The sequence below is a fragment of the uncultured Nitrosomonas sp. genome, from assembly GCF_902826915.1.
In the GTDB taxonomy this organism is placed as follows: Bacteria; Pseudomonadota; Gammaproteobacteria; order Burkholderiales; family Nitrosomonadaceae; genus Nitrosomonas.
This window is the reverse complement of sequence record NZ_CADEGP010000012.1, coordinates 1-54,789: the sequence shown is the minus strand read 5'-3', so window position 1 is coordinate 54,789 and position 54,789 is coordinate 1. Positions and strand designations below refer to the sequence as shown.

52 protein-coding genes and 2 tRNA genes are annotated in these 54,789 nt (G+C 42.1%); 34 read left to right on the top strand and 20 right to left on the bottom strand.

Annotated features, from left to right (window positions below):
• Window positions 1-190 precede the first annotated feature (190 nt).
• Together QZV86_RS03640 and QZV86_RS03635 are read left to right on the top strand one after the other, a co-directional pair.
• Complete coding sequence (locus tag QZV86_RS03640; protein ID WP_295624132.1) at window positions 191-2,632, top strand: EAL domain-containing protein; 2,442 nt, start codon at window positions 191-193, stop codon at window positions 2,630-2,632.
• 48 nt (window positions 2,633-2,680) lie between these two features.
• Window positions 2,681-4,081 (top strand): PAS domain S-box protein, encoded by a 1,401-nt coding sequence (locus QZV86_RS03635; protein WP_295624130.1) that lies wholly within the window; start codon window positions 2,681-2,683, stop codon window positions 4,079-4,081.
• Here the strand turns inward: QZV86_RS03635 and QZV86_RS03630 are convergent.
• From QZV86_RS03630 to QZV86_RS03620, 3 genes are read right to left on the bottom strand one after another with little or no spacing between them, the layout of a single operon-like run.
• The gene (locus tag QZV86_RS03630; protein WP_292919788.1) at window positions 4,059-4,478 is read right to left on the bottom strand and encodes a biopolymer transporter ExbD; all 420 of its coding nucleotides are present in this window, start codon (window positions 4,476-4,478) and stop codon (window positions 4,059-4,061) included. The genes QZV86_RS03635 and QZV86_RS03630 overlap by 23 nt on opposite strands.
• Complete coding sequence (locus QZV86_RS03625; protein WP_295624127.1) at window positions 4,478-5,236, bottom strand: MotA/TolQ/ExbB proton channel family protein; 759 nt, start codon at window positions 5,234-5,236, stop codon at window positions 4,478-4,480. The genes QZV86_RS03630 and QZV86_RS03625 overlap by 1 nt, the downstream gene beginning before the upstream one ends.
• A 3-nt stretch (window positions 5,237-5,239) precedes the next feature.
• Window positions 5,240-5,947 (bottom strand): energy transducer TonB, encoded by a 708-nt coding sequence (locus QZV86_RS03620; protein ID WP_295624126.1) that lies wholly within the window; start codon window positions 5,945-5,947, stop codon window positions 5,240-5,242.
• A gap of 318 nt (window positions 5,948-6,265) precedes the next feature.
• Here QZV86_RS03620 and QZV86_RS03615 point away from each other — a divergent pair, with 318 nt between their 5' ends.
• From QZV86_RS03615 to QZV86_RS03585, 7 genes are all read left to right on the top strand, one after another.
• Window positions 6,266-6,682: an RDD family protein gene (locus tag QZV86_RS03615; protein WP_295624125.1), complete on the top strand. Its 417-nt coding sequence runs from the start codon at window positions 6,266-6,268 to the stop codon at window positions 6,680-6,682.
• Window positions 6,683-7,238: 556 nt separating this feature from the next.
• Complete coding sequence (locus QZV86_RS03610; RefSeq protein WP_295624123.1) at window positions 7,239-7,835, top strand: GGDEF domain-containing protein; 597 nt, start codon at window positions 7,239-7,241, stop codon at window positions 7,833-7,835.
• A gap of 162 nt (window positions 7,836-7,997) precedes the next feature.
• Window positions 7,998-10,298: a DNA translocase FtsK gene (locus QZV86_RS03605; RefSeq protein ID WP_295624121.1), complete on the top strand. Its 2,301-nt coding sequence runs from the start codon at window positions 7,998-8,000 to the stop codon at window positions 10,296-10,298.
• Window positions 10,299-10,352: 54 nt separating this feature from the next.
• Window positions 10,353-10,979 carry an outer membrane lipoprotein chaperone LolA gene (lolA, locus tag QZV86_RS03600; protein ID WP_295624119.1) on the top strand — a complete coding sequence of 209 codons (627 nt, stop codon included), beginning with the start codon at window positions 10,353-10,355 and terminating at the stop codon, window positions 10,977-10,979.
• Window positions 10,957-12,291, top strand: coding sequence for a replication-associated recombination protein A (locus QZV86_RS03595; RefSeq protein ID WP_295624117.1), 1,335 nt, complete (start codon window positions 10,957-10,959; stop codon window positions 12,289-12,291). Before lolA ends, QZV86_RS03595 begins: the two co-directional genes overlap by 23 nt.
• A 35-nt stretch (window positions 12,292-12,326) precedes the next feature.
• Window positions 12,327-13,643, top strand: a complete 1,317-nt coding sequence (gene serS, locus QZV86_RS03590; RefSeq protein ID WP_295624115.1) for a serine--tRNA ligase — start codon at window positions 12,327-12,329, stop codon at window positions 13,641-13,643.
• Between the two features lie 43 nt (window positions 13,644-13,686).
• Window positions 13,687-14,373 carry a DUF6781 family protein gene (locus QZV86_RS03585; RefSeq protein ID WP_295624113.1) on the top strand — a complete coding sequence of 229 codons (687 nt, stop codon included), beginning with the start codon at window positions 13,687-13,689 and terminating at the stop codon, window positions 14,371-14,373.
• A 73-nt stretch (window positions 14,374-14,446) separates the two neighbouring features.
• Here QZV86_RS03585 and QZV86_RS03580 read toward each other — a convergent pair whose 3' ends face one another.
• Window positions 14,447-15,334, bottom strand: a complete 888-nt coding sequence (locus QZV86_RS03580; protein ID WP_295624111.1) for a recombination-associated protein RdgC — start codon at window positions 15,332-15,334, stop codon at window positions 14,447-14,449.
• A gap of 46 nt (window positions 15,335-15,380) precedes the next feature.
• Between QZV86_RS03580 and QZV86_RS03575 the strand changes: the two genes are divergently transcribed.
• The 11 genes from QZV86_RS03575 to QZV86_RS03525 all read left to right on the top strand — a co-directional run bounded on the left by QZV86_RS03575 (window position 15,381) and on the right by QZV86_RS03525 (window position 25,841).
• Window positions 15,381-15,719, top strand: a complete 339-nt coding sequence (locus QZV86_RS03575; protein ID WP_295624109.1) for a DUF2007 domain-containing protein — start codon at window positions 15,381-15,383, stop codon at window positions 15,717-15,719.
• A 74-nt stretch (window positions 15,720-15,793) separates the two neighbouring features.
• Window positions 15,794-18,019, top strand: coding sequence for a Tex family protein (locus QZV86_RS03570; RefSeq protein WP_295624136.1), 2,226 nt, complete (start codon window positions 15,794-15,796; stop codon window positions 18,017-18,019).
• A 294-nt stretch (window positions 18,020-18,313) separates the two neighbouring features.
• Window positions 18,314-18,389 (top strand) — tRNA-Lys (locus QZV86_RS03565).
• A gap of 606 nt (window positions 18,390-18,995) precedes the next feature.
• Window positions 18,996-20,027, top strand: coding sequence for an SGNH/GDSL hydrolase family protein (locus tag QZV86_RS03560; protein ID WP_295624107.1), 1,032 nt, complete (start codon window positions 18,996-18,998; stop codon window positions 20,025-20,027).
• 446 nt (window positions 20,028-20,473) lie between these two features.
• Complete coding sequence (locus QZV86_RS03555; RefSeq protein WP_295624105.1) at window positions 20,474-20,740, top strand: S24 family peptidase; 267 nt, start codon at window positions 20,474-20,476, stop codon at window positions 20,738-20,740.
• A gap of 179 nt (window positions 20,741-20,919) precedes the next feature.
• Window positions 20,920-22,116, top strand: coding sequence for a PIN domain-containing protein (locus tag QZV86_RS03550; RefSeq protein WP_295624103.1), 1,197 nt, complete (start codon window positions 20,920-20,922; stop codon window positions 22,114-22,116).
• A 730-nt stretch (window positions 22,117-22,846) separates the two neighbouring features.
• Window positions 22,847-23,299 (top strand): hypothetical protein, encoded by a 453-nt coding sequence (locus tag QZV86_RS03545; protein WP_295624101.1) that lies wholly within the window; start codon window positions 22,847-22,849, stop codon window positions 23,297-23,299.
• Between the two features lie 74 nt (window positions 23,300-23,373).
• The gene (locus tag QZV86_RS03540; RefSeq protein ID WP_295624099.1) at window positions 23,374-24,174 is read left to right on the top strand and encodes a PEP-CTERM sorting domain-containing protein; all 801 of its coding nucleotides are present in this window, start codon (window positions 23,374-23,376) and stop codon (window positions 24,172-24,174) included.
• A gap of 388 nt (window positions 24,175-24,562) precedes the next feature.
• Window positions 24,563-24,793, top strand: coding sequence for an osmotically-inducible lipoprotein OsmB (gene osmB, locus QZV86_RS03535; RefSeq protein ID WP_295624097.1), 231 nt, complete (start codon window positions 24,563-24,565; stop codon window positions 24,791-24,793).
• Window positions 24,794-24,885: 92 nt separating this feature from the next.
• Window positions 24,886-24,962 (top strand) — tRNA-Arg (locus QZV86_RS03530).
• 258 nt (window positions 24,963-25,220) lie between these two features.
• Window positions 25,221-25,841, top strand: coding sequence for a cold shock and DUF1294 domain-containing protein (locus tag QZV86_RS03525; protein ID WP_295624095.1), 621 nt, complete (start codon window positions 25,221-25,223; stop codon window positions 25,839-25,841).
• A gap of 238 nt (window positions 25,842-26,079) precedes the next feature.
• Here QZV86_RS03525 and QZV86_RS03520 read toward each other — a convergent pair whose 3' ends face one another.
• Window positions 26,080-26,655, bottom strand: coding sequence for a DUF1524 domain-containing protein (locus QZV86_RS03520; protein ID WP_295624094.1), 576 nt, complete (start codon window positions 26,653-26,655; stop codon window positions 26,080-26,082).
• 576 nt (window positions 26,656-27,231) lie between these two features.
• On the opposite strand from QZV86_RS03520, the gene QZV86_RS03515 reads away from it, so the two are divergent.
• The gene (locus QZV86_RS03515; protein WP_295624092.1) at window positions 27,232-27,822 is read left to right on the top strand and encodes a PEP-CTERM sorting domain-containing protein; all 591 of its coding nucleotides are present in this window, start codon (window positions 27,232-27,234) and stop codon (window positions 27,820-27,822) included.
• A gap of 179 nt (window positions 27,823-28,001) precedes the next feature.
• Here QZV86_RS03515 and QZV86_RS03510 read toward each other — a convergent pair whose 3' ends face one another.
• The 3 genes from QZV86_RS03510 to QZV86_RS03500 all read right to left on the bottom strand — a co-directional run bounded on the left by QZV86_RS03510 (window position 28,002) and on the right by QZV86_RS03500 (window position 29,839).
• Window positions 28,002-28,280: a hypothetical protein gene (locus tag QZV86_RS03510; RefSeq protein ID WP_295624090.1), complete on the bottom strand. Its 279-nt coding sequence runs from the start codon at window positions 28,278-28,280 to the stop codon at window positions 28,002-28,004.
• Entirely contained in the window at window positions 28,277-28,405 is a 129-nt protein-coding gene (locus tag QZV86_RS03505; RefSeq protein ID WP_295624088.1) for a hypothetical protein, read from the bottom strand. The genes QZV86_RS03510 and QZV86_RS03505 overlap by 4 nt, the downstream gene beginning before the upstream one ends.
• Before the next feature lie 441 nt (window positions 28,406-28,846).
• Window positions 28,847-29,839: a hypothetical protein gene (locus QZV86_RS03500; protein ID WP_295624086.1), complete on the bottom strand. Its 993-nt coding sequence runs from the start codon at window positions 29,837-29,839 to the stop codon at window positions 28,847-28,849.
• A 603-nt stretch (window positions 29,840-30,442) separates the two neighbouring features.
• Here QZV86_RS03500 and QZV86_RS03495 point away from each other — a divergent pair.
• A complete protein-coding gene (locus QZV86_RS03495) occupies window positions 30,443-30,568 on the top strand; it encodes a hypothetical protein (protein ID WP_293007453.1) in 126 nt (41 codons plus the stop codon).
• 234 nt (window positions 30,569-30,802) lie between these two features.
• Here QZV86_RS03495 and QZV86_RS13780 read toward each other — a convergent pair whose 3' ends face one another.
• The 7 genes from QZV86_RS13780 to QZV86_RS03465 form a co-directional block, all read right to left on the bottom strand.
• Window positions 30,803-30,979: a PLDc N-terminal domain-containing protein gene (locus tag QZV86_RS13780; protein ID WP_366925683.1), complete on the bottom strand. Its 177-nt coding sequence runs from the start codon at window positions 30,977-30,979 to the stop codon at window positions 30,803-30,805.
• A 634-nt stretch (window positions 30,980-31,613) separates the two neighbouring features.
• Window positions 31,614-31,823, bottom strand: a complete 210-nt coding sequence (locus QZV86_RS03490; protein WP_295624084.1) for a hypothetical protein — start codon at window positions 31,821-31,823, stop codon at window positions 31,614-31,616.
• 136 nt (window positions 31,824-31,959) lie between these two features.
• The gene (locus QZV86_RS03485) at window positions 31,960-32,529 is read right to left on the bottom strand and encodes a hypothetical protein (RefSeq protein ID WP_295624082.1); all 570 of its coding nucleotides are present in this window, start codon (window positions 32,527-32,529) and stop codon (window positions 31,960-31,962) included.
• A gap of 161 nt (window positions 32,530-32,690) precedes the next feature.
• On the bottom strand, window positions 32,691-33,950 hold the full coding sequence (locus QZV86_RS03480; protein WP_295624079.1) for a hypothetical protein: 1,260 nt from the start codon (window positions 33,948-33,950) through the stop codon (window positions 32,691-32,693).
• Window positions 33,951-33,973: 23 nt separating this feature from the next.
• Window positions 33,974-34,804 carry an outer membrane lipoprotein-sorting protein gene (locus tag QZV86_RS03475; protein ID WP_295624077.1) on the bottom strand — a complete coding sequence of 277 codons (831 nt, stop codon included), beginning with the start codon at window positions 34,802-34,804 and terminating at the stop codon, window positions 33,974-33,976.
• Window positions 34,773-37,157: an MMPL family transporter gene (locus QZV86_RS03470; RefSeq protein WP_295624075.1), complete on the bottom strand. Its 2,385-nt coding sequence runs from the start codon at window positions 37,155-37,157 to the stop codon at window positions 34,773-34,775. The genes QZV86_RS03475 and QZV86_RS03470 overlap by 32 nt, the downstream gene beginning before the upstream one ends.
• A gap of 371 nt (window positions 37,158-37,528) precedes the next feature.
• The gene (locus QZV86_RS03465; RefSeq protein WP_295624073.1) at window positions 37,529-38,101 is read right to left on the bottom strand and encodes a TetR/AcrR family transcriptional regulator; all 573 of its coding nucleotides are present in this window, start codon (window positions 38,099-38,101) and stop codon (window positions 37,529-37,531) included.
• Window positions 38,102-38,234: 133 nt separating this feature from the next.
• Between QZV86_RS03465 and QZV86_RS03460 the strand changes: the two genes are divergently transcribed.
• Window positions 38,235-39,386 (top strand): IS4 family transposase, encoded by a 1,152-nt coding sequence (locus tag QZV86_RS03460; protein ID WP_295624072.1) that lies wholly within the window; start codon window positions 38,235-38,237, stop codon window positions 39,384-39,386.
• A 372-nt stretch (window positions 39,387-39,758) separates the two neighbouring features.
• Here the strand turns inward: QZV86_RS03460 and QZV86_RS03455 are convergent, their stop codons facing one another.
• Window positions 39,759-40,307, bottom strand: a complete 549-nt coding sequence (locus tag QZV86_RS03455; protein WP_295624070.1) for a ribonuclease HI — start codon at window positions 40,305-40,307, stop codon at window positions 39,759-39,761.
• 284 nt (window positions 40,308-40,591) lie between these two features.
• Here QZV86_RS03455 and QZV86_RS03450 point away from each other — a divergent pair, with 284 nt between their 5' ends.
• The 10 genes from QZV86_RS03450 (at window position 40,592) to QZV86_RS03405 (ending at window position 48,044) form a co-directional block, all read left to right on the top strand.
• Window positions 40,592-40,855, top strand: a complete 264-nt coding sequence (locus QZV86_RS03450; RefSeq protein ID WP_295624068.1) for a hypothetical protein — start codon at window positions 40,592-40,594, stop codon at window positions 40,853-40,855.
• A gap of 149 nt (window positions 40,856-41,004) precedes the next feature.
• Complete coding sequence (locus QZV86_RS03445; RefSeq protein ID WP_295624066.1) at window positions 41,005-41,415, top strand: hypothetical protein; 411 nt, start codon at window positions 41,005-41,007, stop codon at window positions 41,413-41,415.
• A gap of 50 nt (window positions 41,416-41,465) precedes the next feature.
• Window positions 41,466-41,825, top strand: a complete 360-nt coding sequence (locus tag QZV86_RS03440; RefSeq protein ID WP_295624064.1) for a hypothetical protein — start codon at window positions 41,466-41,468, stop codon at window positions 41,823-41,825.
• A 36-nt stretch (window positions 41,826-41,861) separates the two neighbouring features.
• The gene (locus QZV86_RS03435; RefSeq protein WP_295624062.1) at window positions 41,862-42,335 is read left to right on the top strand and encodes a hypothetical protein; all 474 of its coding nucleotides are present in this window, start codon (window positions 41,862-41,864) and stop codon (window positions 42,333-42,335) included.
• Between the two features lie 192 nt (window positions 42,336-42,527).
• Complete coding sequence (locus QZV86_RS03430; RefSeq protein WP_293006452.1) at window positions 42,528-42,677, top strand: hypothetical protein; 150 nt, start codon at window positions 42,528-42,530, stop codon at window positions 42,675-42,677.
• Between the two features lie 85 nt (window positions 42,678-42,762).
• Window positions 42,763-43,179: an antirestriction protein gene (locus tag QZV86_RS03425; RefSeq protein ID WP_295624059.1), complete on the top strand. Its 417-nt coding sequence runs from the start codon at window positions 42,763-42,765 to the stop codon at window positions 43,177-43,179.
• 576 nt (window positions 43,180-43,755) lie between these two features.
• Entirely contained in the window at window positions 43,756-43,959 is a 204-nt protein-coding gene (locus tag QZV86_RS03420; RefSeq protein ID WP_295624057.1) for a hypothetical protein, read from the top strand.
• A gap of 89 nt (window positions 43,960-44,048) precedes the next feature.
• On the top strand, window positions 44,049-44,957 hold the full coding sequence (locus tag QZV86_RS03415) for a hypothetical protein (protein WP_295624055.1): 909 nt from the start codon (window positions 44,049-44,051) through the stop codon (window positions 44,955-44,957).
• Window positions 44,958-45,168: 211 nt separating this feature from the next.
• Window positions 45,169-46,776, top strand: coding sequence for a hypothetical protein (locus QZV86_RS03410; protein ID WP_295624053.1), 1,608 nt, complete (start codon window positions 45,169-45,171; stop codon window positions 46,774-46,776).
• 89 nt (window positions 46,777-46,865) lie between these two features.
• Window positions 46,866-48,044 carry a site-specific integrase gene (locus tag QZV86_RS03405; protein ID WP_295624051.1) on the top strand — a complete coding sequence of 393 codons (1,179 nt, stop codon included), beginning with the start codon at window positions 46,866-46,868 and terminating at the stop codon, window positions 48,042-48,044.
• 460 nt (window positions 48,045-48,504) lie between these two features.
• Here the strand turns inward: QZV86_RS03405 and QZV86_RS03400 are convergent, their stop codons facing one another.
• From QZV86_RS03400 to QZV86_RS03385, 4 genes are all read right to left on the bottom strand, one after another.
• Window positions 48,505-49,515: a site-specific integrase gene (locus tag QZV86_RS03400; RefSeq protein WP_295624134.1), complete on the bottom strand. Its 1,011-nt coding sequence runs from the start codon at window positions 49,513-49,515 to the stop codon at window positions 48,505-48,507.
• Window positions 49,434-49,781 carry a helix-turn-helix domain-containing protein gene (locus tag QZV86_RS03395; RefSeq protein ID WP_295624049.1) on the bottom strand — a complete coding sequence of 116 codons (348 nt, stop codon included), beginning with the start codon at window positions 49,779-49,781 and terminating at the stop codon, window positions 49,434-49,436. The genes QZV86_RS03400 and QZV86_RS03395 overlap by 82 nt, the downstream gene beginning before the upstream one ends.
• Window positions 49,782-49,783: 2 nt before the next feature.
• A complete protein-coding gene (locus QZV86_RS03390; protein WP_295624047.1) occupies window positions 49,784-51,142 on the bottom strand; it encodes a replication initiation factor in 1,359 nt (452 codons plus the stop codon).
• Between the two features lie 101 nt (window positions 51,143-51,243).
• Window positions 51,244-52,029 (bottom strand): hypothetical protein, encoded by a 786-nt coding sequence (locus QZV86_RS03385; protein WP_295624045.1) that lies wholly within the window; start codon window positions 52,027-52,029, stop codon window positions 51,244-51,246.
• 136 nt (window positions 52,030-52,165) lie between these two features.
• Here QZV86_RS03385 and QZV86_RS03380 point away from each other — a divergent pair.
• A partial coding sequence (locus QZV86_RS03380) for a hypothetical protein (RefSeq protein WP_295624043.1) occupies window positions 52,166-54,789 on the top strand: 2,624 nt, incomplete at its 3' end.

Below are 54,789 nucleotides of genomic sequence, written 5' to 3'. Positions count from 1 at the left end.
AATATTTCATGTTCTACAACCAATATAGACCTCACACCGCGCTTGACGACAAAACACCAAATGAGTTCTACTTCGATAACCTGCCTGCAATGCAAAATACAGCGTAGGCATTACCACGAGATTTCCACTTAAGATATGGGAAAAACTGTCCAATCAAGTGAGACCACCTCTTCATACGTGGTTACAGAATATGAATGAGCACTTAAAAATACTAATTATCGAAGACGAAAAAATAGTTGCGCTAGATCTAAAAAGACGCCTGTCCAAATTAGGCTACGAAATAACAGGTATGACTACCAACGGTCAAGAAGCGCTGGCGTTAATAAGCCAAGCTCCCCCCAATATTATTTTGATGGATATCCATATTCAAGGAAACATGGATGGCATTGAAGTAGCTAGTATAGTGCAGAAAACGCACAGTATTCCAATTATCTATCTCACTGCTCATTCCGAAGAACAAACCCTAATTCGTGCAAAAGCTACCAAGCCATACGGATATTTATTAAAACCATTCTCAGACAGAGAATTAAACATTATTATCCAAGTCAGTATAGAACGCTATGAAAGCGATACTTTATTAAAAAAAAGTGAGCAGCACTTACGCCTTGCGTTAGAAGCAGCACACATGAGTACTTGGGAGGTGGCAAGAGCTTCACATAACATATTTATGGGCAAAAATTCCAAAGGCACTCTTGAATCCATAACTGATTGGGAAAGCTTCTTTCTTACAATTAATGAAAACGACAAACAAAGAATTCTTAATTTTATTGACAAATTATGCAGCAAAGAAGGATTTTCAGCAGAAATAGAATTTAGTGTTAATACTCATACAAAAAAAAACTTATGGTACAAGTTATACGGCAAATCATTTACGAATGGTGATGCTGGCAAGCACCAAGTCGTCGGCATCTTGCAGGAGACCACTGAAAATCGGCTGGCCAGAGACCGTTTGGCGCAGGCAGCCACCGTATTTAGATGCTCCACAGAAGGTATTATTATTCTTAACAAGAATAGGCTAGTTGATTGCGTCAATGATGCCTTTCATTCCATAACCAAGTACCGGGAACAAAATATAAAGAACAAAGAATTACCTTTTCTTACCCATCAATCTCTGGGCGCAATCATCTATGAAGAGTTGTGGCAAAGTGTTGAGAAGCACGGCCATTGGCGTGGTGAAATCAAAGTATATAAAAAAAACAAAGAGGCCATGTATATCTGGCTTACGATCGGACTCATTCCCGTCGAGGCAAATAGGGAAAAACAATTTGTCGTAATGATATCGGATATCACAAAAATTCGTGAAACGCAGAAGCAATTATCACATTTTGCATACTACGATAACCTTACAAACTTGCCTAATCGTATGTTAACCAAAGATCGACTTAATCAGGCAATAGCGTTAGCAACTCGAGACTCATCCATGTTAGGCGTATTATTCATTGATCTGGACAACTTCAAACGTATCAACGATACTTTTGGACATAAACAAGGTGACTCTCTGCTATGCCTTCTTTCGAAAAGAATGCTATCCGTATTACGCCAAAGTGATACCTTAGGAAGGTTGAGTGGTGACGAATTTATTGCTATTGCTACAAATATTGAATCCCATGATGCCCTGATAAATATCGCCGAGAAAATTCTGGATTGCGTCTCGGAACCGGTAGACATCGATAGTATGGAAATAATTCCGTCGTGCAGTATTGGCATCAGCGTATATCCAAGCCATTCCGATCATTCAGATCATTTAATTCAAATGGCGGACACCGCCATGTATGAGGCCAAAAATAAAGGGCGCAATAATTACGCTTTCTATCATCCTGGTTTGACACAAATAGCCACTCATCAACTCACGCGAGAAAGGGAGCTACGTCAAGCGCTAGCCAATAACGAATTTTTGCTTTACTTTCAACCACAAATTTCTTTGGCAAATAAAGAAGTAACCGGAGTTGAAGCGTTAATTCGTTGGATGCACCCCAAGCAAGGATTGTTGCCTCCCGCAGAAATCATACCTATTGCCGAATCAAGTCGGCTCATCATCGATATTGGCAATTGGGTTCTGATGGAAGCATGCAGGCAATTACATCAATGGCGAATTGAGGGCTTAGATAATTTGCGTATGTCTGTAAATGTTTCAATACGTCAGCTTGCAGATAAAGATCTGCAAAAATATATTGCCAGTTTATTGCATCAGTACTCTCTTCCAGCACATTTACTCGAACTGGAAATCACAGAATCCTGTCTACAAAACGAATTAATCTATATCACCCGTTTGGAGCAATTAAAGAAGCTTGGAATACTCATCTCCATAGATGATTTTGGCACAGGTTATTCTTGCTTGAGTTCGTTAAAGAATCTCCCCATACATCGCTTAAAAATCGACCAAAGCTTTATTAAAGGAATCCCGTTGGATAAAAATGATTGTGCGATTGCAGCAGCAATTCTGGCACTGTCACAGAAGCTTAATCTCCAGGTAACAGCTGAAGGCATCGAAACACAGGACCAAACTACTTTTTTAATCAATCATGGTTGCTTTGAATTACAGGGGTATCTTTTCAGCAAACCCGTTTCTCCCAGCCAAATACCCAATCTAATACGAAAATTCCCAGAAAAATTAACTAACTTAGAATTTTAATTGTTATTTTCCTAGCTACTTTGACTCACAATTAAATAAAAGTAAAACATGGCATCTAATCGGTATAAGAAATTCAGCAACCCTGAAGAAATGGTATATCTTGCTGTCGAGGCCTCTCCCAATAGCGTGGTGATGACTAATAGTGATGGTGAAATTGTCATGGTTAATTCAGCTTCAGAGAAACTTTTCGGTTACTCCCGACAAGAACTCATTGGAAAATCTATAGAAATTCTAATTCCAGAACAATTTCGTATACATCACCCAGAATTACGGCTTACTTACATTAAGGAATCAAAATCTCGCCCAATGGGTCATGGCAGGGATCTATATGGACTACACAAGAGTGGTAAAGAATTTCCGGTTGAAGTTGGCCTTAATCCCGTTGAAACTAAAAGTGACGGTACATTCGTACTAGCTGTTATCGTCGACATTTCTGATCGCAAACAAGCCGAGAAAATGATTCATCTAGCTGTAGAAGCATCACCCAATGGCATGGTAATGACTGATCACAAAGGAAAAATCATAATGGTCAATTCTACCACCGAAGAATTATTCGGCTATCAACGCCAGGAAATGATAGGAGAACCCATAGAAATACTCATACCAATATCACATAGAACTCAACACACTAAATTAAGGAGGAGTTTCTTGGAACACTCCAGCAAACGCGACATGGGGCATGGACGCGATCTTTATGGTTTACATAAGAGCGGCAAAGAATTTCCGGTTGAAGTTGGCTTGAATCCTATTCAAACAACTGAAGGAACTTTAGTGTTAGCTTCTGTTATCGATATCACCACGCGCAAACACCAAGAAGAACAACTTATGGCTGCTCTGAAGGAAAAAGATTTATTATTATCGGAAATTCATCACAGAATTAAGAACAACCTGCAAATTATCGACAGTCTTTTAGGAATGCAATCCGAAACTGTATATGACAGCACTGCAATAACCGTTTTGACGGAAAGTCAGCATAGAGTTAAATCGATGGCATTAATTCATCAAATCTTATATCAGTCGCAAGATTTCTCGCAAGTAGACTTTTCCAGCTTTATCGATTCTTTAGTAAATAATCTTTTAGTTTCTTACACACCAGAAGCTTCAAAGATAAAAACTAAAATTGAAACAGATGAAATTCTCATCCCAATCAATATCAGTATCCCTTTAGGTCTCCTTCTAAATGAATTATGCACAAACGCAATAAAGTATGCTTTTCCAGGAAATCGTTCGGGAACGATTCAGATTAACCTAAAACATCATAATTCAAATCAGTTGTTGATACGTATTAGTGATAATGGAATTGGCATATCAGATGATTTTGACATTGAAAATACGCCTACACTAGGTCTACAACTCGTTCAATTGCTAAGTGAGCAGATAAGCGCAGAGTTAACTATTCACCGCAGAAATCCTACAAGTTTTACACTCATCTTTCCGAAGGATCTGTAATAAAGCCGATTCTTGTCATGCCCGCTTTGGCCGCAATGCTCATTACCCGTGCAATATGTTCGTAGTGCGCCAATTTATCTGCGTGAAGATGTAATTCAGCTTCAGGTTCCTGGCTTATTTTTGCAGCAAAACGCGATGCTAATTGCTCCAGCACTTCGGGTTCTCCATTCCAGAATAGGCTACCATCCGCACGTATAGCCAATTCAACATGCTCAGTTTGTGTGATATTTGGAACATTCTCTGCTTTTGGCAGATCAATCTTGACGGAATGAGTAAGAAGTGGTGCTGTAATAATAAAAATGATTAACAATACCAGCATCACATCAACCAGCGGCACCACATTAATTTCTGACATAGGGGCCTGGCGCCCGCTATCTTGCATACTTCCAAACGCCATTATTGCCCCCTTTCTATCGCAACATCAATTGTGCTTGTGCTTATTTCGCGCTGCGAATGTGGCGCAGAGAATGGAGTATCATTGTTATCTCCAACCGTTATCAGTATAAACAGATCATGCGCAAAAGCTTCCAGACGCGCAAGCCAGATACGATTACGACGTACAAAAGCGTTATACGCAAGCACTGCTGGAATAGCTACCGCCAGCCCTAACGCTGTCATGATTAATGCTTCGCCAACAGGACCAGCGACCTTATCTAAAGTACCCTGCCCCGAAAGTCCAATTTGTATCAGCGCATGATAAATACCCCATACCGTTCCAAATAAACCAATATAGGGTGCTGCCGAACCTGCTGTTGCGATTAACGTCAAGCCATTCTCAATCCGAGTAGCTTCCTGATCGATACCGTTGCGTAAAGTGCGCGTCAGAAACTCGCTCGTCCCTCCCGCAGCAGCCAATTTATGCGTGCTGTGTAATTTGGAATCAGCTGCCGCATCAATACCCAGCTTAGCAAGCTCTGAGAATGCATTATTTGGCACGGCGTTTCTTAACTCAATATGAGCCGTTTGCAGTGAATCAAAACTCCAAAAATGCTTCAAAAAAGCCTCAGCACGGCGTTTAGCAATTATATTTGCAATACTTTTTGTGATAATTAGATACCAGCTCGCAATCGATAGTGACAATAGTAATACAAGTACACTGATGCCCACTCCATCAATCTGATCGAGAAAATGGGAAAAGCCGAGTCCTTGTTCCATGAATTAATTTCCTTGCAGTACAAAATTAAAAGGTTGTAAGGCTATCGCTCGAACGGGCTGGCCGTTACGCAACGACGGATTACAGTGCCAGCTCTTCACTGCAGCCAATGCCGCAGTATCAAGACGCTCATAGCCACTGCTATTAAGAACTTTTGCATCATCAATACGTCCACTCTCATCCAGCTCTACACGCAACACCAATTTACCCTCTTCACCCATGCGTCGCGAGATGGCAGGATACGCTGGCGGAGATAATTTAGGGCAAGAAACGGATAATTCCGAAGCCAACGTCATAGGCCCCGTTGGCATTTGTGCTGGTGCAGCATCCGGCAAGGATCTGGATTCTCTCGTTTGTTCCCGAATCGGTGCCGGCAATGGCTCTGGAACAACCTCGGCATATTCTTGCTTAGGAATTGCGAGAGCTTTAGCGACAAGGCGCTCTTGTTTGGGCTTGACCACAGGTTTCTTGGCTGGCTGAAGCTTAGCAGGCACAGGCTCCGGCAATGCTTCAGGGGCGGCACGCGGTATTGACGGAGTAATTAGCTCAGCAAACAAAGTAACCACCTGATCAGGAGCTGGAATTAAGCGCTGATTCCATAACACATAAAATAACGCAGCGTGCACTACCAGTACAAACAGCAACCCCGGCAACGAAATAAGGTTTTGTTGCCGCTCAAAATATTCACTATTTTTCCAAGATAATGATTGCATTACAGAATAACAAATCCAGAAAAATATACTTATTATTGACTTCAAAATACCGCAAGCTAATGCGCTGATTTGCCAAACAACAGGCATATGAACGCCGCATCAACCCAATGCGCTGCTCTAAATATATTGACCAGAAACTAAGCCGGCCAGCCTTTCATGATAACGCAAACGATAATAATTATCAATCACTGGATTGAGCTTAATGCGGGGATAATTTGTCAAAACAATAAAAAAGTCTTTACATGCATAAAAATTCTTTTCCACTGCACAGGCTAACAGATAGTGATATAGTGCGATCACATCCGATCTAATTCAAACATGACTTACACCACACCCGGTTTCTGGCGTCGCATTATTTGTCTGATTTATGAGCTTCTGCTTTTATTGGCTGTTTTGCTATTTGCGGGGTTTATTTTTCATCTTATCTTCAGAGACACGCAAGCTTTTTATTTCCGGCCATTATTTCAATTTTATCTACTCTTGGTCATGGGATATTACTTCACTTGGTTTTGGACACATGGCGGACAAACATTAGCCATGCAGACTTGGAAGATGTGTGTTGTGACTGCGGATGGTGGCAATTTAACAAAAAAACAAGCCATTATTCGTTACCTGCTCGCAGTAACAGGCACTTTTCTTTTTGGATGCGGATTCATCTGGGCGTTATTTGATCGCGATCACCAATTTCTCCATGACCGTGTAGCAGGAACTCGTATTTTTTTATTGACAGGCTAAGGTTCAATAAGAATCAACTAATCCTCTTACGATAATCGACTCATTACTTTGCTTCTTTTATAGAAACTTACATGCACATTTTTAGATTAACTTACAAAAAAGTGTATACTAAACGGATTGTTATGATTTCCACTACGTTAATAATTAAGCATTTAAAGATTGGTTTCAATAATCCGTTAATATAACAACCTCACTTCTACATTAGCGATCATTTAAACAAATGCGTAGCCAAATTTTCTCAGCAATTACTAGCTTGAAACTCCATCTCAGAGAACTCCCCATCCAAGCCAACTGCTTTGTTATCTTTGCCGCAACAATAGCCATTTTCATCACTGATTTAAGCCTCCCCTTAGGTGTTGCAGCTGGCGTCCCTTTTGCACTGGTAATATTCGCTAGTCTATGGGTCAGTGGAATTCAATTTACCTATCTAGTAACTGCGCTCGGACTTACTCTAACTATTGCGGGATACTTTCTATCATCGCACATGGCTGTCCCATTAGATATTATATTGTTTAATCGGGGAATCACTTTATTACTGATCATTTGCTCCGCATACATGGTGATTAAAATCAAAAGAGCAAATGTGGATATCACTACGTTAATGAATCAAATATTGATCGATCCTGTCACGGGATACAAAAACCGCCAAGCTTTTGAAACCGAACTTGATACGGAAATAGTGCGTAGCAAACGATATCAACGGAGTTTATCCATTGCGATTATCGATATTGATCTTTTGAAATTATTCAGTGACAACTATGACTATAAAAGCAAAAACGATTCCATTAAAAAAATTTCCCAAGAAATTAAAACTAACATCAGAATAACCGATTTTCTTTATCGTATTGATATCAATGTATTTGCCATAGTATTTTTTGAGACAGATTTGATCGAAGCTAAAAAAGTATGTGAAGCTATACGCAAGAAAATCTCTTCCGTCATAGATAAGAACGCTGAAAACAAAATCATGATAAGCATCGGTATCGCGATGCTTGAAGAAACAGATAACAAAATCAATCTCTGCAAACGTGCAGAAAATGCACTCTTTATTTCAAAACAAAATGGAGGACATCAGGTTTCCACCTTGCCTGCGATCGCTAATAAAGAAAAAACCACTGTTGCTGCCATTTTGTCACGTTCGAGATCTGATTGATTCCATTTTATGGACACAAAACAAGCATCCTCTGCACAAATACATCAATCCTTTTTAGCTACAGAAAAAATGCATTTATCGATGCATTGAAGAAATTACTTCAAATTCTCTTATATAATTCAGGGTATCCATCAGACAAAACCTTACGTTTCTGAGACACCCATGAGTTTATTGAACAAGCCAATGGCCAAAAAATCAAGCGGCCATTCCTTCTCACCCAGAGTAGCCCGATTATTACGTGAATCCGGGCTATTGATATTGATGGGTGCCGCACTTTATCTAATATTGATTTTTATTAGCTATGACCGTAGTGATGCCGGCTGGTCGCATAGCGGTGGCTTTAATCAGATCCAAAATGCAGGAGGACATGCCGGCGCATGGCTGGCTGACCTATTGCTGTATTTATTTGGTGCATCTGCATGGTGGTGGGTTGCCTTCTTTCTGTCTGCAATTGCGTGGAGTTATCGCCGAATAGATACCGTCGGTATCTTTGATCGGCATTCCCTGTTACTTTCTCTTGGCGGTTTTTTACTGTTATTATCAGCCAGCAGCGGTCTGGAATCGCTTAGATTTTACTCCATCAACATTTCGCTCCCTTTACTACCGGGCGGAATGCTAGGCAACACAATTAGCCATTATCTCTCGCAAATACTGGGATTTACGGGATCAACTCTGACATTATTAATACTCATCGCTGTCGGCTTTAGTCAATTTACCGGCTTGTCATGGGTTCGATTTGTAGAAATGCTTGGTGAAAGTGTTGAAAATCTATTATTACTACTCAAAAATGCATGGGAAACAAGACAAGACAAATTTGCAGGTATCGTTGCCTCTCATGTCCGAGAAAAAGCCGTTGAGAGCGAGAAAAAACGCATAGAAAATAACCCGATTCTGCATATCGAACCACCGACAACCAGTATTATTAAATCTCAGCGCATTATCAAAGAGAAACAGCCTTCCTTATTTTCGGATTTGCCTGACTCACCACTACCGCCATTGCGTCTTCTAGATGAACCGGATAAGGATTTTGAAATATTATCCAAAGAAACCCTCGAATTCACCTCTCGCCTGATTGAACGGAAACTCAAGGAATTTGGTGTCGATGTTAAAGTTGTTGCAGCCTTCCCTGGGCCTGTCATTACTCGCTATGAAATTGAGCCGGCTATTGGCGTCAAGGGCAATCAAGTCATTAATCTGGTAAAAGATCTGGCACGCGCATTATCGGTTGCCAGCATCCGGGTAGTCGAAACTATTCCCGGAAAAACCACCATGGGACTGGAAATTCCCAATCCTAAGCGCCAAATTGTCCGACTCCAGGAGATTCTCAGTTCTCAGGTGTATGCCGACTCCATTTCACCATTGACCATTGCATTAGGTAAAGATATCAGCGGGCGTCCGATTGTATCGGATTTAGCTAAAATGCCGCATGCACTGGTAGCTGGAACCACCGGCTCAGGCAAATCGGTTGCGATCAATGCGGTTATTCTAAGCCTTATTTATAAAACCACACCCGATCAAACCCGCTTGATCCTGATTGATCCAAAAATGCTGGAACTATCGGTATATGAAGGCATTCCGCATTTACTGACACCGGTTGTCACCGACATGCGCGAAGCTGCTAGTGCATTACGCTGGTGTGTCGCCGAAATGGAGCGTCGTTATAAGCTGATGTCTGCATTAGGCGTACGCAATCTCGGTGGTTATAACCAGAAAATACAGGAAGCGACCAAAAGTGAAGAGCCCGTAGTTAATCCGCTGACGCTACCTGAGGAAGAACAAGAATATCTAGAAGAATTGCCACTGATTGTCGTAGTCATTGATGAGTTAGCCGATTTGATGATGGTCGCCGGCAAGAAAGTTGAACAATTAATTGCTCGGCTTGCGCAAAAAGCACGTGCATCTGGCATTCATCTGTTATTGGCAACCCAACGCCCATCCGTTGATGTGATAACCGGTCTGATTAAAGCAAATATTCCGACCCGAATTGCTTTTCAAGTATCGAGCAAGATTGACTCACGTACCATCCTTGATCAAATGGGAGCCGAAGCCTTACTGGGTCAAGGAGACATGTTGTATTTACCACCCGGCAGCGGCTATCCGCAGCGTATTCATGGTGCTTTTGTCGCCGATCATGAAGTGCACAAGGTGGTTGAGTATCTTAAAGAACATGGAGAACCCAACTACATCGAAGAAATTCTTAAGATCGATGAAGAAGAAAGCGATGCCGGTGGCTCACTCGATCTTAAAAAACCATCCGAAGGTGAAGCCGATCCGCTCTATGATGAAGCCGTTGCCATTGTAATCAAAACTCGCCGGGCCTCTATCTCTCTCGTGCAAAGAAATTTGCGAATCGGCTATAATCGTGCCGCCCGTCTTGTAGAAGATATGGAACGAGCCGGCTTGGTTTCTTCAATGCAAAGTAACGGTAATCGGGAAGTACTAGCTCCGGCACGTAACGAATAATCAATTCCCAGCTGCTATACTTTGCTCTACACACCCATTTCATTAAAGGAATCTATGGTCCGTTTAAGCTGTTCAACTTTCTGCTTGCTGCTGCTCAGTCTGATACCAGTCCTGGCTGAAGCAACTGCTATTAACAGTCTTAAAGCCTTCATTCAGGAAACCCGCACAGTTCGAGCAAACTTCTCACAAACACTGTACGACAAAAATTCCCGTGCCATCCAAGAATCAACCGGTACCATGCAGTTCGAGCGTCCTGAAAAATTCCGCTGGGCTTATGAAAAACCATACGAGCAACTGATTGTTGGCAACGGCACGCAAGTCTGGTTTTATGATCATGACCTCAACCAAGTAACTGTGCGCCAATTCAACCTCGCTATTGGCAGTAGTCCAGCCGCATTACTCGCCGGCAGCAGTACGATTGAAGACAATTTTGAATTGGTTGAGCTGGGCGTGCAAAACGAGATGGAATGGCTCGAAGCAATTCCCAAAAACAAAGAAAGCAACTTTGAGTTCATCCAGATGGGGTTTTCTCCGGATGGTACGCTCAAGGTTATGGCATTGCGGGATAATTTCGGACAAACAACATTATTGTCGTTCTCTGAACTGGATAAAAACCCCACCCTGCCCGCTGATTTATTCACATTCATTCCTCCGGACAATGCAGACGTCATCAGTGAGTGATTTGGACCTTTTTTCGATTAATGCACCCAAAGCACCATTGGCAGAACTACTGCGTCCCAAGCAACCAAGCGACGTCATTGGACAAAATCATCTGCTCGGTGTAGGAAAACCACTGCGGTTGGCATTTGAATCAGGCAAGCCGCATTCGATGATTTTATGGGGTCCACCAGGAACTGGGAAAACTACATTAGCTCGTCTCATGTCAACTGAATTTGATTGCGAGTTCATTGCCCTATCTGCCGTGCTGTCTGGCGTCAAAGACATTCGCAATGCGATTGAGCAAGCTCAGTCAGTTCTGCAACAAGCCAGTCGGCACACCATTCTTTTCGTCGATGAAGTGCATCGCTTTAACAAATCACAGCAAGATGCTTTTTTACCGTACGTAGAACAGGGCTTAATCACTTTTATCGGTGCCACCACGGAAAACCCATCATTTGAAATTAATAATGCACTGTTATCGCGCGTTCAAGTGTATATACTCAACGCCTTATCAGAACAGGAATTATCCCGATTATTTGCGCATGCCCAAAATTTAATTCTGGACAAAGTGCAATTTTCTGATGAAGCAAGGAATTTACTAATCGAATTCGCTGACGGTGATGCCAGACGACTACTGAATCTGCTAGAACAAATTCATACTGTAGCCAGAACTGAATCCATCACGCAAATCAGTAAAGATATTGTCCTCAACACGTTATCACGCAATGCACGCAGCTTTGATAAAGGCGGCGATGAATTTTACGATCAGATATCCGCACTACATAAATCGGTTCGCGGGTCTTCACCTGATGCAGCGCTCTATTGGCTGTGTCGCATGCTGGATGGCGGCGCCGATACGCTGTATATCGGACGAAGATTGATTCGCATGGCCATTGAAGACATCGGCCTGGCGGATCCGCGTGCTCTACGCTTAACATTGGATGCCTGTGAGACTTATGAGCGGCTAGGCAGTCCGGAAGGCGAATTGGCGTTGGCACAAGCTACCTTGTATCTGGCCTGCGCGCCGAAAAGTAACGCTGCCTATCTAGCTTACAAGAAAGCACGCTCCTTGGTTACCCAGGATAAATCACGCCGCGTCCCGATGCACCTGCGTAATGCACCCACCAAACTGATGCAAGATATCGGCTATGGAAACGCTTACCGCTACGCGCATGATTGCCCGGAGGCCTATGCAGCGGATGAAAATTATTTTCCGGATGAAATGCCTGAAGTGAATTTTTATCAACCAACTGCTTTCGGACTGGAACAAAAAATTCAAGAAAAATTGGCTCATTTACGAAATTTAGATAAACAAGCAAAACGTAAACTATAGAATTCAATTAATACCGGTTATTTTGGAGTTTTTGCATGTTAGAAATTCAACAACTACGCACTGATCTGAGCAACATTACCCAGCAACTCGCCAAAAGAGGCTACACTTTTCCTGCCGAAGCATTTAATGCTTTGGAAGCAGAACGCAAAATAATCCAGACCCAAACACAAGAACTTCAGGCGCAACGCAACACAACATCGAAGAAAATCGGCCAAGCAAAAAGCAAGGGAGAGGATACTTCGGCGATTATGACTGAAGTGGCGCATCTAGGCGATGCATTGAAACAAGCGGAAAATCAGCTGGAGCACATTCAACATCATTTGCAAAAAATTCTGCTCGAGGTTCCCAACCTTCCGCATATCAGTGTGCCCGAAGGCAAAGATGAGACGAGCAATATGCAAATTCGGCAGTGGGGCGAACTGCGACAATTTGATTTTGACATCAAAGACCATGTCAGCATCGGAGAAGGCCTCGGATTGTTGGATTTTGAAACCGCTGCCAAACTCAGTGGGGCGCGATTCAGCTTGATGAAAGGCGGACTTGCACGTCTGCACCGGGCGCTGGCTCAATTTATGCTGGATATTCATACGCTGGAACATGGTTATATCGAAACCTATGTACCCTATCTGGTAAATCGGGATAGCCTGCGCGGCACGGGACAACTTCCCAAATTCGAACAAGATTTATTTGCCGTGACCACCGGTGGCGCGGAATCTTCCTCTGCGGAAAATACGCCTGAATATCATCTCATTCCCACTGCGGAAGTGCCCATTACCAACATGGTTCGCGATGAAATCGTGCCGCTGCAATCACTGCCGCTCAAATATGTCTCACATACGCCCTGCTTCCGTTCTGAGGCCGGTAGTTATGGCCGGGATACGCGCGGGCTGATTCGTCAACACCAATTTGATAAAGTAGAGCTGGTACATATCGTTCACCCGGATCAATCCTACGAAGCACTGGAACAGCTGGTCGGACATGCGGAAAAGATTTTGCAAAAACTAGCACTGCCATACCGAGTCATGGCCTTATGTACCGGAGATATGGGCTTCTCGGCAGCAAAAACTTACGACATTGAGGTTTGGTTACCCGCACAAAACACTTATCGTGAGATTTCCTCCTGCAGCAATTGTGAAGCGTTCCAAGCCCGCCGCATGCAAGCACGCTTTCGCAATGAAAATGGCAAACCGACGTTACTACACACATTAAACGGCTCTGGTCTAGCCGTTGGGCGAACGCTGGTAGCCGTATTAGAAAACTACCAGAATGCGGATGGCAGTATCACTATACCCGAAGTTTTGCGCTCCTATATGAACGGTCTTGACCAACTCGGGAGTAGCGGCGCAAAATGAAAACCAAGCACAACGATTCACTCTTCTTATAGGAAGCCTCATCATGCAGAATGAACATACCGATCAACCCAACAATACATCTGACAACGACAGTAAGCTCAAAACACTCGAAGCTGAGGTGCGCGAAGCAATTGCCAGCGGCACGCATATCCAGGAAACCGTGCGTCGGCTAACTCTCGAAGCCATGAATGCAAAACATATCGATCTGGAATCCCTGCAGCGAATTATCACCGCGGTGATGGATGGCGTGCACGACGGCGCAATGCACCAGCTACAACATGCAGCCAATCAAACGCAAGCAGCAAAATCACAAATTACTGAAGCTGTTGCAGGACTCGATTCTGCATTGGCTGGATTTGCCGAAGCCTCCAAACTGGCCGTTCAAGAAGCAACAGGTCAGGCCAGGGAATTCTCTGAGACCGAATTAAAGCGTACCCGCTCTGATCTAGAAAGCCTGGAAAGTTTATTCGTCGACACCCTGCATCGTACCGGTACGGCAGCGCAAGGCGTAATTTCAGAGATTCTGCTCGATTTGAGTCATCATGCAAAAAATACCGGAACCACAGTAGGTTCTCAGCTACAAGAAACACTGGCCATTTTCGCGCAACAAATCGCATCAGTTGGACAATCTCAGCTGGAAACCGGCGCCACCCTCGCGCAAAAAACAGCCGAATTTGTTGGCAAAATCACTCAAGGCGTGCTATCGGGAATCAGAGATAAATCCAAATAAGGCTATTATTGAATTCGATCAATTAAACGAGTCGTTAGCCCCACGTAATAACTTAGGTAGGGCTAACGATATCCTAACTTAAATCTTCGCCGCCCAACGCATCAACCATTGCGGTAATCAGTTGACTAAGTTCACCGGTCATAATGGCAAAATCGCTGACAAACAATTCTTCAGCACTCTCAGTCGACTCTTTCAGAATATCCTGTGGTGCAATTCGCCGCAGCTGCAAATTATCATGCAATACAAATGAAATTTTACTATCCCACGTCATTGCCAGCCTGATCACTTTTTTCCCTGCACGGATATGACGCACAGTCTCTTCGGTCTCCAACGCATGATGGGTATATTTGACAGTTGCTCTCTCATCGCTCATTCCTTGCAGCTCACAGTCACGATCGATGCTAAATATAGAAGGCAAATCATCTCCAGACAACCAACGTGTCATCGCTGAAGAAGGCGAAACCTGCGTTTCCAGAGGCGCTAGTGTCAAACCGTGCATCGATTTAACCAATACTTCAACCAATTCATCAGCTTTCTGGGTGCTCGCCGTATCAATTATCAAACGACTTTTAACCGCATCAATCCAGGCGTAAGTTTTGTGACGTTGTGTAAAAGCACGCGGCAATAACTCAATTATCGTAGCTTCCTTAATATCTCTAACTTGTTTCTTGCCTGGCTTATAGCCTTGCATTTTCTCAATTTGCGCAATACGGTTCTTAGCGTGCTGATTAATCACACCAGCTGGCAATAATTTCTTCTCCACACCCAAGGCAATCAGCCATTGTTGGCCATAAGCATGGATAAAATTCTCCTGCTCATCGCGCGGCGGTACCCAGCCGCGGCTTTGCATCTCCATTTGCATGCATGCTTGCAAGGCATGGTGAGAAAGCGCCTCTTCAAGGCTATTCAGTGTTATATTTCCATTATTAATACGATAAGCTTGTAAATTTCTGAACCACATAGTTTTACTCTATTAACTTGTTGATTGTCTTTGCCATCATCATTGTATGAAAAAAATTTACTCTGCTGGCAATTTGTTAGAAGCGCAGATAGTACTTGATCTGCTCGAACACGCCTATATCCCGGCGAGAATTTTTAATCAACATGCGCAGGGCTGCGTCGGCGAAATTCCTTTCACACATGCGTATCCGGAAGTATGGATCATACGCGAAGATGATTTCGAGCGCGGCAAGCGTGTCGTTGAAACCTACGAGAAAACACCGACAGCAACCGGAATCATACGCTGTCCTGCTTGTAATGAAGAAAATCCAGCTAATTTTCAGCTCTGTTGGAAATGCGGTTCTGGCTTAGAGATTGTCCTGTACCAAACCAAGATTACCGAATAAACAATAAAATCAAAGAGTGATGAATACTTATCCATCACTTCATGCTTTCTCGAACATTAAATCAGATAATGCTTATGTTGCCATCGATTGAACAACGCCTTGCCGCAGAACTTGCGGTTAAACTGGCACAGATCCAGGCCACTATCCAGTTACTGGATGACGGCTCCACTGTTCCCTTTATTGCCCGCTACCGCAAGGAAACCACTGGAGGATTGGATGATGTGCAATTGCGCCAATTAGCAGAACGCTTGCATAACTTGCGTGAGCTGGAAAAACGACGTGCGACAATCATCAATGCAATTGAAAAACAAAACAAAATGACTCCGACATTGCTGGCTGCGATCACCCATGCGCAAGACAAGACACATTTGGAAGATTTATACCTACCCTATCGCAAAAAACGCCGCACTAAAGCGCAAATTGCTCTAGAAGCTGGCTTGCAAGTGCTGGCAGATGCGCTGTTAAATAACTCTCGGCTTGATCCGGAAATTGAAGCGACCAAATACCTAAAAGCGCCGTTCGCCACCGAGGAAGGCGACAATCCAGGAGTAGCGGATGTCGAACAGGCATTGGGAGGCGCACAACATATCCTGATGGAGCGTTTCGCCGAACATGCGCCGCTACTGCAAACACTACGCGAATACTTACGCTTACATGGCATTCTGACTGCCAAGGCCATCAAGGAAAAACAAGACAGTGACACCAAATTTACCGATTATCATGACTATCAAGAAGCGATCAGTAAAATTCCTTCGCATCGTGCATTGGCGTTGCTGCGCGGCGAACGTGAAGGATTCTTGAAGCTAAAACTGCGATTGGATTCCGAACTGGAAGAAAAGAGTCGGAATTTGGAACCTAACTCATGCGAACAACGAATCGCGCAACAATTTAACATACGTGACCAAAAACGCGCAGCGGATAACTGGTTGATTGATACCGTGCGTTCAGCCTGGCGCAACAAAATCTTCGTACATCTGGAAACCGAGTTGATGAGCAACTTGCAAGAATGCGCCGAAACCGAGGCCATCCGGGTATTCGCGCAAAACCTCAAAGCCCTGTTGCTCGCTCCACCTGCCGGTGCGCGCGTCACCATCGGACTGGATCCCGGATTACGCACTGGAGTGAAAGTTGCGATAGTCGATACCACCGGGAAAGTACTCGACACGGCAACGATTTATCCGCACCCACCTAAAAATGACTGGGATGGTGCAATCCAGACTTTAAAGCAATTGGCACAAAAACATCACGCTTCTCTGGTCGCGATTGGCAACGGTACCGCATCACGGGAAACCGATCATCTGGCCAAAGATTTAATCAAACAGTATCCACAACTCAAACTTACATCAATCATGGTGTCCGAAGCCGGAGCTTCGGTGTATTCCGCCTCTGAGCTTGCCTCGGAAGAATTGCCTAATCTGGATGTATCGCTGCGCGGGGCGGTCTCAATTGCACGGCGATTGCAAGATCCTTTGGCCGAATTGGTCAAGATCGACCCAAAATCTATTGGTGTCGGCCAATACCAGCATGACGTCAATCAAAGCCAATTAGCGCACACACTTGATGCCGTAGTGGAAGACAGCGTCAATGCTGTCGGCGTTGATGTCAACACCGCCTCTCCTGCCCTACTGCGTTACGTTGCCGGACTCAACAGTAAAATTGCGCACAACATCACCGCATACCGCAACGCCAAGGGTATGTTTGCCAAACGTACCGATTTAATGAAAGTCACGGGCTTAGGCACAAAAACCTTTGAGCAAGCCGCCGGGTTCTTGCGCATTCCTACGGGTGCAAACCCACTCGACGCTTCCGCTGTTCACCCGGAATCATACCCGTTGATCGAGCAAATACTCAATGACGCAAAGCTGAATGTTTCCGCACTGATCGGCAATCAAACAGTTCTGAAAGCTATCCGTGCGGAGAAATACTCCAATGCACAATTCGGTCTACTGACCGTCAAAGACATCCTGCAAGAACTCGAGAAACCCGGCCGCGATCCCCGCTCCACCTTCAAAACCGCCACTTTTAAGGAAGGCATTGAGTCGATAAAAGATTTACAACCCGGCATGGTGCTCGAAGGCGTCATCACCAACGTTGCCGCGTTCGGTGCATTTGTCGATATCGGTGTACACCAGGATGGCTTAGTACACATTTCGGCGCTATCAGACAAATTTGTCAAGAATCCGCACACAGTTGTGAAGGTGGGTCAAGTTGTTACAGTCAGAGTATTAGATATTGATGAGAAACGAAAGCGAATTGCACTGACAATGCGACTTGCTAGCGGCAAGGGAGAAATATCCTAGAAGAAAATTATCGCCACAGCGTACACTTGGTGGAAAATGATTCTGTGACAAAATCATGAAAACCAAGAATAAAGCACCCCGCCGCAAGCAGCGAGGTATTAAAAGCGCTCTTCAGACTGCCGGTTTTCAACCAGCCTTCGCCCCAAGGAGCGAGGAATTAAACCCGGAAGAGATTAAAAAAATATAATTTATCGTTATATCAATCAGTAAGAGATACAAACAATCACTAAATCTGCTTTCAACTCAACAAAGCCATTTATATCGGCAGTCTAATCAGGTATAATGCCGCCCTTTGGGTCGTTAGCTCAGCCGGTAGAGCAGCGGACTTTTAATCCGTTGGTCGCCAGTTCGATCCTGGCACGACCTACCAAAATAATCAAGGGGTTAGCTTAAACGCTAATCCCTTTTTTATTTAGCGCATATAAGACATTTTGAATCATACTGTTATCCAAAGACAGCACTTCGATATTTCCCGTAAATTAAGCAGGACAAATCGATTTGTCGGCTCTGGGTCGAACTTATGTAGAGCTCTGTTTTAGAGTTAATTTTCTGTGTAAAATGACGCACAACTAATGTCATTGGATATTTCTCCCATTATCACAGCAAATGCAGTTGTGCAGAGGTCTTAAACTTGGTGAGCTAAAGTGTTTCTTAATTTAGCCTATCACCTGTCGGTGATTGTTTTGACGATATATATTAATATCTTAGATCATTTAATGCTAGCGTGAGCTTAGCTTCAGAGTTGTGGTACCATTCATTAAAATGATCGTAGCAGCATAGGCGTAACTTTTCCAGTTGTGGCGATTTAGGCACTATACGAGGGTTATCAATATTTCCTCGCTGAAAACAAATAATCTTGTCGCCGACGAGAACACTAGAGTTTCAAATGTAAGGCCCAACCTTATGATTCCTTTTTATGGCTAGCTCGATTGTAGTAGAAGTTCAAATAATCTGTACCTTTAAAGGAGAATAAAATTTGAAACGGGGCCTGATTTATCTCACGTCGTTATTATGTGGCTTTTTGCTTAGCGTCAATGTTCTAGCCACTACTACCTTCAGCAGTGTTTATGTTTTCGGCGACAGCCTGTCGGATGCAGGCAGCAATCCTTCAGCAGTCTTAAGTATATATAATTTGCTGGGCAGTAACTGCGATCCCTCTCATCCTTGTCCGCCATATGTGGATGGTCATTTTTCGAACGGCCCGACTGCTCCCGAATATCTTGCCAACTCTATACTTCCAGGTGGCGCTAACCCGACCAATTTCTTCAGCTTTGCTGTTGCTGGTGCGACAAGTGGTATCGGCAATTATGGTGACGGAGGGTCGGCTCTTGCTACGGGTTCGTTTGGGCTTCCTGGTATGCAACAGGAACTGGGGCAGTATTTGTCACTTTCGGGGGGTAGTGCTGATCCCACTGGATTGTATTTTGTGTGGGGAGGCGCAAATGATTTTCTGACATTCGATTCTCCTATCATCGCCGCACAGAATATAGCGAGCCATGTTGTCGCGCTGGCGAATATCGGAGCCACCCATATACTTATTCCCAATCTACCTGATCTGAGCCTTACCCCTTTTATACAAGATGAAGGTCTGATTCCCCAGGCTCAAGCATTTTCACTAGGCTTCAATGCCGAGTTGGCCTCGCTAATTGACGGATTGAATCTAATGTTTCCAAGTGTAGATATTATTGAATTCGATACCTTCAGCGTCTTTAATAATGTTGTAACAAATCCGGAGCTTTTTGGTTTTTCTGATGCACATTCTGCCTGTCTTTCTTTACTTTTTGATGCTTGTGCGAATCCGGATGAACATTTATTTTGGGACGGATTACATCCAACTAGTCATGCACATGTGCTTATTTCCTCAGCCATTGTAAGTGCGATTCCAGAGCCAGAAACCTACATGATGCTGTTGGTAGGTTTAGGTTTTATATCATATCGCATGAAAGAAACTACTATGAAATCCGGATCTAACATCAATCGAGTCATGTATGTAACTAGGAAAAGTTAATACTAGAGTTGAAAGTACCAGTGTGATTGTTTGGCCGTGATTCGTAATAATTTCAGGTGAACGCAGATCAGGCACGTAATGTAGCGGCTTTTATGAGGGATGATACGCTTGCTCTCATTCAAGAAATTAATGAAGAAGGCACAGTTTCGATGTCTATTAGCTTTTTCAGCCAAAACGCAATGATGCTAGAGTCCCAGACTGTTAATTCGGTGGACGCCAGTTCGATCCTGGCACGACCTACCAAAATAATCAAGGGGTTAGCTTAAACGCAAATCCCTTTTTTATTTTAGAGCTTAAAACTTTCTGAATTATATTATTAGCGATTTACATTGCCAGGAATCAAGCCTGATAGATTGACGATCAACTCTGGACCGAACTTATGCAGAACTCTGTTTGAAAATGTTGCAAAAGAAGTGGCTTGATATGCCATTGAATGTTTGTAATAATTGTTTGGTTTTAATCAGCATGGAGCTGACATTACGAAGAATGGCCTGATCCTCACTGACGTAAGAAGATCCCACTTGGAAAATAATTCACTATACGTGTTGCAATTGGATAATGAGCTAGTCGTTAAGCGCATTCAGCGCAAAATGAATGAATCATTAATCGTCAAAAGCGATAATCCAAATTACGAATCTGAAGAACTAGATGAATTAGCCGCCAAATTTATTCATATTATTGGGAAAGTTATTTGGTTTGGACGTAGGATTTGATGTGGACTTCTGCAAAACAAAGTATTTTTAGCGTTTGGCTGAATGACGGATTTTTAAGTACCATCTGTTAGTTCTGAACTGTAGAGCAATCATATATTTAATTCCTTATACAATAACAACTGTAAAGGACAATTAATTTATCTTATACATTATATTTAAGTCTTTGAAGGAGAGTCAAGGTGGTTAAGAAATCTATTCCACGCTTAGTCGTCTTCTTTGATACCAATGCACTTTACACCCAGGTTGCATCCGATTTGGTTCGCGCAGAAATTCGGAACCTGATTACTCAAAACTCCAATCATGTTGATCTCGATATTTCGTGGTATCTGCCTGAAATAGTAGTAAATGAACGTCGGTATCAAATGATGAGTCGAGCGCAAGACTTGCTTCCCAACCTTCAGAAGATGGAGAAGCTCTTGGGGCTGACTTTTGGCATAGGTGATGGCACTCTGGAACTACATGTGGGCAAAGCGATTGATGATACGATTAGACAGTTGAGCTTTAATGTCGCGAAACTAGACGCAAATAAAGTCGATTGGGGTGATGTCATATCAAGGGCTACTTTGAGATATCCACCATTTGAGCGCGGGGATAAAGAAAAAGGCTTTAGGGACTCAGTAATCGCAAATACTTTTGCGCAATTTCATGAGAATTCGCCTTCAACTCCAACCGTTTGCCGGCTAGCGATAGTTACCAATGATGAACTACTCGCAGAATACATTAATTTACTCACAGCAGGGTCTAAGAATGTTCGAATTCTCAAGGGCACTGATGAACTGGAGAGCCTTATAAATACACTCGTTTCGAGTGTTTCGGAAGAATACGCTGCAGAACTAACAAAGAAGGCCACCAAACTTTTCTTTGTAAAAGATGAAGAGAAGTCACTGTACTATAAAGATAATATTGCAGAAAAAATTAAGTTAAAATATGCTGAAGTTTTGAAGGATACGATTCTGAAAGATCATTTGCGCCGATCCGGCACATGGTGGATTACACAGACGATATTCGTCAAGAAAGTACGTCAACGCATTCATTGGGTTTCAGTAATCGAACCTGAATTTGAGATCTACCACATTGAAAATAAGAGCCAGGATTCAGCTTTCACTTCGTCACTATCGAAATTAGCTGGGATGGAGCCAGCTACAGCCAAATATTGGTCATTAGTAAATGAAGGTATAATTCAGGCTAAACCACAAGTCATTAAGCAAGGACTTCTTGGGACAACGTTTGCGGATACTGAGATTATTGTTGATCATAAAGGTCGAGACAGGTTTGAAGTACAATGGAGCGCCAACATCACTCCATCAAAGAATCTTACAAAGCCAACGATAGATGAGATCAAATACATGGGAAACAATCTTAACAGCGATTCTTAGTTTAAGGATATACCTAATCGCCATGAAATTTGCCGGTTATTCTGGAGTTCATTAACGTTAAATGTTCGTTAGAAAAATGCTTTCGAGCAACTTTCAAATCATTTATAGCTAAGTGGAGTTATGAACAAATCCCAAGAAACAAGTAAAAAAATACATTTAATCTACTGATATGTAGTTGTCGCGACCCGATTTTTCTATTGATGCGGTTGTACCTCGCATCTGATTAAGCCGACTCCGTAAAAGCATGCGGTGTATAGGAAACCAGCTATCATCAATTTCTCATTTCTACTCCGAAGATTTTAATTCACATTTTACAATTAATATTTTCGTGATATTTATATTCCAAATAAGACGCAAAATATTTTATTTTTGTACTATTTTTTAATATTTTGCACCAAATCATTTTTCTCAGGTTATTTTTCTTTAATCCATGCTCTATGGGCTTTACAGGCATTATATTTCTTCTTTCCTTATACCAAATAAGTCACCCCCTCACACAAGGAATTCAGGAGATTTCTGAAACTTCTATAACCGACAGAGAAAACAGTATAGATTGAGTTAATTTCTTACTAGTGCAATTTACTATGTACTATGCTATTCGCTACTTTGACGCATGGATTCCATATTTAGACAGCACATGTCACAAAAGTTATTTACTAGTTGTGAACCATTATTAGGTTATTACTTGGCTTCAATTGTCCACAGTGGGTTTTTTAGGAAAAGATTGAATATGAATATGAAAATAAACATTACAAAAAAAGAATATAGATTGTTACTTGATGTTCTCTATCTTGGAGACTGGATGTTAACTGCACATGACCAGGAAGAATTGCCAGAAAAGGAAAAGTATCAAGATGTAATCCAGAAATTTTACTCATATGCTGAAGAAATGGGTTATGGGAATTTGATAGAAGCTGATAAAGAATCAAATAAATATTATGAAACAAGAGAGTATGAAGATACCAGCAAAGTTAGCGAAATCATTGAAAACTATGATAATGCAACATTCTGGGACGAATTAGTGTCAGGGCTTGCGATGAGAGATGCCAAAGAAACTGAAGGAATTGATGCAATCAAAAAAATGTCACCTGAAAAAAGAATAGAATTATTGCACTCATTGGAAGAAAAATATCATGAAGAATTTATGGCTAATGATCTAACTAATCTTAAAATCAAGAAATGAGGTACGATCTAAGCTGTACTGATTTACCATTGCTGTAGGTATAATAGAAAACTAGGGAATGTACATTTTATTAATTGATTTCAGGAGAGATTATTATTCTTGCTAATTTTAAATTTAATGCGATTGCAATAGCATTTTTTGCTTTATCGTCTACTACTTACGCAGCTGATTATGTCTATCAGACGAGTCAAGACCCTTGGGCAAATAAGACAAACGATAGCGCGATGTCAGCAGTATTCGGTGCGGCCAACTGGAGTAAGTCCGGGTATAACATTGCTGATTTCAGTGGGGCGAAATTTGTATTTCTTGATGGAAGCGACAACAATGCAAACGAGCTTTCGTCATTTATTGGGGGCAATCAAAGTTTCCTTGAGAACTATGTTGCAGGAGGTGGCCATCTATTTATCAATTCAGCCCCTAACGAAGGAGGAACATTTTCATTAGGATTTGGTGTTACTCTAAATTATGACTTTGCTCATCAGTCTACTCACAGTTCTGTTGCAATTATCAATACCGCTGGTGTATCGGCTGGGCTCACATACGGCGACATTGCAACTGAATACACAGGAAACTTCTTTTCTCATGCAACGGTAACCGGTCCTCTCACAAGTCTAATTGACGGGTCTGCAGGAAGTATATTTAGTGTCATGGAATGGGGTAGCGGATTCGTTGCCTTTGGCGGGCAAACAACAACAAACTTTCACGATCCCGTAGTTGACGCAAGGGGTCTATTGGCCAACGAGCTGGCGTACGTTGCCTCCGTTCCTTTTGTCTCTCCGCTTCCTATTCCTGAACCAGAAATTTATGCCATGTTATTGGCTGGACTGGGGCTGTTGGGTTTCGTAGCGCGACGCAGAAAAGAATCAGTCATTTAAATTAGTTTCAGATTTAAACCAGAATGAGGGGTTATGCTCCCGGTGCTCATTCTCATACAAATGCTTTAGCAGGTCTCGTAAGCGTATGCGAGTTATTTTTTTTAAGCTACAGCTAGCAAATTTAAAAGGCCACGCCCACCATACTGAAAAACAATAGCCTTTTCTTCCCAGGATTATTTAACGATCGAGATAGGCCCATTATTATTCGGGTAATAATTTAAGGCATTGTCAAGTTATCTCTCGCACGACCGCTTCTCAGCACAGCAGGAATATTACTTCAAAAACTATTTTAGGAATTGCCCTCTTCGGCATTTCTAAATGATTAGTTGCAAAATTAAAGAAGTAAAGGAATCTTCCGATATTTTTGTATTTGGCAAAAGGTGCTTCAATGAAAATGATCAAAAAATTTATAGTCAGCGCGGCATTCTTAACAATAATACTCGTTTTAAGTGGTTGTTCAGGCATGTCAACACGGGATAGAAACACAGCTTTAGGAGCAGGTGTCGGAGCTGTTGGAGGTGCCGTTCTTACTAATGGTAGCACTCTGGGAACGATTGGAGGTGCAGCTGTAGGTGGTGTTATTGGTAACCAGGTGGGTAATGGCAAGCGCAAAAAATAACAACTTCAATCAATATTCGCAAGGTTGCTTACGGGATCAAGGTTAATCGTGCCCGCTTTCAGGAGACTATGTAAAATACTGATATAGTTAGAGCGCCCGTAGCTCAGTTGGATAGAGTACTTGGCTTCGAACCAAGTGGTCGTGGGTTCGAATCCTGCCGGGCGCGCCATTCTTTCTTAATGCTTTAGAAGAAGAATTCCCTTACAAAGTGATGCCTCCTCGGCTGTCAGTTAGAATGAAAATCTCTATTTCACGGCGCACATAGAATATCCCACCCGAGTTCTCTCGATTTCATCAGCAAGCATTGATTGTTTCAAATAATTGGCAGATGACTTTGTAGGTGAATCCGCGCAAGTATTAATTGACACTAAAAATACAATAGATTTGGTCGATAACAAATTTCAATTCTATCCACTGAGGATTTGCTATGCGTTATCAGGGTAAGATAACAAGTTGGAATGACGACCAAGGATTCGGCTTTATTACTAATAATGGTGGCGTTGATCAGGTGTTTGTTCACATCAATGCGTGTACTAATAGAAAGCGACGCCCTGCCGAAAATCAAATTGTGACTTACGAGTTAAAAACTGATCAAAAGGGTCGCATGAGAGCGGAGAATGTAGCATTCGTGGATGACCGCTTGTCTGCTGCCCCTTCTACACATGACAGAAGCTCTATTTCACTTATGTGGGTTATTTTTTTTGTTATTTTGGTTGCCGCTTCGGTGTTTTCAGGAAAGTTACCTACTATCGTGCTAGGTTTTTATCTTAGTGCAAGTATTATTGCATTCGCAGCTTATGCGCTGGACAAATCAGCAGCACTGAATAACCGCTGGAGAACCCCAGAAAACACTTTGCATCTTCTTGGGTTAATTGGTGGTTGGCCGGGAGCATTGCTTGCTCAAAGGTTTCTGCGTCATAAGTCAAAGAAACAGTCGTTTCAAATCACTTTCTGGGCAACCGTCATAATTAACTGTGGTGGACTTATTTGGTTGCATACAGTGGAAGGTTCCATTTTTCTGCACTCCATTCTAGGTGTTAAAGTGTAATAATAAGGTTAATATGGCCAAAGCTGAAACCAACACAATTCCAAGTCTGGTAACTCTCGATTGAATTGTCAATCAGCTTTGAAATTTTGCTAGTTTTTTTAAAAAATAGCATCCAAGATTGCCTGTTAAAACAAATATTTCATTTTTACTAAAGTAATTTCCCAACAAGCCGATAAAGCATGTGCATAATATCCCGCTTTATGAAAGGTGCCAGGAGGATTCGCAAGAATCTCTCTGGTTACTCCAGACAAGCTCTAGCCAATTTATTTAATGTTAGGTTTTCTTGTTGGCTATACCACAATTGGTATTTGTCCTTGATACGCTTCCACCGTTTCCCATATTCACACCAGTAAGATTGTAACGGCGGCAACCATTCATGTGGGGCTTTATCCGATTTAGATCGATTGACTGAATCAGATACAGCAACTAGATTCTCAAAATCGTTTGCAAATGTTTTACGCTGCTCTTTTGTCCAATTTACCGCTCCATGTCTATGAGCATGGGCTAATAGCACAATATGATCGATATCGACATCTGAAGCCTTGGTGAATGTTTTCCCGGTATATACCCCATACCATTTGCCATATATTACAGTGCAGTGCTTCGAGTCTTTAAATTGCACCTGTATTTTGCTGGTCGCTATCAATAATTCTTGCCGCGTGTCTTGGCAATCCCCATCAGCATCAATCCAGTGTGGCCAATCTTTTCTATTGTATGTCTTGGCTAAATCAGTAGTTTTAGCGTTACTAGTAGCTTGTGCTTGCTCGATTGTTTCACTTCTTTTTTCAATTGTGCAGCTTGAAAGCGCTGTCATTATTGAAATTAAAAGAAATACGAAACTGATTTTTCTCATGAGGCTTTAAGTCTACTAGCAAGGTTCTGTCGCAAATATTCGTAAAGTGCAAAGCCACCTTATCTGCGGGCATAGCTTTCCTGCTAATGCCATAAACTGCTTATAGGCGGGTATATTTTCGTCAGACAGTTGTCCCTTTCGGATCTTGTGTGCGGTTTAAATACCATCTATGGTTGCCTGCGCTGAATGAAAGGCTGTGAATCCCATCAGGGGTTTTTTGATTTTCTTAGCTGCCAAAACCAGGCAAGATGAGTAATGGATAGCCCATCTGTTAAGCGTGGAATGGCCAAATATCACTCAAACTGACAAACTTTGCGACAGAACGGCAGTTGTAGTGGAATACGCACCCGCCCTCAAAATTAGACCTTACTCAGTTTTGCATGCCGATTGACATGATAAGTTCTGAGCAAATATACTTAATTCTGAGCTTGGCGCCTTTTTCCATAATTCACGAATCCTGTTCATTTGTTTCCGCGAAAAACAAGGGCTTCGCGGTCAGCTTCAACTGGCCCTTTATTAACTAAGAAGGAATAAAAAATGAAGTTTAATACAATTAAAAAAACAATATATACCTCAATATGGGGAACAATCATCGCAATTGGCTCATTATTAGCTACCCCGGTAAATGCCCTCACACTCGACGATTCAACGGTTAGCGCAGCTGTCTATTGCTGCTCCGCGCCTACAGAGACCTATCGAGTTTCCAATTTTGTTAGCGCAACCGTTGCCGATGGTATAGAGTTTCCCGAAAACTCATTTACCTCCATTATTAGTGGAATTTCCGTGATTCCTTTAAATATTGATATTGGCACCACCACCATTGATCTTCATTATACTGGCTCTGCTATCGCCGCCAGCGGCACATTTAATGGTTATGTATTTTCTTTTTCGGGGGCCCCGACAATTACAAATGTAACAATTAATGCCGCAAGTACTTTTAACCCAACCGGATTATCATTTACAACTGACTCAGTGCTTGTAGATAATGCTGGTTTGCATTTTACAAGCTCATCTCACCTATTGTTGGACGTATCCCTCGTTCCAGAGCCAAGTACATATGCTATGCTTATTGTGGGGGTTTTGACTATTTTACTAGCCTACCGTCGCCGGAATCAACATCAGGCATAAAAAGACGGTCAAAGGGAACAGGCTTTCCGGCAGGCTTCGCCTGCTTCCTCTAGGTGACGAATTACAATTCACGCTGCTGTCGGTGTATGAAATAAATCTCGGCAATGTGATTCCACCGATACTCGTTGATATTCGCCATGCACGGGCTTTTCTAATACCATTACTAACTAAACAATAGGTTATTTGCCAAGCGTTACCCGCCGATAAGCCATATAAAATAAGCCATCGGCGTCAGTAACTTTCAATCGTTCTAACACGCCATTATCTACCATTGTGCCCATAGTGACGCCAATCTCACGCTTACTTAAACCTGCAGCCTGCAAAGCCAAGCGAATATCATGGCCTGAAGCTGCGCCAACTTTAGAGGCGTTTTTATCTAAGGCGTTTAACACTAATTGTTCGTAAGGAGAAAAAGACGTTGCAACCATTATTGCCTGATAATCGATAGGGCCTATCATATCCAGAATGGCACGCCGGATTTCTGCAGTGCACGCACACCGGCGACAGAGCAACTGCGGAACCACTTGACCAGACCATCAAGCGTATCATGAAAGCATTGACTCGCCACTGTGGGTATTGCCAAGTTAACTCTCGCAAGGTGGCCAAGATATTGAATTTACTTACCTTAAGCTACCGTTATTTTTTTCCAAGACGCAATAGCACCTTGTCTCCAAACCAGATAGTCACTGGCAGATACCAGATGACGGCCAAGATTAAATAGATTGCACACCGCAGTATAAGCCTCCAGGAATCGCTGTAACTCCTTTCATTTTATTATGCGCAGCCAATAATAGCCCTTCAGCTTAACAAACGCTAAGTTCCATGCGAAAGTTGCAAAAAGTAGCCCATAGAGCAGCCCCGTCACCCCCGAATACGGGGCAATCGCCGCCCAATGAACGAGAAAAAATGAACCGACGCATACGCCGTTCACATACCAAAGTGAAAGCTTGGCACTGAAAAATCGATGATGTTTGTATAAGGTCACTGAATTCTTCATTCCGCCATTATCGGTTATATACAACAGTTAACTAGGCGGTGCCGGATTAACACATGCGATAACAGTATAGTTTATATTTCCGATTGTGCCTTTTTTTATCGATGCTGGCGGTTGCTGAAAGACCCATAGTCCCATATTGTCATGACGCAGGTTTTGGCTGCTGTTGAAAAATGCCCGAACCATAAAGGGACCCGTTGTCGGGCCTGTGGTTGAGGTTATCCTGATTCTGTAGCTCGGTGTATTCCCATTGGGGCGCCCAACATCATCTGTATGGATAGAATCGAAAATTGGCATTGCGCAGTTCAGTGAACTGGCCGTAACTGGCAACAGCAGATTTGCCAATGAAGAATCGTAGTATAAAGTTACGATATCGTTTTCAGTGTGCGATCGAAGTGCGTTAACATCATGTCGGACATTATCAATAAACATTGTGGAAATCTGGAGGAGCCGTACCGACTCGAACGTTTTTGTCTGTAAAGGATCTGGCATCACATCCTCTATGAATTTAAACGTTCCTGCCACATGGAGTATTGTGGCTAGGTCATGTGGCTCTTCCAAGGTCAACAACCAAGTGAGATCCATGATTTGATTGGTCGTGCCGATCTTAGGAGAACGATTTGCGTGGCAGCTAATAATTCGGATCAACATCTTGCCCGTGCCACCCTGATTGAGTTGGGATGTATCAATGGCAACGCGAGTTAATTGGGGATGGAAGAATAAAGTCTTTTTCGGATAGGAAGTTGATGTGCCTGAGATTGCCGGACCTAGGACTAGGCTCTGACCGAACGGCAGCGGTGGCGTAGGATCAGCCCCGGTTTTAAGCCGCAGATAACCGGACGAATAGATGACAAGAACCTGCGGGAAACGGCTTGTATTGGATATGCGCTTCGCAAAGGATAAAAGCTTTGTCATTCCCATTGATTCGCCATTGATCAAGACTTCGAATGGATATTGTGGGATGTACGCCCGCTGCTTTTTTATCACCCACATGCCGTCGTTAAACATCTCTATCTTATTCAAAGTGATCTTATCTTTCAGAATCCGCTTTTTAAAGATGGAACGTCGACTTGTTTGGTGATCGTTCCTGCCTTTGTGTAAGGAACGAAATTATAAATTAAAACATCCATTAGGTTCTGTCGCATTAGCCTAGGATGTCAATCAGCGTTGAAATTTTGCCAGCATAATCTTTATATCATTGTTTCTACGTATTAGTTTCTTTCATAATAGACGCTGATACTGAAAAATATTGGATGCTGATTGACATCCGGCGATTCAGACTAGAATGGTCAACCGTAACACTGTGTCCCTGCATCATTCCTTCCAATTGTCGGTAGCTGATTGGTAAGCCACATACCAGCGAATGACATATGCTGTCAAAAATGGAGTCCATCGGTTTAAGCCGCAAGCAAACTTGCATAGTATTGCTGCATAAAGTCAAATTGTGAGATTTATGTATAAAACTTCTCAGGAATTTGTCAGATACACATGACGCCATTCACTTACGAGAAGTAATGGAAATGATTACCCGCTATCCTAAAAGGCATCAATGTGCCTTAGCGTGATCTGCACTAGATTTCCCCCTTTTATCCTCCATTGCTAATTTCCTTCCTAGAGTAAGCTTTCTTGAATAAACCTATAACTGGAAAATCCGAAGGAGAAACCATGAGCGCAGAATTAGCTGAGTATTTCTTAATTTTGTTGGGCGTATTTATGATTCTGTCTGTCATCATTGGACAGAACCTGAGTTAAGCCAATCAACATTAATTTCTTTCTTACGGAAGGTTTAAATAGATAGCGGATTGATTCTGTTCTGTCGCCAATTATCACATGAGAAATAGTAGAGTCCCTGATATTTATGTATATGCGGACAGTTCTCATATCGCCAATAAATAAAACAGAATTCCCTTTGTAGCTAAAATCTTTTCATGTGTGGCGGCATCCAATACCACTTAACGGACTGTCTGAATTTGCAAGGCCACTTCTTTATCTAGGACCTAAAAAATACCATAGAATCAGACCAATTATAGGCAGAAGCAATATTAGTACTATCCATAGCACTTTGTTTCCTGTGCCCGCTGAACTTTGTACAACCTTAACAATCGCCCAAACATTAAGGACTAATAAAATAAGACCAGAAAGGCCACTTACTTCAATACCCATAATTTATTTCTCCATATTTATTAAAATAATCAAATCTTGTATTAATTCAGAAGTAATCAACTAATCCAAAATAACTTTGGGTAAAAATCAGGAAGAGAAAATTACCTACGTAACATTTGGACCTTTCCTAACATTTTACTCAAAACAAGCGACTTGAAACAGATAACTAGCATGCCTATAGATGGCGAATTACAATTCACACTGCCGTCGGTGTATGAAATAAATCTCAGCAAATGTGATTTCCACCGGCACTCGTTGATATTCGCCTTGCCCAGCACAGCATTTCCGCTGAGGCTTAATGGTTATGCAGCGTGAACGCGGTAACCGTTATAATTGTCTTTTAAGGCTTCGAGTTTCTTTTTTAAATCGTGTGCATTCCAAAAAGAGACTCGCGCCTGAGTGGACGTCTTGAGTATTACGTTACTTTTTAAAAAACGCTTTGAGTTCATGAACAACGACCAAAAGCCAAACAAGAATCGATCGATAGTTAGTTAGGATAGGAGCCCTTTGCCGGGATTGGTTGATGCTTAATGAGTAGGCTGTCTGGCCCGTGCATCGCCCGGCCCCACCAGTTTCGCAAGTGTGGTAAGGAAATGCACAACAAGTAAAAGGACAGTTCTCATTGATCTCGATATTACGCGTGTCCGAGATTGTTACAAGGCTGGCAACGGGATTGATTTTTGGCGAGAATTAGTATTTCGCCATGCATAGGGGATATTCGGTATGGCACTTGGATTTGACTGAGTGCATATAGGAATGGATCAAAGGCACTGTTAATAAAACCACCAAATAACGCTGCCAGCATCAATAGATTTGTGTTTATGCTGGTTTCCGGGCTTTTCATTTACCCTCCATCATATTACAGAAGCGGATTATTTTGTGTCACGCTTCTGGCTTATCTGTCCTCAAAGAAAATCCTGTTATTTGTTTTCAAAATCACCACCGCATAGAGATGGCGATTTTAGTTAAATTTATCAAGATTAACGGGATATTTGTTTCGGTTTCATAAGCTTATGTGCAAACAGCATCAATGCCAGTAATAGCAAAGCAATCATTGGGCCTGTACTGTAACTAAATCTACTATCAGAAAAAAAACCGTCTATCTTTACTCGCAATGGATATTCATACTGGACAGGTGGCACGCCTTCTCCTGTAATGAATACCGTGTATAACCCCTCGTCCAGATTGGATTCTCCACTAATCACACCATCTTGATGATTGATGGAATAAAAAGATGCTACTACTTTTTCACTTAGTGTTTTGCCACTTCCTTTCACTATCTGTATGCCGATTGGCATGTCACGTAGGGACTGATCTATAAGATCAATAACCCAAAAAGTCAGGCCTGTTTCCGGAATTTCTGAACAGTATTCAGCCTCTGGATCGTATTGTGGCTGATAAGTACTGAAATGCACCCTGCTGCCTTCAGCTCCACGTAAACAATTGTCATGCTCCAAAGATACCTTTCCATGGGCTGAGACTGCACCAATATCAAGTATTGCAAAGAATATGAATGCAGTAACACTTGACTGTATTATTTGCTTAATCATACAAGACCTCCCATAATATTTGGTCTACAATCTTCTCCTCTTTAACTATTCTGCAACCTGTTTTGAGCACATTGCAGAATAGCGACTATTTACTATATCACACAATCAAGAACGATTGATCTTCTATAGTTAAATCTTTTTTGTAATCACATCTAAATGAACTAAAAGAATCTAGAAACCCTAAGAGTAACAAAACTATCCTGTCTAAAAAAGGACACTGGATTTATAGGATTATCTTCAAAGAATGCCTGACCGATAAGCTCGATTTTCATGTGCTGACCAAGTCGACGTTCGGCTTCGACACGTAAAGTTGCAGGTCCATCTACAATATCTGTTACAAATCCCGCAAGAATGGATGAATCTTGAACGTCATTAAGGGCAAGTCTCGCACCAAGAAAAATGTCTTTATCATAAATTGTAGGAAAAATCTGTTTACTCTGAATGTCAGCAAAATTAAGCTTGTCACGACCGTCATATAATCCTTCCACAATTAGACCAAGGTCGATATCACTTTCAGCAACCTGGAAAAATGTATACTCCAACCCGGCTACCGTAGCAGCAAATGCATCACCTTGTCCTTCACGGACGATTCCCTCTAACTTCCAAAGCCAAGCGTCGCGAGTAAATTGGAGATCAATACCTGCCTGAGTAATTACAGAATAGTGTGGTATAAAGTTTTGGGCGTCAGACGATAGGACAAGAGAAGGTTCGCGATTTATACCGCGGAATACATGTAGTCCAATGTCAAAATCGCCAAAAAAGTGTGAGTAACGCAGGGCGAAATCTGGATGCCATTCCTTAGCGCTATTTTCATAAACTGCATCTCCCGTTTTAACAGGAAGTGGTGTTCTAAGTCGTCCATCGGGTCCCGCGAACGTTCGTTCACGGAATCCTGTCATTAAAAAAAGTTCAAATCGACCGATATCTGTCTGGCGAGATATCTTTGCCATAGGTTGACCAAGAAAAGCTTCTTCATCAATATCTTCAACTGCGTCAATTTGATTTATTATATTAACCAGATGGCGAGATTCTGTAACACCCCAGAATATACGCGTGGCACCGACCAGAAATTCCCAGTCTCCTGCAATTTTTAACCAGTTTGCTTCTCGGATATCGAAATGAGTTCGTTTATCATCTACTGTATCTACGCGAACGAAGGGCGTAAATTTTAATAATGAATTGCGGTCGCTGCTCCGCCAACGATATTCTGGTTCCAAGAAGCTTGAGAACTGCGCGCCTTCAACTTGGCCTGGCAATAATGATTTGTCTGGAAATCCGCGTAGCTCCAAAGCAACCTGGCCGCTTAAGTCAAATGATTGCGCCGACACATCAGATAGTTTGAAAAGTAGAGAAATAGCAAGTGCTCTAGCAAGAATAATCAATAAAGAAATACATTCTTGCAATTTGTTCATGTTATTCATGACACTTGCTAAGTTACTGCTCTCTACCGCTGGCGCGATAGGACTCCTGTAACAAAATCTTTATCACTGAGGTCTATATCGAATTTATATTCTTTGAAAAAAAGATCCGTGCTTTTGCCCGTCTGATGGTTTTCCATGCGCCACACTTGTGCTCGCCAGTATTTATCATCATAAAGTTTGTAATCTTCAAATAGTTGAGTTTTTAACAGGCTGCCTTTGCGATCGTAATATTCAAGCTTGCGTGTTTGATAATCGGTCTGGTCAACCCAACCAATTTGCCGTGTATAGCCGGAGTCTCTATAAAGCGGGCGACGTTCGACAACATCACAGGTCAACTCTCCACATGCTTCTTCACGCAACCAGGTATATTCATATTTTTCAAGTTCCTGGCCGGTAATATCTTCAAAAGCAAATTCTGAGCCGACAAATGGTCCGGATTTGTTTTTTGATGAGATGCGCTTCACGCGTTTGAGTGCTGGCAAATAGAGCCACTGATCGTCCGGATCCAATATTTTGGCGTACGAAAGGAGCGCTGTTCCCTCAATGTCTGCTGGTGAGAAAAAAACAATAAGATTTTTATCACCGACAGACTCATCAGGAAGTTCCAGGGTTGATTGCTCAAGTACACGTCGAGATTCTGCACCTGAGGCGTTTTTTAGCACCATTTCAAGCTCTACTCGACTGTTATTAAAACCTCGATCTGATCGGTCATTGCGTGCAGCAACATCATATCCTTTTTGATCAAGATCTTCTGCAGAAGCAGGCGAATGAGCGAAGCTTGCCAGCACAAGCACACCGGCGAAAATCACATATTTATAGGGATTAAATTGAATTCGTGCTTTCAGTGCTAACATATTGAACTCCTTTTGTTTTAGGTTTAGCGCGTAACATTAAAAGCGCTGGTAACAACAACAGATCTACAATCAAGGCGATAATAATGGCCAGTGCAGTCAACGTTCCCATATCACCCGTAATCTTGAATGATGAGAACATGAGCACACTAAAGCCAAACGCCAGAATCAGCGCATTGGCCACAACCGCAGCCCCGACAGTATCAAAGGTGTAACGAATTGCGTCCTCAATGGAGAGCATTAGCTCTTCACGAGCACGCTGGTATTTCGTAAGGATATGAACCGTGTTGTCGACGATAATGCCGAGAGAAGTGGCGGATACTGTCGCGGCAGCCATACCCACTTCGCCTACTAGTAGCGCCCATACACCGAACGTCATAATAAGTGGTGCAACATTTGGAATTATGCTAAGCAGTCCGAAACTAAAGCTTTTTAACGCGAGCATCATAATCATGGAAATCAAAACAACAGCGACAATGTTGCCACCAATCATATCCTTTATATTGCGCTCAGAGATAAAGGAAAACAGATAGGTTGCGCCGGTGCCATATACTTCGTTTCCTGGTGAGCGTGCCTCCCACCAGGCATCAACCTCTTTCAGAAATTGCCGCGTTTCTCCGGTGGTAATTTCATCGAGCGTGACGGAGACTCGAGTTGATGACTTATCGATGTCTATACGGTCATTTAAGTCTAGCCCGTATGGCAATGACAATTCATAAAGAAGCAAATATTGTGCAGCGAGTTCGCGCTCCTCTGGAATTTTATAAAAACTCGGATCGTCGGCATGCATATTTTTGCTTAGTCGCTTGATGACGTCCGTATACGAGTAAACATGGCGTACTTTTGAATATTCCCGTAGCCAGATCGCGAAGTCATCAAGGTCTTGCAGATATTTAGGCTCACTGATGGCGCCGGGTGCTCCACCAGGTACGGAGTATTCGAGAATATAAAGCCCTGTCAGATGTTTGATAGCAAACTTCGCGTCGCCACGAAATTCCACTCTATCATCAAAGTATTCAACCCATTGATCATTCAAATCTATTGTTGGTATAGCAAAAGCCAGTCCAATAAAAAGAACACCTACAAAAACCAGTGTAGCTCGTGCTCTTGCAATAACGAACTCGGCAAGTTTGTTAATTGCTTCTTGCAGCGGACCTCGAGATTTATCTGAGTAGGTTTGTACATTAAATGGCAAAATAGCTAATAATGCTGGCAGAAATGTTAGTGAATAAAACCAGGCGGCAGCAATACCTACTGATGCAATATTCCCTAAAGCGTTAAAAGGTGGGGCGTCGGAAAAATTGAGCGCCAGAAAGCCGATAATCGTCGTTAAACTAGTAATTGAAACCGCCAGAAAATTGACGCGAATACTCTCTTTGATAGCCGCAATTTTGTCATCGCCGACACGCATACGCTGCACCATCGTGATCAGTATATGGATGGAGTCCACTATTGCCAGCGTTAGAATAACGACCGGAGCGCTACCCGAAAATGGTGAAATGATGATGCCTGCCCAGCCCGCAAAACCCATCGCGGCCATTGTTGCAAACGTAATAACGAGCACCGTTGCAACGACACCGGAGAAGCTTCGTATGACCAGCCATGTGATAACAATCAGCACCAAGAACATGGGGCCATAGAGCGTCTCAGCATCATTAATTGTCGCTTCAAAAAAAGCAGCATTAAGCGCTGAAATACCCGTGAGTGCAATCCTCAGGTCGGGATAGGCTTGTTCGAATTCGGCTACGAGAGCACGCGCGGAATTAATGGCCTCTGGCAGTTCACCCTCACTTAGTCCCGGGTATTGCAACGTTACATTGATACCTGATGCGCCACGATCAAGTGCTACAAGATTGCCCGCAAGCAATGGTTCGTTAAGCGCAATGTCAACGCGCTTGGCTATTTCTGCTTGCGAAAGATTTGAGGCATTTTCTATGAGGTCTTCTACAATTAAATCGTCATCTATTGCATAGGTATGCTGAAAGTTGGTGATAGAGTCAACCCGTATTGCGAATGGAATCGTCCAGGCACGAGCGGTAAATTCCTCAGTAGCCTGGGCAACAAAAGGTTGATCAATTGTTCCGGATTTAGGTTTAACAACAAAAAGAAAATTGTCGTTTTTTGTATAAGTCTCCTCAAACTTTTCAAAGGTAAGCAGATCAGGGTTTTTATCGCTAAAAAAGACACGATAATTATGTGAAACCTGAATCTGCATCAATCCAGCGGCAAGAACAACAAAAACGATAATTGCGAAAAGAATTGTCTTCAGGCGATTTTTAAGGACGAATTCTGCCCATCGAAGTGCAAAACGATCCGTTTTGTTTAATTGTTTAGTTTCGTTTCTAATGACAGTCAATGCAATCTCCATTTAAGATCATATGATCTTTAAAAGTTAAAATTTTTCCCGATTGTGTTGCAAATAAAGCTCATACATGTTTGAAATTGGCAATCATTGACAAGCATCCTAAGAATCAACCTATATCAGAATTTATATGTACTATATCACACGATCAAGAACGATCGTTCTTAATTCATTCATTTTCATTTAATTTAGAGTGCGGAACAAGCTAATTTATAAAAGAGTAGGCAATCTTAGACGCACATGATGCATAACTTACCTTTGAATATGCATTATATGCAGTTAGTTTAGGGTAACAAGAGAACGTAATAGAAACGGAGCGCTAGCTCAAAGGCCATAATATAAAGCACAATAAAACTTAAATGCTACTAATCCAGTTGATCGATAGCGGCAATAATAACTTCCTCTATTGTCTCAATTGGAATCCCAGCCCGGGATAACACGGATAAGCCATGGATTGTTGTCGTCATTGCAGCTGCTATTCTCTTAACTGGAAGGTCATTTCGCACTTCTTCGGCTACAACGGCATTAGTTAACGCTCTACTAAGCGCTTTTTCCAGCTTATTGAAGTTGCCAATTACCATATTTTTGAGCTCTTCATCTGTTTCTGCAAATTCGATAGCTGAATTGACCAACATACAGCCGTTACGTAATCGTCCGTCTTTATTCATTTGTAAAATGCCGTCGAAAACACTCTCAATTTCAGCACGTCCGGCATTAATACTCTCAAGAATACCGAACATCTCATCGGAAATTTTAAAACAATATTTTTTGACAGCAGCCTTGAAGAGTCCTTCCTTGTCGCCAAACGCTGAGTACAGTCCAGCATGAGCAACACCTGTATACTTAACTAAGTCGCGCACCGAGGTTTCGGCATAGCCCTTTTCCCAGAATAAATGCATAGCTCTGTCCAGAGTTTCATCAACATCAAATTCGCGCATCCTCACCAAACGAATTTCTCCTATTTATTTTCACTACTGTCCCGTTAACATCTAATTGAGGCGGCCTGATTTGCCCTGAACTGGTATAATAAGTTTGCTTATAACCTGTTGAACCAGCATAGGAAACAAGGCCATGTCACATTATAATACGATCTTTTCACAAATACTAAAATTTGTACCGAGACATGAGTTTGAGACTCTGGCAAAAGAACATCATTCAGGTCGTTCATTCCGCACTGCATCTAGATGGTCGCAGTTTGTGACCTTGGCGATGGCACAATTGGCAGGACGGAAGAGCTTGCGAGATATTGTTGAAAATATCTCAGTCCAGGCGCATCGTCTCTATCATCTGGGTAGTGTGAAGTTGACGCGTTCCAACTTGTCTCGCATCAACGAAGATAAACCTTATGCGTTATATGAGTCCCTGGCGGGAAAGTTATTAAGTCGTTGCCAGGGAATGACACCAGGCCACAATTTTCGCTTCAAGAACCCACTCTATTCATTGGATACTTCTACCATAGACCTTTGTTTGTCGGTCTTTCCGTGGGCAAATTTTCGCACGACAAAAAGCGCCATTAAGCTTCATGTCGGATTGAATCACAGCGGCTATCTTCCTGAGTTTGTCGCCATTACGGAAGGCAAGACCAGTGATGTTGAGATTGGCCGTACACTGCAATTTCCCCATGGTAGCATTGTAGCTGTTGACAGGGGGTACTGCGATTACGGTTGGTACAACCAATTGACAGAGAAAAAGATATTCTTTATTACTCGCCTCAAATCCAACACTAAATTCAAGGTTGTCAGTCGTGAGCCGGTCTTGAAGTACAAAGGATTGAGCAGTGATCAAATCATCAAGTTCACTGGTTTGAAGTCAGCAAAAGAATGCCCAACTCAGCTGCGGCGTATCGGTTACCGAGACAAAGAAACCGGCAAACATTATGTGTTTCTAACCAACAATTTCAAGTTATCAGCCAAAACCATTGCTAATATCTATAAGGCACGCTGGCAGGTAGAGTTGTTCTTCAAATGGATTAAACAGAATCTGAAAATCAAGACTTTTGTTGGGACAAGCAAGAATGCAGTCATGACTCAGGTTTGGATCGCTGTATGCGTATATTTGCTATTAGCATTCATCAAATTTCAGTCAAAAATGAGCAAAAGCATGCAACAAATTCTGCGATTATTGCAGCTCAATTTGTTTGAAAAACGTGACCTCATGGCTTTATTGCGTGGGGATCCACTCATAGATAAAAATGCTAACCATTGCCAGATGGACTTACTGTGAAAGTTAACGGGACAGTAGTGATTTATTTTACAAAATTTTCTAAATAATTAGGCATAAAATTTATGTGAATAAAAAACTCTATCAAAAGCTTTCTCAACCATAAACATTACCTAGTTCTATTGCAAAAAAACCATATAGATCAGAGTTAAGTCTCTTATCAATCTTATTATGTAGTATAAATAAAGAATTGTCTTTCAATAAAATGAATTCTTTCTATGAAGCTTGGCCATATTTACATGTACATTTTTTTGAACATATAACGCTTTGATAGTTGCAGAAAACATATAGCCTGCTATTCGAAAATCTAGTTGGACTTGAATCATAATGTTGACTCATATGATGATGAAGATCTTGATGACCCTTATTCAGAGCTCATTCCCTTGATGAAATCAATTTTAGCAAGATATCTTTTCGCAACGCCTGCCTGGATGCTTGATCAACCAAACCAAATAGTTTATCAATCTCATCCTTCTTGTTAGATGGCTGATGCCCTATCACCTTTACAAACTCGCAAGTGAGATTGGAGCTCAATCTATAGAATTCTTGGTACAGCTCATAATTATTAAGTTGTTTGTTTTTATTAGAAAGGTAATTACTTCCTGCAAGACGGGCACGCCTTCCCGGCAGACCAATAATATTCTGTGAATCTGTATAAACCGTCAAAACCATGTCGCTACCACCGTATAAAGCAATCGTTTCACTCAATGCCCACAGCAATGTTTGCAATTCCAATTTAGTCGAGCTGGTTTGTTCAAAACGCTTCACTTTCACCGTATCTTTTAGAGATACTATTGCGGTACCTAGTACAGACACCACAAGGTAAGCACCATATCCAATCTTTAATTGGTTATTAACACTACTGTCGATAAAAATATGCAAATAAAGCATATTAATTAAATTCTGCTTTAAACTAAAACTCAAAGTATCACACTCACTCGTCTTCGTCTTCTCAAGTGGAGTATTCTCATTTTTTTATTCCTCCGCAATCACACATCCCCAGGAGACCTTAGGTAACAACCCCATGAATCGTATCGTCAAGTAAATCCCAGACATTCACCCCATTCCAAGCATTCTAGCAACAGTCTGCTTTTTCCAATAATTTCAATTTATTGCAGTTCAACTTCACTTTCTTCCACTCAACCCAAAGGGCCAACCATACCTACCATTCAATTATCCCCCAATCTTCATCAATCAGGAGACCTCACATGGCAAATCGACCCAGACGCAACCTTCAATCTGCCGGACAATTACTCGAAAAAGCAGCTTCAAGCTTATTCCGCTGGGCAACCACCGATCACTCAGGCATAGGGAAGATGCGCAAGCTTATGCCTAAGCGGGGATTTCTTGATGAAATCCTGGACATTCTGGTGTTTTCTCTGATTGCCGTATTCGGCGCTGTTTTACAGGCAGCCTGGATATATATTCTGATCGCCTATGGAATTCCGTTCTTGATCTTCGGGCACTTCTGACTTTTTAATTCTTTTCATCCCTCTTCGGTTTCAAAACTCCACCCGTCCTTGCCTTACATACATTTGTGGTACTTCAAATTATTTTCTGATTGTTTCCATTGGCTTTTGAGTTTTTCTCTCTCCCTTCTCATACTCTCAAGGAGATCTTCATGCTCATACTTAATGGCCCTTCATTTACTAAAATTATCCCCGACCCCGATATTCGGTTACTGGTCGAACAACGCTTTGCTCAGATCCTTGCAAACGAACCCTATGATTACGATCACCACGGTTACATGATCGTCGTTGAACCCCATGACATTGTCGAGTCACTGGAACAAGAAACAAAGTGCCCCATTCTGCATAACTATTTCGATAACACTCAATTCGGTGATTTTGATTTCACACCTTGCTTTGAAGCACTGGAAGAACATGCCACCTTTTTCGAGATGGTATTCATTTTAAACGATGAAGGTTTTGGCATCATGATCTTCATCCCAAAACAATCAGGCATAAACGCGGATTTATTGGCGCTATGTGTTGAATATGCTGTTCCCGCAATAGCCCTGTCGCAATCCTGACTTCCCCTCGGTTTTATTGATGTTTTCCATTTCAATTTTAAGGAGTTTTCATGAATATTCCTATGAATACGCTTGTCTCCGATATGGTTAACCTGCTGGATGAGAGTCTGCGGGAAGATTTTGAGGAACGCGCCGGAATCATTGAGTTTGATGCGGAGTTACCACGGGGCCATGCTGAATGTCTGGCTTTACTCGATGTACTCCAAAGATATCCGCATGTGTTAACCGGTGCGACTTTACTGCAGGTTAAATTGAAAAATTCAGTCTATATGGGGCTAGCGACAGATATTGATCATGCACGACAGTACCTAAAAAATATCGGGGGTGTCGAGATTGCTTTTCTCAATCTGAAAGATGTTATCGATCATCAATTTGAGGGAATCTGCAGGATCGACATTGCGCATTTCTGATCATCTTATATGAAATAACTTAAAAAGGAGTTCAACATGAAGCGTGTCACTACAGAATCAGATATTCGTATCCTCAAGGTTGCCACCTGCCCTTCTCTATCAGGCAAATCCACACTCACTTATCAAATCGCTTGCAATGCTGAATCTGATATTCAATTCCGTATAGTTGCCAATACCGGCGGCGGTTTCTTCAGCAAGGAATGGATTACCTTGGATACCATTCTGGAAGCTTTTAATGAGCGGAAAGGCGATAAGCCAATTGTATCTTTGCTGCTCTATCCGCTATTTCAAGGCAAATCACTCAACACGCCTGCATTTCTTTTGGCAGTACTGAAGCAGGAAGGTTTGGTGAGTCCCCTGGAAGATAATCCGAAGCACTATACACAGTTGCCATCTGATGCTTTTATGGCTGAAGTCGAAAAATTAATGCAGACGGCCATTGATCCGACGGCCATTGATGGCAGCAAGAAGACTAAATCAAAGAAATCCCAGACTCACTCAGCTAGTTGAAGTCCGCAGTCCCCTCAATAGTTACCTCCATAAACCCTGGCAGTACAACACAGCTGTAACTTTGCAATCAATCGGCGGTGCAATACCGACCGTATGCCGAACCTGTTTCACTTTTCTTTTTAATGGATTTTTTCAGTGACGCTGCTCGTCATCGGAAGAGTCTTTTTTTATTTCCCAAAAGGAGCAATTACTATGTTATTCCAAAACTATCTAATTGATGCAGTCAACGATGTCATTGCCTGGGATATTCCCGACGAAGCATTGGCTGAAGCTGTCATAGCTCAAGCCAGTTTGATGGCCAGAGTCAATCCCGATGAGATGACATTGTTTGATTCTAACTGAGTCGTCTTGCTGTTTCACATCGACCTATTCGGAGTGGTGCATTCAATTGTGCTGCTCCGTTTTCTTTTCCAAAGGAGCATAAATCATGACCGATCAAATCATCACACGCAGGCAAGTAGCCGACGATCAACGCATCACTCACACAGCCAATATTTTCGGCGTTCAATTTCCAATGCACTTTGAGCCTGCAGTCTATCGTTTTACCGAGATGCTTGCAGCTGAATATAGTGGCGGATATTGGGAATTTTACGCATTGAGTAACGGTGGCTTTTACATGGCACCTGATTTGAATAAAACATTTCAGGTCATCTGTGAGAATGGCTTTGAGGGGAAGCTATCTGGGGATGCGTTGGGCATCACAGTTTGTCTGTATACCTATAGCCATTTTTCTTTCAGCGATCATGCGAGATTGGCTGAAACTTGCGCCCGGCAGTATCGTTGGCTGCGGGATTATATGCTGGAGCATGAAGAGGCCAGGAGTATTCTGGGGGCGATTGACTGACACAGCAGATTGCGGAGGCAGAATTTCAGGTTTCCAATTTTTGTTCCCCACTCGTCGCCAACCGCTTTTCCCGAAATCGATGCAGCGCATGGAAGCGTCAAGGCGTCGGGTGCGTCGAGTGTTTTCAGAGAAATTTTTTCTTCGGCAATATTCTAGCATCACCGCGGCACTGATTGCCTCGTCGTCGGCCTCGTTCTCAGAAATCTATGCAGAAAAAGAAAACCGTCAAGGCGTCGAGTGCGTCGGATGCTCTGAAAGATTTTTTTACAGCTGTGGCACTAGCTGCTCCCTCTGACATCCTCCAATGATTCTCAAGGAACACACCATAATTTTTATTATCACATATATCTTTTACTTCTTCATAGAATGAGATATTTATACGCCTCTATATAAACAACATCTTAATGTTCAATAATCATTATATTATGGTAGATAAATATAATATTAAAATTAGTAGATAAGCCCCGATATTCTCTAAATAATATTTTTTTATCTATAAATGAATTAGTGATACTTGATGGTCACATTATATTCAGGAGTGCAGTGCAAATATTGAGCCGCTAGATTCGGCAACCCTTGGGCAGGAGCAAAAATAAATTTCAGGAAAACACCCGACGCACTCGACGCCTTGACGGCTTGCCTTGCGTCACATGGGTTTCCGAGCGATGTCTCGGGCGACGGGTGGCGACGAGTAGCGATGTAGTGAATTGGAGTCGCATAGAATTTAACTTTAAGAGTATTCCAAAAATTGATGTAATGCGTGGCTTTATGCTGCTATAGGATGACTGGCAGCACGCTATCGTCATATTTCTTTATGACGCATTTTAATCCCCCTTTAAAATAGCACCTTTAACAAAGCAATCAGCCAAATGAAATCAACGAAGCCATTAATACTGACTATTGAAGAAGCTGTCGCACTCATGATCAATCTTGATTATATACCGACTGGTTTTTCCCTATTAGAAATGACTAGCGCATTTTTAGAAGAAGCAGAAGTGGAGTATGAAAATGCCCAAATCAAACGTTTCCCGGAGGCTCATCTTGAATCCTTAAAGTTCCGTATGGATGCCTGTAAAGCCAGACACACACTTGCTCTAAATCTAATGGATCAAATTCGTCACGAGATACAGAATTCTAAGGATTCAAAAATAGTTTCATCCGAGGATTCGACTTCTTTGACCCGCCTGACATTCGAAAGTGTATTTGACTGGGCGGGCGATAAATTTGGAATCGGTAGTCCTAAAATATCGAGTGGCTATCCTGTAGAGAATCATACTATTAAATCAGATAATTCTACTGAAAATTTCAAATGGGAAGATGTCACGATCAAGATTTATAAAGATTATAACCTCGGCTACAAATTAGGAAATGGTAAGTACAAAAAATCATCCTTCCAGAAAATTGGTCTCATGGGAATTCGTAAGCTAGAACCGAATTATATTGGAGGCATCCTGATTATTCTTAGTAAAGGAATAAAGTTTCCAAATACAAAGAAAGCTGCTGGCAAAGACAAAACCGCAATTTCAAAGCTAAGATCTGCACTTGTAAAGCTAACCGACATCGAAGGTGATCCATTTACTCCATTTAACGAAGTAGATGGTTGGAAGCCTAGTTTCAAATTAATTGATGATCGAAGAAACGCCGATGAGCGTGCGAAACAAAAGGCAGTTCATGTTCCCCTTGATGAAAATAAAGATGCCGATAATCTAAACCCCGAGACTCCAGACTTCGAAAATATAAACGATGAGGCTGGCAATTGGTTAAATGAACATGGCTGATTACCGGTAACCCTCCCCCAAATATTCATCTAAATATTATTTTTGATTGATTTTTATAGCATAACTTCTCTGAAAGACCTACATGGTGTTACCAGTAACGCATACCTATTAAGGAAGTACAGATGCTGAATAGTTTTGCACTGACTTCCTGAACCGTTTGTTTCATTTAATCGATGAAATAATTAATACCAAAATGCTAAAAGGAAATTTTATGTTAGAACATAGGCCAAAAATAGATATTTCGAAAATTCAACCGCCGCAATCGCTCCCCAAAAAAAAAGATGTGTACGGCGGAAAAAAAACTTTTGACGCACCCGACGCACCCGACGCCTCGTCGCGCGGAGCTAGTGTCAAGTCGACGGGTCAGTCGATTGATCAGGTGATTCCAGTTTCAAATAAATTTCCACAAAATCTGCCCCAGAAATTCGATCTTTACTTAAACCAACATGGAATAGCTCATGCAACAATGAAGACTTCCGGGAATCCGTTGGCTTTGCCTGTTGGGAGCAAACAATTAAACAATATTATTAGAAACATAGCATTAGATGAAGGTAAAACATTGCGCAATTTAGATATTAAGTTTGCCAATGAATATTTAGTTGGGCATGCTGAAACGATCGGTATCGTCAAGCCGGTTTGGTACCGGGTTGCACCTTTCCAAAACGGCATCGAGTTGGATGTCGGAGATAAACTGAACTCCCGAATTCTGGTCACGCCAGATAGCGTTGAAGTTATCACCCAAGATTCAAATACATTATTTAATCGAACACCGACTTCAAGGCCTATGGTGATGCCCGCTGATAAAAGTGACATAAGCCGACTTTTTAATTACCTGAACCTGACCCAATACGACCAATTCTTATTATTGGTCTGGCTGTGTTATACACTGGCACATCCTAAGATGAATGGTATCAACTACGTCATTTTGTTAATTCAAGGTGATCAAGGAACCGGAAAAACATCGCTTTGTAACAATATAATCTTGCGCTTAATAGACCCTAATGTGATTGGCACGCAAGTTTTTCCGAATAATGCAAAGGATTTGGCCATTGCGTCGCAGCACTCACATGTACTTTGCTTCGATAATATGCGCAATTTCAAGGCATCCATGTCCGATAATTTGTGTATGGCAGCTACAGGCGGAACAATTACAAATCGTGCACTGTATACCGACTCCGATCAGCACGTTTCTTCCTTGCACGGTGCCATTGTTCTCAACGGCATTCACAGCTTCATAAATCAGGCAGACCTGGCACAGCGCTGTCTGCCGATACGCACACTGCCACTATCAGAGTCAGACCGTGTATCTGAAGCGGTGATGCTTAAACGCCTCGAGGATGATCTGCCACTAATTTTCCGTGGATTGCTTGAAATGACTTCAGATATGCTGAAGTGCCTTCCGGACGTGAAAATAACGCACCCGGAACGCATGCTTGATTTTGTGCACTGGCTCGCAGCGTTTGAAAATGTGGTTGGAATGCGCGATGCTGGCCTCCAACGTGCTTATAGCTCAGCTTTACGACAAATTCAATTAGATAGCTTAATGGAAAATCCACTCGCCACCGCCATCTACGATTTTGTCGACAAAACTGAATTTACCGAATGGAGTGGTACCCCACAAGCACTACTTGCGGCTCTCAACTTGAAAAGTTCATTAGGCACATCGTATTCACGCGATTGGCCGAACACTCCCATCTCACTTTCAAAACGTCTGAAGGCACTAGATACAAGCCTAAAAACCCAGGGCATTATCATCGAATTCGGACGCGGGAATGAGCGCAAAATTACGATCAAAAAAGTGGGAAAAGGTAATGATTAGTTAATCGTGCAATTAAGTCACTAAATAAATTCATGTTATTCAAATACTGATCAAACTAATTTCACGTATCAATATTTATGGAGGCTTATATGCCTGTTATAAAATTATCAGAAAGCTTTATTAGAAATAATCTGCAATGCCCGGAAGGTAAATCCCGCATTGAGTACTGCGATGAGGATCTCCCAGGCCTATATGTTGAAGTGCGTAAAAGCCAAGGACAAACCTATTATTTGCGCTATAAACAAGCCACAGGTCAGACCTGTCATCAGAAGATTGGTCGCACGACAGATATCACATTGGCTGATGCACGCAAGAAAGCCAAAGCGCTTAAAGCGGAGATTCTTGCCTTGGGAGCCGATCCACGTGGTGAAGAAAAAGCCAGACTGGCAGTATTAACCTATGCAGAATTCTTCGAGCAGCACTATCTGCCCTATGTGATGCCACGGAAACGCTCATGGGATCGCGATGAAGAGCTGTATCGACTTCGGATCAAAGCTGTATTTGGGAATAAGCGACTCAATCAAATCACGCGTCAACAGATCCAGTTGTTTCATACTTCGCTAAAGCATGAAGGATTGGCTGCTGCCACCTGCAACCATCACATAAAATTATTGAAGCATTCTCTTAATCTGGCCATCGATTGGGAAATGCTGGATAAAAACCCAGTGGCACGAGTACCGATGTTTCATGAAGATAACAAACTTGAACTTTATATGGATGATGTAGAACTGAATCGTTTATTGACGGTGTTACATACCGATGAGAATCGGTCTGTCTGTCAGATCGCCCTCTTCCTACTTTCTACAGGCTGTCGGTTAAACGAGGCACTTTCTGCCAAATGGAGTGATGTGGATATGAGTAAAGGCATATTCACCATCCGAGCAACAAATGCCAAGAGCAGAAAATTACGAGGAGTGCCATTAAATGAGAGTGCTATCGAGATCCTTAAACAATTGGACACTCAAGGCAAGTTTGAGTATCTGTTCATTAATCGTCTCACAGGCAGGCCTTATTGTAATATTCACAAAGTCTGGCAGCGACTGCGCGAGAAAGCAGGTCTAAAACATCTGCGCTTACACGATTTGCGGCATCAGTATGCGTCTTTTCTGGTCAACAGTGGGCGCACTCTTTACGAGGTACAGCAGATATTTGGACACAGCACCAGTGTGGTTACGCAACGTTATTCTCACCTTTCCACCAAGGTCTTAAATGAGGCTGCCCAAAGCGCATCGATTAAGATCAGGGAGGCCACGACAACCACGACGTAAAAACGGCGAAAATGACGGGTCGGGCTGGCGCAAACTGGCCCAGCTCGCGCCCATAGTCTGTCGCTCTGGGGCGATTTCGAGGTGAGGATGGCTGCCCTATCGGCTACCCCGCCGGGTGCGCCTCGGATCGTTTTGGGGCAAATCCGGGGCTTTTTCTCGCTCTGCCTTGCTAGCGCTCAATCTCCGGCAACTAGGCTCGGGATCGTTCGGATTCAGTTCGGAAGAAATTTTAATATTGGATTGTTTTCAATCAATTTTTCTTGAAAATGGGGCAAATGGCACCCATAGAAGTTCGGTTCTGGTTCGGTTTCAGTGAGATTAATCATGAGGAAATAAAAAAGAATTTACATTTCTTCAGCTTTGAAACCATAATTTTCGCTGTGACTGCTACTTTTAATCCGTTGGTCGCCAGTTCGATCCTGGCACGACCTACCAAATGGAACAAGGGGTTAGTAAAATGCTAACCCCTTTTTTCTTTCTGAACGTGACAAAAACGTGACAATTCAATCACGTGCCCACCACGCTCACGCTCGATTCTAGCCGCTGCAACCCTTAAATGCTCGGTTGCATACTTGGCATAGCGATCCACCATAACTCTGGATTTCCAGCCACCTAAATCCTTCAACTCATCGCAGCTCGTACCAGCCTGACGATGCCATGAAGCCCAGGTATGCCTGAGATCATGAAACCGAAAATCATTTAATCCTGCTTTTTCTAGTGCGGTATGCCACGCGCTGTTTGTGATTTCCCAGCGAATCGGTTTACCATGATAAGTAAAGCAAAACTGCGGATGCTTCCCAAGTTGCTCTTCCAGAACAATGACTGCATCGTGGTTTAGCGGCACACCTCGCGGTGTTCCATTTTTGGTTTGGTTAAGCCAGGCTGTTTGACGTTCCAAATCAACCCGACTCCATTCTAAACCAGTAATCTCCTTTGCACGGCATCCCGTAGCAAGTGCAAAACGAATCAAAGCTGCCAAATGAGATGGGCTTGCTACAATCAATCGAGTAGCCTCCTCTCTAGTCAACCATCTATCACGTTCTGTTTCACCCGTTAAAAAACGAATCTTTGGCATTGCATCAATCCACTGCCACTCATCACGAGCCATGCGTAACAAGCTGCGAATTAATGCCAAATAACGATTTACTGTCGCTGGCTTATTTCCTTTTGCTAGTACACTTTGAATGACTGACCAAATCACATCACCTGTAATCTGGTTTAGCATCAAATGACCTAGAATAGGATCAAGTTTGCAGCAAATTCGTTGAACATCCTTAATGCTTCGTAAATTCGCCTTTATCGCGAGATACCTTACTGCGGCTTCTTGCCATGTACGTTGGGGCTTAATGCCGAAATGATGTTCCCGAAATGCTTCTAGCCGAATTTTGGCTAGCAGTGCTTCAGCATCCTGTCGGATTTCAGTCCCAGAGCTTTGGCGTATTCTTTTGCCGTTTGGGAACGTTGTTGCAATCCACCAGAAACTAGAATCTTGTCTCCGGTAGACACCTTCTTGGGTTTGGGCCATATTGCCTCCTTCTTAGCCCGCCCGTGCTCGCACTGCTTATATTCTTCTATCCAGGCATCCAGGTCAACCCTGTCATATAGGCAGCGACGACCTAGCTTGATATAAGGAATCTCCAATTCAGTGAGCAATGTCACGCCAATACCGAGATATTGCGCCGCTTCTTCTTTGGATAAGCATCGAATTGCAGGCAGAGGCAGGCTAACTTTATCCATTGTTATTCGCCGTCCGATTGCTTCCGATACTCAGCCGCATCTTTATCTATACTCGCTTGTTCTTCCGCTTCGATAGAACGATTCAGGATGGTATTGAATTGACGCGCTTTAATGGTTACCTTTTCCTGTATGTAATCATCAAAAGTCAGTCCTAAATAAAAGCTTTTACGTTCATGATAAACATAAAGCGCATCCTTAAAAACCCGTATGCCCGAATCAAAATCCTTGATGCCTTTGCACGCCATGAGTGAAATCAGCGTGCTGAGTCCGATCTTGCAAAGCCAATCATTGCCAGGTACACGCGCAGCGCTGAAACGAGATGATAAAGGGCCGCCATTGGTTTCCCAGTCGATAGAGGATAGGTAACCCCATAAAGGATGAATCGGCCAGCGTGAACGGGTTTGATCATCCCCATTCGGCAGGGTTAGGCGTAACCATTCTGTTGTGGCATAACTCCATAAGCCGCTGAGATTACCAAGCACCTCAGACAGCTTTCCGAATCCTTTCTGTGTCAATACTCCTCGATTTAACTGAAATTCAAGCCGCCAGACCTTATCTTCTCCATTCCATCCGGCTTTTTTCCATAACTCATGCAAATAGAATTTCTTCGATTGTTTTTCTATTTCCAATGTTTTGTCATACAGACGACAACTAATGACACCCCCTGCCCCAATGACCCAGCCGGAGAAGGCACGTTCGATAGAATAGTTATTAATAGATGAAGCACGCGTCACCCAGGCATGACGATCCCAGCTTTCCATATCAACTGAACTGAAGAAGTCCACGAACAGATCGATGCGACTGACATTAGCAGATTCATAAACCACTCCAAATTGAGCCAGGATGGATTGCAGCTCTTTTTCTGCTGCAACGGAACCCACATGTGTCAGATACTCGCTGGAAAGCTTCACATAAGCCAGTGGAACCGATTGGCTACGAGATAGCTGAATACGAAAAGCATTATCTTCCAGAATATAAGGAAATAGCCTAGCTCCTTTATCTTTGACTTCGAATATATGACTATTAATGGGATATTGCGCCTTGACTTGCTCAAAGGGTTCTGGTGATTGTGCGATTTGCTTTAGTTCAGTTAGCCTCTCATCAACATCAGGAAATAATTCCCCTGGATAGGATAGATAAAGGCTATCAACTCCAAATCTTAAAAGCTTGAAATATTCATTATTGCAGTTATTGGGTACTGTGTTACTAGGCGGCGTACCCTCTGAAGATGATTCGGACAGATGCAGTGCACCTGTCAAATCTTGTTCCACTTCGCCATCACGCCACGCGGCCGCGCTCTCGCGCGTTGCATCGCATGTTGGCTCAGCGGATTGAATAGATTCTTTTGTTTCCTGTGACATTTAAAAACTCCTAATCGTTGATTGATATGCAATTGCTTTTCAGCAACGATCAGAAATTTATGCCTCAGGCTACAAAATGTCGTCCACCTCAAATTTCAATTTCAGGTGGTTGAAAATTTCTTGGATTCTGTGAACTGTTTTCGGAGATTCTTTCGAGCACCGGGTGCATTGGAATATAGCTTCAATTGATGTATGAGCAATTCTTCAAGTTGCGCATCAGACATTTGATTAAACCCAGATTCCCGAAGAATAAAGAATGCATAACGCAAATCCTTGTATGCTTCCCAGTGTTTCTTTGAAGGCCCTTTTAGGGAGCTGCGCAGCCGGATAAAAAATTTCCTGTCATTTTTAACTTCCGCTTTGGAAATACGTAAAGCAAATGTCGGACAAGTGATAATAGAACGGTCTATGCGCACTGCATTAAATAATGAATCATCATCCCCACTCCGAACTTCATCGACCATTGCGTTGAGCGTGCGATGAAACAACATGATTGAAAGAATATTACGCTGCAATGCAGAAAACAAACCGACAACATCACTAATCTCGAATAATCCCTCCAATCCGCCTTCCCATGTCTCATACTCAACATTTTGAAACATACTAAACACAGCTTGAGTTGGATCGTCTGATTGAGCAGCTTTGTGCAATTCCTGATGACAACCTAGGGCGCATATAAGCAACGCCAGCAATTCTTGAAATGATAATTCATAGCTGTCAGCCCAATATAAACCTTGATCCAGTATTCCCATAACTCTATCTTTAGGAGCGGAATTTAAAAGATCAGGCAATTCTTGCATTTGGCCACGAATTTCTGGCAACTTATTGATAAGTAGCTTGAATTGTTCAAGTGTGAGATTGCCATACTTGCTATTATTTTTTTCCATATCGATTCTTTAGAAATGAGAAGATACTGTACTAAAACGTACACTTTATTTATCGACACTGAAAACATAAAAATAAAAAATTATTAATAGGCTTTAATCCGAATTTTTATAGATAATATTGATCGACACACAAAGAATGGCCAAGCGAACGAAAAAAGAAAAACGAAAGCTCAAAACTAAAGCTGCTCATCAGAGAGGTAGCGCGTCAAAAAAGAAACTTAGCAAACCAGAAAAAATTATTAATCCTCAAAAACTAGAAGCTTTACTTAGAGAAGGGGAACGATGGGCGTCACTATCTGTAACAATTAAAGAAATTTCCAACGATAACAAAGAACTAATCAAAGATCTTTCAAAATTTGATCCAAACACAACCATTCCTTTATTATCAGGCCTTCAGACACTACCTGACTATCAATCCAACTGTATAAGATTAGAAATTCTGGTTGCATTAGCGGTTGTATTTTGTGATGGCAATAAGGAATCAAATATCCATGATGCGGCTCGTTGGTTTCATAAAATAGGCCAATCGCGGTGTGTTTATGGCGAGGATCCTAGCGAAGACATTTTTGTTTCTTTAGTTCAAGACCAAGATGGCGACTACAGAGTTTTGGAAGGTGCATGGGAATCAACAGGATTCTATACACGACTAATTTTAGGCGTGGTTTCAACAATGCCTGATAACGGAGTATTTGTAAAAATAAAAAAAGCCGTCAAATCATTACTTATTATTTCTGATTTATTGTGTAAGAACTCGCAATTACAACGTTATCAAATAGGCTCAGAAGAGATTCATTCAAGACTGTCGATTGCTAGTATTCCTGATAGAAACGAGCTGATTTCTCGTGTGACCCTTTCATTTAAAGATCTTGAAAAATGCGGCACAGAACTTTACGACCTTGAACCGTTTCTATTCCAATCACACATGAAAGATCACTTAGTTTCCCAGCAAGTAGGAAATAGCTATCTTGATCGACATCCTCTTATTAGCACATCGGATAAACATTTAATAATATCAATGCCAAGCGCACTATCAGTCGCGTTAAGAGATTTTGTAATACAAGAAGTTTTAAAAAATGACCTAGTTAAATCGTTTGATGATGCTCTTGCAAAAAAGTATTCTCGATTCTTTTATGAAACTCCTCTTTTGGGCGGCCCATTCTATGCTCCCGTCCACTGGAAAATGAGCGGGAAACATCGCACTTCATCCTTTCTCTTTCAAGTGGATGTGGGATTTTTTATATTATATCAATTATTCCTTCCTTCGATTGAATACCATAACGATGGCGGCTTCAAGGAGATTATAGAAGATGATGGTGTACTTACTGACAAACTTCAAAAATCCATCGATTCAACGGTACAACAAATTTCTAAAAAAGCCGAATTTAAACAAGGACTGTTAGTCTTGGTTGGTTGCGGATGGGGAAAGGGATACGCAACAAAAGATATCATATTTAATTATCCTAACTGGCGATTCGAAAGCATATCAGCGCCAGACCTTATACGTCTTAGCTCAATAGCAGACTTGAACCCGGGTTACTTTTGGAGAATACAAGAAGGCTTTGAAGCAATTACAAGAAATGGGGTAAAAATTGTTAATGCGAATGGAATACTGAATCTAATTGGTTGGGTAAGAAAAAATAATGGCCACTTTGTTCCCCACGCCCAACTGCCTGACGGAGAAATATCTGTTGATCGGCCAATTATTCTCCACATTCCTACAAATATGCTTAGGGATATAAGAGCAGAAGCAGAACAAGGTTATGATAGACACAGTTCGTTTGATAATATGGGTAAATTGCATGACGTCCAGCACCATTCAGCAAAACCACTATTTACAAGTGAAAGTCTTAAGAAGCTTTTTGTGTCTATTACAGATGTTAGTAAAGGCATTCTTACATTTGTATATGAAGGCAAATTCCAGATTTGGCTAACAGTATTGGCCAAAAATATTGAAGACAGGGATGTTAAATTTAGATTAGGAGAAATGGCCCGTGAATGGCTACATCGAATCGGTAATATTTTTGATGAACATATATCCTTGATCGGTTCCCAGAAAAACTTAAAAGTTTATGCAGAATTTCAGGATGATACTCCAACAAGCGAAGCTAAATTAATCCAAGGTCCACTCAATCTGGTTTCACTTTGTGAAATTGGGGATTTGCATGAGAAAAACTCGAAAATTGCTATTTTCAAAAAGGGATTTCTTGACGGATTTAGGGTTGCTGAAAATATTGCTGAACGTTTCTTCGTTTTTAATGCCGTTCGCACCTTATTAACCATTCTTGGCGATAGGGACATCAATGAAAAAACGATAGTTATTACAGATAAGGTTGTAAAAAACACAGAAGCGCGTAGCTTCCATATCTTTCATACACAACAGTTTTTAGATTATGTCCGTGATGGACTCCCTAAGAAGTTAATAGAAATAGATGAAATTAATCACGGTACAGCTAAATTAGGCCTGGGATGGCGCGCTTTAAATAGCATCAATATAGATAAAAAAAACAAAATAACTGGAGAGGGTGATTGCGGAAAATTTCTGCACAAGGTAGTAGATATGCTGATTTCAGAAATATCTGAGATGCTAGGCAAATTTGATCGTAAATCAACCCTACTGAAACTCATAGCCAATTGTGAAAAAGCATATGATGAAGAAGATCATTGGAGAAAGACTTCGGCGGCAGTTCTTGGACTTCACGGTGCAAACGAAAAAACCCTTAACCAATATGTAGAACAGACTTCAAAGTTTGCAAATGCAGC

Coding starts and splice junctions, on each gene's coding strand:
- QZV86_RS03445 (WP_295624066.1), top strand. CDS start 41,005: ATGCTCATACTTAATGGCCCTTCATTTACTAAAATTATCCCCGACCCC.
- QZV86_RS03510 (WP_295624090.1), bottom strand. CDS start 28,280: ATGATAGGCCCTATCGATTATCAGGCAATAATGGTTGCAACGTCTTTT.
- QZV86_RS03515 (WP_295624092.1), top strand. CDS start 27,232: ATGAAGTTTAATACAATTAAAAAAACAATATATACCTCAATATGGGGA.
- QZV86_RS03465 (WP_295624073.1), bottom strand. CDS start 38,101: ATGCGCGAATTTGATGTTGATGAAACTCTGGACAGAGCTATGCATTTA.
- QZV86_RS03450 (WP_295624068.1), top strand. CDS start 40,592: ATGGCAAATCGACCCAGACGCAACCTTCAATCTGCCGGACAATTACTC.
- QZV86_RS03390 (WP_295624047.1), bottom strand. CDS start 51,142: ATGTCACAGGAAACAAAAGAATCTATTCAATCCGCTGAGCCAACATGC.
- QZV86_RS03490 (WP_295624084.1), bottom strand. CDS start 31,823: ATGAAAAGCCCGGAAACCAGCATAAACACAAATCTATTGATGCTGGCA.
- osmB (WP_295624097.1), top strand. CDS start 24,563: ATGAAAATGATCAAAAAATTTATAGTCAGCGCGGCATTCTTAACAATA.
- QZV86_RS03610 (WP_295624123.1), top strand. CDS start 7,239: ATGGTGATTAAAATCAAAAGAGCAAATGTGGATATCACTACGTTAATG.
- QZV86_RS03385 (WP_295624045.1), bottom strand. CDS start 52,029: ATGGAAAAAAATAATAGCAAGTATGGCAATCTCACACTTGAACAATTC.
- QZV86_RS03460 (WP_295624072.1), top strand. CDS start 38,235: ATGTCACATTATAATACGATCTTTTCACAAATACTAAAATTTGTACCG.
- QZV86_RS03415 (WP_295624055.1), top strand. CDS start 44,049: ATGAAATCAACGAAGCCATTAATACTGACTATTGAAGAAGCTGTCGCA.
- serS (WP_295624115.1), top strand. CDS start 12,327: ATGTTAGAAATTCAACAACTACGCACTGATCTGAGCAACATTACCCAG.
- QZV86_RS03595 (WP_295624117.1), top strand. CDS start 10,957: ATGCAGACGTCATCAGTGAGTGATTTGGACCTTTTTTCGATTAATGCA.
- lolA (WP_295624119.1), top strand. CDS start 10,353: ATGGTCCGTTTAAGCTGTTCAACTTTCTGCTTGCTGCTGCTCAGTCTG.
- QZV86_RS03430 (WP_293006452.1), top strand. CDS start 42,528: ATGTTATTCCAAAACTATCTAATTGATGCAGTCAACGATGTCATTGCC.
- QZV86_RS03440 (WP_295624064.1), top strand. CDS start 41,466: ATGAATATTCCTATGAATACGCTTGTCTCCGATATGGTTAACCTGCTG.
- QZV86_RS03605 (WP_295624121.1), top strand. CDS start 7,998: ATGAGTTTATTGAACAAGCCAATGGCCAAAAAATCAAGCGGCCATTCC.
- QZV86_RS03580 (WP_295624111.1), bottom strand. CDS start 15,334: ATGTGGTTCAGAAATTTACAAGCTTATCGTATTAATAATGGAAATATA.
- QZV86_RS03635 (WP_295624130.1), top strand. CDS start 2,681: ATGGCATCTAATCGGTATAAGAAATTCAGCAACCCTGAAGAAATGGTA.
- QZV86_RS03520 (WP_295624094.1), bottom strand. CDS start 26,655: ATGACAGCGCTTTCAAGCTGCACAATTGAAAAAAGAAGTGAAACAATC.
- QZV86_RS03630 (WP_292919788.1), bottom strand. CDS start 4,478: ATGGCGTTTGGAAGTATGCAAGATAGCGGGCGCCAGGCCCCTATGTCA.
- QZV86_RS03480 (WP_295624079.1), bottom strand. CDS start 33,950: ATGAATAACATGAACAAATTGCAAGAATGTATTTCTTTATTGATTATT.
- QZV86_RS03570 (WP_295624136.1), top strand. CDS start 15,794: ATGTTGCCATCGATTGAACAACGCCTTGCCGCAGAACTTGCGGTTAAA.
- QZV86_RS03435 (WP_295624062.1), top strand. CDS start 41,862: ATGAAGCGTGTCACTACAGAATCAGATATTCGTATCCTCAAGGTTGCC.
- QZV86_RS03475 (WP_295624077.1), bottom strand. CDS start 34,804: ATGTTAGCACTGAAAGCACGAATTCAATTTAATCCCTATAAATATGTG.
- QZV86_RS03525 (WP_295624095.1), top strand. CDS start 25,221: ATGCGTTATCAGGGTAAGATAACAAGTTGGAATGACGACCAAGGATTC.
- QZV86_RS03410 (WP_295624053.1), top strand. CDS start 45,169: ATGTTAGAACATAGGCCAAAAATAGATATTTCGAAAATTCAACCGCCG.
- QZV86_RS03585 (WP_295624113.1), top strand. CDS start 13,687: ATGCAGAATGAACATACCGATCAACCCAACAATACATCTGACAACGAC.
- QZV86_RS03405 (WP_295624051.1), top strand. CDS start 46,866: ATGCCTGTTATAAAATTATCAGAAAGCTTTATTAGAAATAATCTGCAA.
- QZV86_RS03395 (WP_295624049.1), bottom strand. CDS start 49,781: ATGGATAAAGTTAGCCTGCCTCTGCCTGCAATTCGATGCTTATCCAAA.
- QZV86_RS03640 (WP_295624132.1), top strand. CDS start 191: ATGAATGAGCACTTAAAAATACTAATTATCGAAGACGAAAAAATAGTT.
- QZV86_RS03545 (WP_295624101.1), top strand. CDS start 22,847: ATGAATATGAAAATAAACATTACAAAAAAAGAATATAGATTGTTACTT.
- QZV86_RS03425 (WP_295624059.1), top strand. CDS start 42,763: ATGACCGATCAAATCATCACACGCAGGCAAGTAGCCGACGATCAACGC.
- QZV86_RS03615 (WP_295624125.1), top strand. CDS start 6,266: ATGACTTACACCACACCCGGTTTCTGGCGTCGCATTATTTGTCTGATT.
- QZV86_RS03485 (WP_295624082.1), bottom strand. CDS start 32,529: ATGATTAAGCAAATAATACAGTCAAGTGTTACTGCATTCATATTCTTT.
- QZV86_RS13780 (WP_366925683.1), bottom strand. CDS start 30,979: ATGGGTATTGAAGTAAGTGGCCTTTCTGGTCTTATTTTATTAGTCCTT.
- QZV86_RS03575 (WP_295624109.1), top strand. CDS start 15,381: ATGAAAAAAATTTACTCTGCTGGCAATTTGTTAGAAGCGCAGATAGTA.
- QZV86_RS03620 (WP_295624126.1), bottom strand. CDS start 5,947: ATGCAATCATTATCTTGGAAAAATAGTGAATATTTTGAGCGGCAACAA.
- QZV86_RS03625 (WP_295624127.1), bottom strand. CDS start 5,236: ATGGAACAAGGACTCGGCTTTTCCCATTTTCTCGATCAGATTGATGGA.